The sequence below is a fragment of the Cedecea neteri genome (assembly GCF_000758325.1).
Lineage (GTDB): Bacteria > Pseudomonadota > Gammaproteobacteria > Enterobacterales > Enterobacteriaceae > Cedecea > Cedecea neteri_B.
Genome location: NZ_CP009459.1, coordinates 3,434,741 through 3,491,470, shown reverse-complemented (window position 1 = coordinate 3,491,470; position 56,730 = coordinate 3,434,741). Strand labels below are relative to the sequence as shown.

The window sequence follows — 56,730 nt, the reverse complement described above, 5'->3', positions numbered from 1 at the left end:
TCACCCTGCGCAAGGGCGTGAAGTTCAACAGCAACAAGTTCTTTAAGCCCACGCGTGACTTCAACGCCGACGATGTTGTGTTCTCGGTTATGCGCCAGAAAGACGCCAACAACCCGTACCACAAGGTGTCGCAGGCGAACTACGAATACTTCAACGACGTCGGCCTCGACAAGCTCATCGTGGACGTTAAAAAGCTGGATGACTATCACGTCCAGTTCACGTTGAGCGAGCCGAATGCGGCGTTTCTCGCCGACTGGGGCATGGACTTTGCCTCTATTTTGTCTGCGGAGTACGCGGATGCGATGCTGAAGGCCGGTACGCCGGAACGCGTGGACAACAACCCGATCGGCACCGGGCCTTACGCGCTGCAGGACTACAAAGTGGATTCGGTGATTCGCTACGTCGCCAACCCGAATTACTGGAAAGGCGAAGTCCCGACCAAACACCTGATTTTCTCCATCACTCCGAACGTACAAACCCGGCTGGCGAAGCTGCAGAAAAATGAGTGTCAGATTATCCCTGCACCGAGTCCAGTCCAGTTCGACGCCATTAAAGCGGACAAAGATCTGGCGCTGCACAGCATCGATGGCCTGAACGTCGGTTATCTGGCGTTCAACACCAGCAAGAAGCCGTTCGATAACGCGCTGGTGCGCCAGGCGCTGAACTATGCGGTGGACAAAAAAGCCATCGTAAACGCCATCTTTATGGGCTCCGGCTCAGTAGCAAAATCACCTATCCCGCCCACCATGCTGGGCTACGACAAGGATCTGAAAGACTACGGCTACGACCCAGAAAAAGCCAAAGCCTTGCTGAAGCAGGCCGGGCTGGAGAAGGGCTTTGATACCGATCTGTGGTCCATGCCGGTGCAGCGGCCGTACAACCCGAACTCACGGCGCATCGCGGAGATGATCCAGAGCGACTGGGCGAAAGTGGGCGTGAACGCCAAAATCGTCACCTTCGAGTGGGGTGAATACCTGTCCGGGATGCGGAAAGGGGAACACTCCTCGGCGCTGTTTGGCTGGATGTCCGACAACGGCGACCCGGATAACTTTGCCGATACCCTGCTGGGCTGCGGCAGCGTCGCCAGCGGTTCGAACGTCGCCCGCTGGTGTGACAAAAACTACGATTCACTGGTTCAGAAAGCGAAGTTGACCAGCGACCCGGCCGCCCGCGCGAAGCTCTACGTGCAGGCGCAGGAAATTTACTATCAGCAGGCGCCGTGGATCGCGCTGGCGAACGGTAAAACCTTCTACGCGACCCGCAGCAACGTGAACGGTTATACCGTCAGCCTGGCCGGGAGTGATTTCTCCAAAGCTAAGCTGGATTAAGTGATATCAACCCTCACCCCGGCCCTCTCCCTGGAAGGGAGAGGGGGAATAAAAGCGGGAATATAGATGCCTAAATTCTTTATTCCCTCTCCCTGGAAAACGGGTTTCTCTTTTTATCCCCTCTCCCCTTTGGGGAGAGGGTTAGGGTGAGGGGCAACACATAATAAGGAACACGCCATGACCCATCTTGCTGACGTTATCAGCCGCGTAGACGACGCCATTGCCAAAGACATCATCATCCCAATGAACGAACTGCTGATTGAACTCAGCGACGACGCAGCGCTGACGCGGGAAGACCGCTATGCCCAGCAGCAGCGGCTGCGTATCGCCATTGCCCACAAAGGCAATCACCATACAGAAGAAGCCGAAGAGCGCCGCGAGCAGTTGACCCGCGGCGGAACCATTCTCTAGCCAGGAGTTATTATGCGTATTGGATTTATCGGGCTGGGCGGTATGGGCCAGCCAATGGCCGAAAACCTGCTGAAAGCCGGGCATCAGGTTGCCGTCTGGAACCGTTCTCCCGCACCTGCGGAAGCCTTAAAAGCGAAAGGGGCGACAATATGCGCCACGCCAGCAGCGTTCACCGACAGCGAAGTGTTGATCACGATGCTGGCCGACGACGACACCAGCCGCCGTGTGGTGATTGAGCAGGGCGCGCTCGATGCACTGCCGCAGGGCGCAATCTGGATCAACATGGCCACGGTTTCCGTCGCTTTTACCAATGAGATGGCGGAAAAAGCCAGCGCAACCGGGCATCGCTATATTGCTGCGCCGGTACTGGGCCGCGTGGACGTTGCCGCTGCGGGCAATCTCAATATCCTTACCGCAGGGCAAGCTGAACTGCTGGACAGCGTGCAGCCGATCTTCGATGTGCTGGGACAAAAAACCTGGCGCTTTGGCGACAGGCCAGAGCAGGCGGCGGCGGTGAAGCTGGCGGCTAACTTTATGCTCGCCAGCGCCATCGAAGCGATGGGGGAATCCTCTGCGCTGGTTGGAGCCTACGATGTGGCCGCCGGGGATTTCCTCGGCATGCTGACCAGCACTCTGTTTGCCGCGCCAGCGTATAAAAACTATGGCGCGATGATCGCCGAATCTCGCTATAGCCCGGCCGGGTTTACCATGAAGCTGGGGCTGAAGGACGTACGCCTGGCTCAGCAGGCGGCGGAAAATAAAAATGTGCCAATGGGCTTTGCAGGCGTATTGCGGGATAACTACCTCGATGCGCTGGCCCACGGCGATGAACATCTCGACTGGGCCGCATTAGCCACCGTTTCCGCTCGTCGCAGCGGGAAATAATCCTCCCTGGCGGCGAAGGTATTATATTCACCGCCAGATATATCCCTTTAATTATTCACGCGCACTAAAATAACGCCCCGCCGCGGTGCTCTTAATATAACTAAAACTTATTTTTTAATAAAAAACACTTTTAAAACAGCATGAAATAATATTGGCACTGCAATTGCTTTAGCTATTCCATCTTGTATACCAGGTGGGATGCCAGCTTATGTCAGTCGCTTTATTGTCGCAGTGGGTAGCCGATTACCAGGCGCAGCCGGAAAGGTTGCCCGACGCTTATCAGCAATTAATGGCCAATATTTCACGCCAGGATAATGCGTGGATTTATATCGCCAGCGAACAGCAAATTAATGAGCAAATAAAGGCGTTATTGCAGGTCATTAATGATGGAGAAAAAACGCCTACGGCTTTCCCGCTATTTGGCGTGCCGTTTGCGGTCAAAGACAATATAGACGTAGCCGGGATGCCAACCAGCGCCGCCTGCCCGGTATTTACTTATCATCCCGCCAGCGATGCGACGGTCATCGGGCGGCTTCGAGCCGCCGGGGCCATTGTGGTGGGTAAAACTAACCTCGATCAGTTTGCGACCGGCCTCGTCGGCACTCGTTCACCGTATGGCGCGGTGGTGAACAGCTTCAACCCGGACTACGTCAGCGGCGGCTCGAGTTCAGGCTCCGCTTCCGTGGTGGCTCGCGGGTTGGTTTGCTTCTCACTGGGAACCGACACCGCTGGCTCCGGCCGCGTTCCCGCCGGGTTCAATAACATCGTCGGCTTAAAACCGACCAAAGGCTGGCTGTCTACGGCGGGCGTGGTCCCTGCCTGTCGCCTGAATGACTGCGTTTCTATCTTCGCCCATTCGGCGGCGGATGCGTCTTTGGTTGCCAACGTAGCAGGGGGATACGATCCGCTCGATCCTTATTCCCGCAGCAACCCTCATACAGCCCCGGCTCGCTTCAGCCCGCGCCTGCGCTTTGCCATTCCAGATCGCCTGACGTTCTTCGGCGACAAACTCAGCGAAGAGGCTTTCCAGCTGGCGCTGGATAAGTTAATGGCAATGGGTGCGGAGCTGGTGGCGGTAGATTTCACTGATTTCACCCGGCTGGCCGAGCAGCTGTATAACGGCGCGTGGGTGGCCGAGCGTACCGTCGCGGTGAAAGAGATCCTCGAAAAGCATCCTGATGCGATGGACCCCACGGTGCGTGGGATCGTCGCCAAAGGGCTGAGCTTCACGGCCTGCGATGCCTGGCAGGCGGAATACATCCGCGCTGAACTTGCCCGCCGTATTCAGCAGCAGCTCGCCGCGTTTGATGCCCTTGTGGTGCCGACATCGCCGACGATTCACACGCTGGCGGAAATGCATGATGAGCCGGTGGCCTATAACTCGCAGTTTGGCACCTACACCAACTTTACCAACCTGGCTGACCTCAGCGCGCTGGCGCTTCCGGCGGATTTCCGGGCCGATGGTCTGCCTGCTGGGATAACGCTGATTGCACCCGCCTGGCATGATGCTGCGCTCAGCCATTTTGGCGCGCAGTGGCAGGCGCAGCATGATCTGCCTGCCGGAGCAACGTCCCAGAAAGTGCCTGAACAAAAGACCATGACACCAGCCAGCAGCTTCGTGCGCGTCGCTGTTGTGGGCGCTCATTTGCGCGGAATGCCGCTTAACCACCAGCTAACTGGCCGCAACGCCGTCTTCGTCGAAGCAACCCACACGGCAGAAACCTATCGCCTTTATGCCCTGGCCAATACCCAGCCGCCTAAGCCAGGCCTGGTGCGTGCCGCCGAAGGGCAGCCTATCGCCGTTGAACTGTGGGATATCCCGCTTGCGCGCTTCGGTGAGTTTGTTGCCGAAATTCCCGCGCCGTTGGGGATCGGCACGCTGACTCTGCAGGACGGCCGCAGCGTGAAGGGCTTCATTTGTGAACCGTGTGCGACAGAAGGTGCCACGGATATTACCCCATGGGGCGGCTGGAAAGCCTGGCTTGCCCGTCAACCTGGCGCTTAAGGAGAGGGATTATGTTTAGCAAGGTTCTGATTGCCAACCGCGGTGAAATTGCCTGCCGCGCCATTCGCACGCTGAAGAAAATGAACATCACCAGCGTGGCCGTTTATTCCGACGCGGATGCCAGCGCTCAGCACGTGATTGATGCCGATGAAGCGATAGCGCTCGGCGGAGATAAGGCCAGCGACACGTATCTGAATATCGAGAAAATACTGGCGGCGGCAAAAGAGAGTGGCGCGGAGGCGATTTTCCCCGGTTACGGCTTTCTCTCTGAGCGGGCGGAATTTGCCGAGGCTTGTGAAGCGGCAGGCGTTGTTTTTATCGGACCCACCGCGCAGCAAATCAGTGATTTTGGCCTGAAGCACCGCGCCCGCGAGCTGGCTTCTGGCGTAGACGTACCGATGACGCCGGGCACCGGATTGCTGACATCCCTGGCAGAAGCGCAGCTGGCGGCGGCGGAAATCGGCTACCCGGTGATGCTCAAAACCACGGCGGGCGGGGGCGGGATCGGCCTGACCCGCTGTGACAGCGAACCGGCGCTGCTTGAGGCCTGGGAAAGCGTGAAGCGTATGGGCGCGCAGTTTTTCAGCGATGACGGCGTGTTTATCGAACGCTTTGTCGATAAAGCCCGGCACCTGGAGGTGCAGATCTTTGGCGATGGTAAAGGGAAGGTGGTTGCCTTAGGAGAGCGTGATTGCTCGCTGCAGCGCCGTAACCAAAAAGTTGTCGAAGAAACACCAGCCCCCAATTTGCCGCAGAGCACGCGCGCAGCGCTGCACCGTGCCGCCGTGGCGCTGGGTGAATCCGTTGATTACCGCAGTGCGGGAACCGTGGAATTTATCTACGACGCCGCGCGGGATGCGTTCTACTTCCTGGAGGTGAACACTCGCCTGCAGGTTGAACATCCGGTAACCGAATGTGTCACGGGGCTGGATCTGATCGAATGCATGGTGCAGGTGGCGGCAGGCGCGTCTCCGGACTGGCAAAAAATGGCCGAAGCGCCTCAGGGGGCGGCTATTGAAGTCCGCATTTATGCCGAAGATGCGCTGAAAAATTTCCAGCCGTCGCCGGGTGTATTAACCGACGTTTATTTCCCTGAAGGCGTGCGGGTTGACGGCTGGGTCAGCACCGGCAGCGAAGTCAGCGCGTTTTACGATCCGATGATCGCCAAGATCATCGTTCACGGCGATGACCGCCTGCAGGCGTTAAGTAAACTAAACGACGCGCTGGCAGCCACCCGGCTGCACGGGATCGCCACCAATCTGGATTATCTGCGCCAGATCGTCCGCCTGCCGGAGTTTAAGGCCGGGGTGATGTGGACGCGCCTGCTGGACAGCGTGAGTTATCAGGCGCAGGCCGTGGAAGTGCTGGAGCCGGGCACCTGGAGCAGCGTTCAGGACAGTCCTGGTCGCCTCGGATACTGGGATATCGGCGTGCCGCCGTCCGGGCCGATGGATGATTTTGCTTTCCGCCTGGCGAACCGCATCGTCGGCAACCATCCTTCCGCCGCCGGGCTGGAGTTTACCCTGCAGGGGCCGACGCTGCGTTTCCACAGCGAGGCTACCATCGCGCTGACCGGTGCGCCTTGCCCGGCCACGCTGGATGACCAGCCGGTGACCTTCTGGCAGCCCACGGTGGTCAAAGCCGGACAGATCCTGACGCTCGGCAGAGCCTCCAGCGGGTGCCGTACCTATCTGGCGGTGCGTAACGGCTTTGACGTGCCGGTGTATCTCGGCAGTCGCTCCACTTTTGCCCTCGGCCAGTTTGGCGGCCACGCCGGGCGCACGCTGCGGGTGGCCGATGTGCTGGCTATCTCCCAGCCTTGTCTCCCGGCCTGCACCACGCCAGCGCCAATTAGCCTGCCGCAGGCCCCGGAACCCGCGTTGATCCCGCAGTATGGCGAGCTGTGGGAGATCGGCGTGCTTTACGGGCCACACGGCGCGCCGGACTTCTTCACCCCGGAATCAATGGAGACCTTTTTCAACGCCGAGTGGCAGGTTCACTACAACTCTAACCGGCTCGGCGTGCGCCTTGTCGGGCCTAAGCCGGAGTGGACCAGAGCCGACGGCGGCGAGGCGGGGCTGCATCCTTCCAACGTGCACGACTGCGAATATGCCATCGGCGCGGTGAACTTTACCGGTGATTTCCCGGTGATCCTGACGCGCGACGGCCCAAGCCTCGGCGGATTTGTCTGCCCGGTGACCATTGCCAAAGCGGAGTTGTGGAAAGTCGGGCAGGTGAAGCCGGGCGATCGCATTCGTTTCCACGCCATCAGCTTTGAGCACGCGCAGTCGCTGGAAATTGCCCAGCAGGTGGCGGTGACCAATCTATGTGCCGGTGGAAGCCTGCCGGATCTGCATCCCTCCATTGCGCCAGGCGCGACAACCAGCGAGGCGATTCTGGCGGAAATTCCCGCTCAGGGTACGCTTCCGGCGGTGGTTTACCGTCAGGCTGGCGACAACTACGTACTGATTGAATACGGCGATAACGTGCTCGACCTGGCGCTGCGGCTGCGTATTTATCTGTTGATGCAGGCCATTCACCAGGCGGCGCAGGCGGGCATTGAGGAGCTTTCCCCCGGCGTGCGTTCGCTGCAGATCCGTTATGACAGCCAGCGTATATCCCAGAGCCAGCTGCTCACGCTGCTGCTGGGCATTGAAAAGCAGCTGGGCGATGTGACTCAGCTGAAAATTCCTTCCCGCATCGTGCATTTGCCACTGGCCTTTGAAGACAGCGCCACGCTGGCGGCGGTGGAACGTTATCAGCAAACGGTGCGGGAAGACGCGCCGTGGCTGCCGAACAACGTGGATTTTATTCAGCGTACCAATGGGCTGCAAAGCCGCGATGAAGTGAAACAGATCCTGTTCGACGCCAGCTATCTGGTGCTTGGCCTGGGGGATGTGTATCTAGGTGCACCTTGCGCCGTGCCGCTCGACCCGCGTCACCGGCTGTTGAGTTCGAAGTACAACCCGGCACGAACGTGGACGGCAGAAGGCACGGTAGGGATCGGCGGAATGTATATGTGCATCTACGGCATGGATTCGCCCGGGGGCTATCAGCTGGTGGGCCGCACGCTGCCCATCTGGAACAAATTCCTCAAAAACGAACAGTTTGGCGACGAGCCGTGGCTGCTCAAGTTCTTCGACCAGGTGCGTTTCTACCCGGTGAGCGAGGAAGAACTAACCGCGTTCCGCACGGCGTTCCGGGAAGGGCGCGCGCAGGTTGAGATCGAAGACGTTGAATTCGATTTTGCCGAATATAGTCGTTTTCTGGCGGACAACGCCGACGATATTGCCAATTTCCGCAGCCGCCAGCAGGAAGCTTTCCTGAGCGAAGTGGCGCACTGGAAAGAGCAGGAGAGCGTGGCGGTGGAGAGCGCGCTGATGGCGGCGGAATTGCCGGAGGAGGAGCAGACCGGACAGCTGGTGAGCGCCGACCTCAACGGCAATATCTGGAAGATCCTCGTGGAGCCGGGGCAAAGCGTGAAGCAGGGCGAGCCGTTGCTCGTCGTAGAGGCGATGAAAATGGAGTTGCTGGTTAGCGCGCCATGCGACGGCAAGGTGGTACGGATCCAGTGCCAGCAGGGCCGACCGGTGGGGCCTGGGGATGCTTTGCTGTGGCTGGAGGCGGTGTAGGGGGATTTAGCCCCTCACCCTAACCCTCTCCCCAGAGGGGAGAGGGAATAAAAACAGAGCCTCGCATCCCGAACGGGATGAGGAGATAAAAACAGGCAAACGCACTCACTTTTTTTCCCCTCGCCCTGAAGGGAGAGGATCTTCACTTTTCCTCCCTCTCCCTTCCAGGGAGAGGGCCGGGGTGAGGGTAAAAATGACACGGAAAACCACTATGCCAAAGCGACCAGAAGCCGTAGCCGAGCGCATCTACCAGCAGCTCAAACAGGAAATCTTCGACTTCCTGCTGCTGCCAGGGGACCGCTTTAGCGAAAATGAAATTGCGGAGCGCATGAACGCCAGCCGCACGCCGGTTCGCCAGGCGCTTTATGCCCTGCAGCAGGAAGGCTATGTCGACGTACAGCCCCGCAGCGGCTGGCAGATCCGCGCGGTCGATTTCGATCATCTCGAGGCGCTTTACGATCTGCGTATTGTACTGGAGCTGGAGGCGGTGAAACGGCTTTGCCAGCGGGCTGACTCCGTTTTCCCGCTGCCGCTGCAGGCGCTGAAACAGTTCTGGCTGGATGAACCACCGCTGGCTGAGGGAATGAACGTCGCCCCGCACGACGAGGCTTTTCACATGACGCTGGTCTCTGCGGCGGGTAACTCTGAAATGGCGAGGGTTCACCGGGAGATCACCGAAAAAATTCGCATTGTGCGCAGGCTGGACTTTACCCGCCAGCCGCGCGTCAGCGCAACCTATGCCGAACATGGGCAGATCCTGCTCGCCGTCCGGGACCGTAACCTTGAGGAGGCCCAAACCCGACTACACGACCACATCGCCGCAAGTCAGAAAGAGGTTCGTCAGATAACGCTTCATATGCTGCACCAGGCCCGGCAATTCAAGCTGAGCTAATCACTTATTGTTACTTCAGGGGAGTCAGACTTATGCAACGTCGTACCTTTGTTAAAGCTTTCGCGCTTTCCGCTTCGGTTGTCAGCTTCGGGTGGGCTTTCGCAGCCCATGCGGCGGACACCATCAAAGTCGGGATCATGCACTCGCTGTCGGGCACCATGGCTATCTCAGAAACGCCGCTGAAAGACGTGGCGTTAATGACCATCGACGACATTAATGCTAAGGGCGGCGTGCTGGGGAAAAAACTCGAGCCGGTGGTGGTTGATCCGGCGTCTAACTGGCCGCTGTTCGCTGAAAAAGCCCGCCAGTTGCTGAGCCAGGACAAAGTGGCCGTGGTCTTTGGCTGCTGGACGTCCGTGTCGCGTAAATCGGTGCTGCCGGTCTTTGAGGAGCTGAACGGCCTGCTGTTCTACCCGGTGCAGTACGAAGGGGAAGAGATGTCACCTAACGTGTTCTACACCGGGGCGGCACCTAACCAGCAGGCGATTCCGGCGGTGGAATACCTGATGAGCGAAGACGGCGGGGCGGCGAAACGCTTCTTCCTGCTGGGCACGGATTACGTTTATCCGCGAACCACCAACAAGATCCTGCGCGCCTTCCTGCACTCTAAGGGCGTCCAGGATAAAGACATCGAAGAAGTCTACACGCCGTTTGGACACAGCGACTACCAGACCATCGTAGCCAATATCAAAAAATTCTCCGCGGGCGGTAAGACGGCGGTGATCTCCACCATCAATGGCGACTCCAACGTGCCGTTCTACAAAGAGCTGGCGAACCAGGGCCTGAAGGCGACCGACGTGCCGGTGGTGGCCTTCTCCGTAGGTGAGGAAGAGCTGCGTGGCATCGACACCAAACCGCTGGTGGGTAACCTCGCGGCCTGGAACTACTTCGAGTCCGTCGATAACCCGACCAACAAACAGTTCGTCAGCGAGTGGAAGGCCTACGCCAAAACCCACAACCTGCCGAACGCCAATACCGTGGTCACCAACGATCCGATGGAAGCGACTTACGTCGGTATTCACATGTGGGCGCAGGCCGTAGAGAAAGCGGGCACGACGGACGTGGATAAAGTCCGCGCGGCGATGGCCGGGCAGACCTTTAACGCGCCTTCCGGCTTTACCCTGACCATGGACGCCACCAACCACCATCTGCACAAACCGGTGATGATCGGCGAGATCGAAAGCAACGGCCAGTTCAACGTGGTATGGCAGACGGATAAGCCGGTGCGCGCCCAGCCGTGGAGCCCGTTTATTCCGGGGAATGATAAGAAATCAGATCTGCCGGTGAAGACCGCCAGCAACTGATGTTCGCCCCTCGACGCATTTTACCCTCACCCCGGCCCTCTCCCTGTAAGGGAGAGGGGGAAAAGCGTTGATAGCCTCTGCATTTTATTCCCTCTCCCCTCTGGGGAGAGGGTTAGGGTGAGGGGCATCAGGATAAAACCATTCAGGAGAACGCCATGACATTAGCAACACTGGCCCGGCTGCTGCTGGTTGTGGCCGCATTATTGCCGGGGCTTGCCGCCGCCGGGGATGCAGAAACGTTTGCGGCGGCAAACCGCACGGCGCAGGCTGACCTGCTGCAAAGCTGGACGCTGGCGCCGGATCCCGCTCGTTTACCACTGCTCAATGCGTTGCAGCAGGAAACACTGGTTACGGACGGGCATTCGGCTTTTAACCAGACCGGTGCCACGCTGACGGCGTTGGGCGATGAAGCCCAGCCGCTGGGGGAAACCAAAAAGCTCCGTTTAACCAACCGGCTGCGCGTTTTAGTCGCCGGGGCGCTGGCCAGCCATCAATTAATAAGTGACAACGTCACCACTCGTTTAAACGCCGCGAAAGCCTTGCAGAAAGAGGCTCCGTCGGAGCTGCTGCCCGTTTTACAAAAGCGGATTAGCGCAGAAAAAGAGCAAAGCGTGCGGGACGCGCTTGAGCTGGCCGCCGCCCGCCTTGAGCTAGCCAGCCCGGAGGCCGCCGTGCGCATGGAGGCCGTTAAGCTGTTGGGCAAGTCCACCGACCCGGATACCGAAGCGATGCTCAAGCCATTGACTGATGCTGGCGTGGAGCCGGATGCCAACGTGCGCCAGGCGGCCGTTGACGGGCTGCACCAAATCGAACGTCGCCAGATGCTCGGGGATGTTCTCGGCCAGGCATTTATGGGGCTTTCTCTGGGCTCGATTCTGCTGCTGGCCGCGCTGGGGCTGGCGATCACTTATGGCCTGCTGGGCGTGATCAACATGGCGCACGGCGAAATGCTGATGCTGGGGGCCTACTCGGCATGGGGCGTTCAGGCTGCTTTTCAGCAGTTTGCCCCGTCGTGGCTGGCGCTTTATCCGCTGGTTGCGCTGCCGGTGGCGTTTGCGATCACCGCCGGGATCGGCATGGCGCTTGAACGCACGATTATCCGCCATTTGTATGGCCGCCCGCTGGAGACGCTGCTGGCGACCTGGGGCATCAGCCTGATGCTGATTCAGATCGTGCGCATGCTGTTTGGCGCGCAGAACGTGGAAGTGGCTAACCCCGCCTGGCTGTCCGGTGGGCTGCAGGTGCTGCCGAACCTGATCCTGCCGTGGAACCGTCTGGTGGTGCTGGGCTTTGTGCTGCTGGTGCTGCTGTTTACCTGGCTGCTGCTGAATAAAACGCGGCTGGGCATGAACGTGAGAGCCGTGACGCAAAACCGCGCGATGGCGGCCTGCTGCGGCGTTTCGACCGGGCGCGTGGATATGCTTGCCTTTGGGCTTGGGTCCGGCATTGCCGGGTTGGGCGGTGTGGCGCTGTCTCAGCTGGGTAACGTCGGCCCGGAGCTTGGCCAGGGCTATATCATCGACTCCTTCCTGGTGGTGGTGCTGGGCGGCGTCGGGCAGCTTGCCGGGAGCGTGGCCGCGGCGTTTGGGCTGGGCATCTTCAACAAGATCCTCGAGCCGCAAATTGGCGCGGTGCTGGGCAAAATTTTAATTCTGGTGTTGATCGTACTGTTTATTCAGAAGCGGCCACAGGGGCTGTTTGCACTCAAAGGGAGGGTCATTGACTGATGAGTATGCCGCTGACTTTAACGCTCGGGCGTAAAGCCCCGGGCCTGGCTTTGGGGCTGGGCACGCTGCTGGTGATTTTGCTGCTGACGCTGCCGTTTCTGACCCTGTTGCCAGCCAGTAATCCGCTCAGCCTGTCGACCTACACGATGACGCTTGTCGGCAAGATCCTCTGTTATGCCGTCGTTGCGGTAGCGCTGGATCTGGTCTGGGGCTATGCCGGGTTACTTTCCCTCGGGCACGGGCTGTTTTTCGCCCTCGGCGGGTATGCCATGGGCATGTACCTGATGCGCCAGGCCGCGGGCGACGGGCTGCCCGGGTTTATGTCGTTTCTCTCCTGGAGCGAGCTGCCGTGGTACTGGTTTGGCACACAGCACTTCGCCTGGGCGCTGCTGCTGGCGATGGCAGTTCCTGGGCTGTTGGCATTCGTATTCGGCTACTTCGCCTTTCGCTCAAAGATTAAGGGCGTGTATTTTTCGATCATGACGCAGGCCTTGACCTATGCGGGGATGCTGCTGTTTTTCCGCAATGAAACTGGCTTTGGCGGCAATAACGGTTTTACCGGCTTTACCACGCTGTTAGGGATGCCGGTCACGGCTGTCGGGACGCGTATCGGGCTGTTTATCGCGACCGTTCTGCTTTTAGTGGCGAGCATTGGTCTCGGGTTCTGGCTGGCGCGCAGCAAGTTTGGCCGCGTTCTGACGGCGGTGCGCGATGCGGAAAACCGCCTGACGTACTGCGGGTACGATCCCCGGGGCTTCAAGCTGCTGGTGTGGACGCTTTCTGCGGTACTGTGCGGCTTAGCCGGGGCGCTGTATGTGCCGCAGGTGGGCATTATTAACCCGGGCGAAATGTCGCCGACCAACTCCATCGAGGCCGCTATTTGGGTGGCGCTGGGCGGGCGCGGCACGCTGATTGGCCCGGTATTAGGCGCAGGGCTGGTGAACGGGGCGAAAAGCTACTTCACCATGGCGGTGCCGGAGTACTGGCAGCTGTTCCTTGGCCTGATTTTTATTCTGGTGACGCTGTTTTTACCGCGCGGGGTGATTGGCCTGCTGCGCAAAGGAGATAAATGATGCAGCCTGCCGAGTCTCTGTTTACTCGCCAGTACCCCACGGATCGCTTTCGCGAACAGACCGACCCGGTGCTGGCGCTGGAAAATATCAACGTTAACTTCGATGGGTTTCAGGCGTTAAGCAACCTGTCGCTGAACATTGGCGTGGGGGAGCTGCGCTGCGTTATTGGGCCAAACGGGGCGGGAAAAACCACGCTGATGGACGTGATCACCGGCAAGACCAAACCCCAAAGCGGCAAGGCTTTTTACGATCAGTCCATCGATCTGATGCGGCTGGAACCCATTGAAATTGCCCGGCGGGGAATTGGCCGGAAATTTCAAAAGCCCACGGTATTTGAGGCGCTGACGGTCTTCGAGAATCTGGAGATCGCGCAGAAAAACGAGAAGTCGGTGTGGGCGAGCCTGAGGGCGAAACTCAACGGCGAACAGCGCGACCGCATTGATGACATGCTGGTAACGCTGCGGCTGACCGGGGAGCGCCATCGCCGGGCCGGGCTGTTGTCCCACGGGCAAAAGCAGTTCCTCGAAATCGGCATGCTGCTGGTACAGGAGCCGCATTTACTGCTGCTGGACGAGCCTGCGGCGGGCATGACCGATGCCGAGACCGAATACACGGCGGAGCTGTTCCGTAGCCTCGCGGGGAAGCATTCGCTGATGGTGGTTGAGCACGATATGGGCTTTGTGGAAACCATTGCCGATCACGTTACCGTCCTGCATCAGGGGCAGGTGCTGGCGGAAGGATCGTTGCGCGAAGTGCAGGCGAATGAGCAGGTTATTGAGGTCTACCTTGGCCGTTAAGGAGAAAATATGCTGCAGGTGAATGAGCTAAACCAGTATTACGGCGGCAGCCATATTCTGCGCGGCGTCAGTTTTGAGGTACGCGTGGGGGAAGTGACCTGCCTGCTCGGGCGTAACGGCGTAGGGAAAACCACGCTGCTAAAAAGCCTGATGGGGCTGGTGCCGGTGAAAAGCGGCAGTATTAGCTGGCAGGGGCAAACCATCACCCAGCGTAAGCCGCACCAGCGTGTGCAGGCCGGTATTGCCTACGTGCCACAGGGACGGGAAATCTTTCCTCGGTTGACGGTGGAAGAAAACCTGCTGATGGGGCTGTCGCGCTTTTCCGGGCGGAAGGCAAAGGCCGTCCCGGACGAAATTTACCAACTCTTTCCGGTGCTTAAAGAGATGAAGCTCAGGCGGGGCGGCGATCTCTCCGGCGGGCAGCAGCAGCAGCTGGCGATTGGCCGGGCCCTGGCCTGTAAGCCACAGCTGCTGATTCTGGATGAGCCAACGGAAGGGATCCAGCCGTCGATCATTAAAGAGATCGGCCAGGTGATTCGCCACCTCGCCGGGCGCGGAGATATGGCGATTTTGCTGGTGGAGCAGTTTTACGATTTTGCCGTAGAGCTTGCGGACCAGTATCTGGTGATGTCGCGCGGGGAAATTATCCAGCGCGGGCTCGGCAGCGCCATGGAACAAGAGGGCGTCCGGGGGCTGGTGGCGATATAAGTGGTCTGCCAAAATTTACCGATTGTGGTACTTTTGGCTGAACCTCTGTGCGCCTATAGTTTTCGACATTCACCATCGAATTCCAGAGGTTAGCATGTCTTTTACCGTCAACAGTTTCCAGCAGCCGATTGGCTTATCTCTTCCTGACTGGCAGCGTCGCCCGCTGCCGGATCGCGTCACGTTAAACGGGCAGTTTTGCCGCCTCGAGCCATTAAGTGTGGCGCAGCACGGGGCACAGCTCTGGCAGGCCTGGAGTCAGGCTGAAGATGCGCGCGGCTGGACTTATCTCAGCGTCGGGCCGTTCGATACCGAAGCTGATTTTATGCAGTACATTGCCGGGGCTGCACAAAGCCCGGATGCTTTTCATTTCGCCGTGGTGGACAACGCCAACGGTAAAGCTCTCGGGTCGCTGTCGCTGATGCGCATTGACCCGGCGAACGGCAGTATCGAAGTCGGCTTTGTGGTGTTTTCGCCGCGGCTGCAGCGCACCGCTCTGGCCACGGAAGCCCATTTTTTGCTGATGAAGTATGCGTTTGAAGCGCTGGGCTACCGCCGCTATGAGTGGAAGTGCGACAGCCTGAACGGGCCATCCCGCCGTGCGGCGCTGCGCCTGGGCTTCCGTTTTGAAGGCGTGTTCCGCCAGATGGGCATCTACAAAGGGCGTACCCGCGATACGGCGTGGTTCTCCATCACCGATGGCGAATGGCCGCTGGTGAAAAGCGCGTTTGAACGCTGGCTTGCCGCGGACAATATGGCTGACGGCGTACAGCGTGTTGGGCTTGCAGCTATTCGCGACGTACTTAGCCGTCAGAAGAGCGAACCCGCTCGCCAGGTGAATGTCCGCCTGTTAACGGCGGGCGACCGGGCGCAGTGGCAGGCGCTCTGGCAGGGCTATCTGACCTTTTACGATGCTCAAATCAGTGACAGTGTCACCGATTTGACGTGGGAACGTATGCTGGATGCGCAGGAGCCGCTGTGGGGATTCGGGGCTTTTGACGACCAGGGCACCATGCTCGGTTTCACTCATTTCCTCTATCACCGCAGCACCTGGTCTGCCACGAATTATTGCTACCTGGAAGATCTGTTCGCGGCGCCGCAGACGAGAGGCAAAGGCGTTGGCCGGGCGCTGATTGAAGCGGTACGTGAGCACGCCGCAGCCAACAACAGTTCTCGTTTGTACTGGCATACCCATGAAACCAATGCCACGGCGCAGACGCTGTATGACAAAGTGGCGAAGAAGTCCGGCTTTATCAAATACGAAAAAGACGTGTAATCATCGGCGCCTCGTCAGGCCGTTATGGGCTGGCGGGGCGGCGTATTCATGCCGATCACGATGGCGTAGTAAGCCAGTAAAATTGTCCCCATCAGCACCACGAACAGCATGTAAGGCGGCAGCCAGCTCAACAGTAGCCCGGTGACCAGCGGGTTGCAGGCTCCACCAAGCCAGCCGAGCTGCTGGGCGGCAAAGTAGCTTGATTTCAGCCCCGACGGCGCGATGTTGTCGACCAGCATGTATTCCCCCGGCGCGTAGATCAGCTCCCCAATGGTAAACACCAGCGAAGACAGGCCCCACAGCCACAGGTTAGTGCCAGAGATCATAAAGCCGCCGAGGCCGCAGACGAAAAACAACGTGCCGAAGAACATCATCTTTTTGATGTTATCGGGGCGAATGTTTTTGCCCAGGAAGTACTGGAAAGCGACGACCACAATGGCGTTGACCGACAGCACGACGCTGACCACTTTTTCCGCCAGACCGGTATCGCCGATCACAATCGCGTATTGCGACAGGCAGCCGGCGAACGCGCCGTAAACCATCGAGCCTAAAAATGCCGAGGTAGTGAACCACATCAGCTGTTTATCACGCAGCATCATGCGGGGCGACGGCAGAACCTTGTCTTCCACATCCGCGGCGCTGGTGCTTACGGGCAGGCTTTTTACGTAACGGGCAATCATCAGAATCGGCAGCAGGGCGGTCATGGCGGAGAGCCAGAACGGCAGGTTGGTGCTGTACATCACCACAAAGGTGCCGATCGGCGGACCAACCGTCCAGCCAACGTTTACGAAGGTGTAGTTGAGGGAGAAGATTTTGGGCTTCAGGCTGATGTCCAGCGTTTCGGAAAACCACGCCTTCACCACCACGGAGAACACGGTGTAAGAACAGTTGATAATGGAGTAAAACAGCACCACCAGCCCGGCGTGGTGCACCAGCGGGATCACCGCAAAGCCGCCGAAGAAAATGACGATAGCCAACAGCATCGCCTTTTTCTTATCAAATTTGTCCGCAAGAATGCCAAACCACAGGCTGAATAGCACCCCGGCCACCAGCGCGACGGTAATCGCCAGGCCGATATCCTTCAGCGCCATATGGTATTCGCGTGAAAGATAAATGGTCATAAACGGCAGCGTCAGACCTCGCCCGATCGTCAGCAACAGCGAAGAAATAAGTAATACAGTTGTTGCAAGTTGTTTACCTGCAAACAGATTTCTGAGGGCGGTCATGGTGGCCTGTTTTAGCGATCAAGAGGTAAGGGAACGGGAAAGATTTATCACGAAAAATCAGCCTGGTATAGCAACCAGATCTGACATAAGCACGATACAACACATCTGTACTCCTGACAAAAAGTGGGATCTGTATCTGTTTGCTTAAGGGGATAAGGTTTATTTTTTTACAAATCGATAATAAATACAGGGGTGGAATAATGACGCGTAAAGATGGACTGCTGGCGTTACTGGTGGTGGTGATTTGGGGTGTGAATTTTGTAGTGATTAAGCTGGGACTACATAATATGCCGCCGCTGATGCTGGCGGGGCTGCGCTTTTTGCTGGTGGCGTTTCCGGCGCTGCTGTTTGTGGCCCGGCCAAAGCTGCCGTTCCGGCTGCTGGCAGCCTATGCGCTGACCATCAGCTTCGGGCAGTTTGCCTTCCTGTTTACTGCGATCAAGTTTGGGATGCCCGCCGGGCTGGCTTCGCTGGTGCTGCAGTCTCAGGCGTTTTTCACCATCATTCTGGGAACGTTTTTCTTTGGCGAGCGCCTGCAGGCTAAGCAACTGGCCGGGATCACCCTGGCGGTCTTCGGCGTGCTGGTGCTGATTGAGGGCAGTTTCGAAGGCCAGCATGTCGCGCTGCTCGGCTTTATGCTGACCCTGGCGGCAGGTATGAGCTGGGCGTTCGGCAATATCTTTAACAAGATGATCATGCAGCATGAGCAACGCCCGGCGATCATGTCGCTGATTGTCTGGAGTGCGCTTATCCCGGTGCTGCCGTTCTTTGCGGCAAGCTGGCTGCTGGACGGCCCGGCAACGATGCTGCAAAGTCTGGTGAACATCGATATGACGACTATTCTGTCGCTGATCTATCTGGCGTTTATCTCCACCATTGTGGGCTACGGTATCTGGGGCACGCTGCTGGGGCGCTATGAAACCTGGCGCGTGGCGCCGCTGTCGCTGCTGGTACCTGTGGTGGGTATGGCCAGCGCGGCGTTGCTGCTCGGTGAAAAGCTGACGGTAATGCAGTTGCTGGGAGCAGTGCTGATTATGGGCGGGCTGTATATTAACGTCTTTGGTCTGCGTTTTGGCCGGTCGGTGAAGCGGGCTTCATCCTGATATTCGCGGCACCCGCCCAGCATCGGGCGGGTCAGCCTTTATCTTACGAACGCGAATGACCGTGGTAGTACGGTGAACCCAGCTCTTCTGAACGTTCAGCCGCCGTTTGCTGCGGGCCTTTAGGCAGTTGACTGCCGGAGCAGGTTATCATGTTGCCGTAGTTAGCCTGAGTGGCGTTGAAGCTGCCGGATTGCTCCGCAAGAGCGTTAGTTGATGCCAGCGCCAGAAGGAGCGCGGCTGCGGAGATGACTTTCATATTTCCTCGGTTACGTCTGCAAAACAGACGGTGATGCGTTAGTTACACAAACTGCAATACTGGTTGTACGGGTGCAGATATTTGCCTTCGCCAGCGAGACGGGTTACGCGGTACTTGTGCGGCGGCACCGAGAAGTAGTTCTTAAAGGTGCGGGTTAAGGTCTGCTGCGATTCAAAACCGTAGCGCTCGGCCAGATAAAGGATCGGTTCGTTGCTCTCTTTAAGCTTCAGCGCGATTTCTGTCAGCTTACGGTTACGGATGTACTGGCCCATTGAGTGGCCGGTTTCTTTTTTAAACATCCGCTGCAGATGCCACTTGGAGTAGCCTGAACGCTGAGAAACCTTCTCCAGCGAGAGCGGGGTTTCCAGGTTCTCTTCAATCCACCCCAAAATGCTTTGAATTGTGACCGCATCATTGTTGCGTCTGGACATCGTTTCACCTCTTTGCAGGTTTACGGCAATACCTTTTTCAACAGGCGATAAAGCGTATCGACTTCGTCGTCCGTCAGGTTTTTAGTGAGTTCTTTATGGAGGCTAAGCCCCACCAGGTTTCGGCATTCTTCACACAGCGCCACGCCTTCTGGCGTCAGCCTGATGAGAACGCCGCGCTTATCGTTGGGGTTCGGCAAACGCTCGACCCAGCCTTTGCACAGCAGGCGGTCCAGCATTCGGGTTAACGCACCGAGGTCAACGGAAAGCACTTTTTTCAGCTCGACTGGGGTAATACACACTTCATAGTGAATGGAGCACAGCACCTTAAACTGGGTCGCGGTGATATCCAGCGGGGAGAGTGAATCGTTTAACAGGCGATCTTTATGCTGATTCACCATGTGGATCAATCGCCCGAGGGGGATCATTTCGTTAAACAGATCACAGGTGCTTTTCACTATGTTTGCCCAGGCAAGTAGATTAGTCACGGCAGATACTATTGCCGAGGCAAGTATAAGTCAACGTGATGATTCAGCCGATGCCACGAATAGCTAAAACGCTTCAACAGCGGTCAGTAAACTGCGGGCTGCTATAGTCTAACCTGCGCTATAGCTGCTCAATAAAGGACAAAAAAAGGATAAAAATATGATGGATTTACTCAGGGCCATCGGCCTTGGCCTTGTGGTACTGCTGCCGCTGGCGAACCCGCTCACCACCGTGGCGCTGTTCCTTGGGCTTTCCGGGGACATGAACAGCCGGCAGCGTGACCGCACGGCACTCATGGCTTCGGTGAATGTGTTTGCCATCATGATGGTGGCGTATTACGCCGGGCAGGTGGTGATGAACACCTTCGGGATTTCGATTCCCGGGCTGCGTATCGCCGGGGGCTTGATCGTCGCCTTTATCGGCTTCCGTATGCTGTTCCCGCAGCAGAAAGCGCATGAATCCCCCGAGGCGAGAAGCAAGTCGGAAGAGTTAAGCGAAGAGCCGGAAGCCAATATCGCTTTTGTGCCGCTGGCGATGCCGAGCACGGCAGGGCCGGGCACCATCGCGATGATCATCAGCTCCGCGTCTACCGTGCGGGCGGGCTCCGACTTCCCGAGCTGGGTCATAACCGTTGCGCCGCCGCTGATTTTCCTGGCAGTGGGCGTGATTCTTTGGGCCAGCCTGCGCAGTTCTGGCGCGATTATGCGTATGGTGGGCAAAAGTGGTATTGAAGCGATTTCCCGCCTGATGGGCTTCCTGCTGGTGTGTATGGGCGTGCAGTTTATTATTAACGGCGTGCTGGAAATTATTAAAACTTATCCCGCCTGATTTGAGCGTGCCGGAAAGAAAAATGCCCTCGTGATGAGGGCATTTTTGTTAATGCGTGGCCTGGGGCTGTTCTTCCAGAGCCACCGGCCAGCGGCGGAACACCACAATGGACCAGACCAGCGCGATAAGCGCCGGAATCGCACCGATAAAGCCGATATCTGACATGGAAATATGCAGGCTGACCTGGTTCCCCACCAGCGCGCCCGCGCCAATGCCGATATTAAAGATCCCGGAGAACAGCGACATCGCCACGTCGGTGGCATCCGGCGCCAGGGCCAGGACTTTAACCTGCATTCCCAGGGCTACGATCATGATTGAAATGCCCCAGAACAGGCTGAGTCCGGCAAGGGTGAGTTCGCTTTGCGCGGCGGGCAGCAGGAGGACTAGGCAAGCGGCCATCAGCGCAATCGCGCCGGACACCAGCCCCGAAGCGTATTTATTCCCCCATTTGCCAAACAGCACGCTGCCGATGATGCCCGCGCCGCCAAACAGCAGTAAAAGCAGGGTGGCAAAGTTAGCGCTAAGCCCGGCTATCTGCTGGACGAAAGGTTCAATGTAGCTGTAGGCGGTGTAATGCGCGGTAACCACCACCGCGATCAAGGCATAGATATTGACCAGCGCCGGGCGGCGGAACAGTTTGGGCACGCTGGACAACGAGCCAGAATGTTCGCTTGGCAGTTTGGGCAGAAGTTTTATCAGGCAGAACAGCGTGATGGCTGCCACGACGCCAATAACGAAGAAGGTGGTACGCCAGCCGAAATACTGCCCGACGATACGCCCGATAGGTAAACCCAGCACCATCGCCAGCGCCGTGCCGGTGGCGAGCAGGCTTAACGCCTGAGCTTTTTTGCCCGCCGGCGCCATGCGAATGGCCAGGGAAGCGGTAATCGACCAGAAAATAGCGTGGGCGAAAGCAATCCCGATGCGACTGATAACCAGCACGGTGAAATTCCAGGCGAGGAACGACAGCACGTGGCTGGCAATAAACAGCAGGAAGATACTAATCAGCAGGCGACGGCGCTCAACCTGGCTGGTCATCAGCATAAAGGGCAGCGACATCAGGGCTACCACCCAGGCGTAGATAGTCAGCATGATCCCGACCTGCGCGGTTTCCATGCCAAAGCTTTGCGCGATGTCGGACAGCAGGCCGACGGGCACAAATTCGGTGGTGTTAAAAATAAAGGCGGCGACGGCGAGAGTGACGACCCGCAGCCACGCCGTTTTGCGCGAAACGGTAGCAATTGTCATAAGGGATTGTGCAGGTAAATAAGGGGTAGGAATGGCGCGATCATAAAACCATCAGATCGACGATACAACCCATTTTGTGATTTACGTCTCATTTGAGGCTTACGGCTGGGTTCGGTAGAAAAAAAGCAGCGCAGCCTGGGCGACTATGTCATGGTAGAGATGAAGAAAATAACAATGAAAAGCAGGAGTAACGCCAATGCAAGCAATTGACTTTTATATGGTAGACGCCTTTGCAGACACGACGTTTGGCGGCAACGCGGCAGCGGTTTGCCCGCTTAGCGAATGGCTGCCGGACGAAACGCTGCTGAAAATGTCACAGCAGCATAATCAGTCGGAAACGGCTTTTTTTGTGAACACGGATGAGGGCTTCGAGCTGCGCTGGTTCACGACCCAGGGGGAGATCAACCTTTGCGGGCACGCCACGCTGGCGGCTTCGCACGTTATTTTCGAGCATCTGGATTACCCCGAGGCGACGATCCATTTCAGCACGCGTTTTGTTGGCCCGCTGACCGTGACGCGTAACGGCGAGTGGCTGACGCTGGATTTCCCGGCCTGGGAAACGCAGGAGATTACGCCGCTGCCCGAGTTGCTGGCGACGCTGGGCATCAGCGAGTGCAAAGAGGTGCGCGTCGGGCGTGATTATATGGTGGTACTGGAAAGTCAGGCCCAGGTTGAGGCGATTCAGCCCGATATCAACGCCATGATCCCGCTGGAAAAAATGGTCTGTATCACCGCGCCGGGCGAAGGTGAGTATGACTTTGTCAGCCGCTTCTTTTGCCCGGGGGAATCGGTGCCGGAAGATCCCGTCACAGGCTCCGCTCACAGCATGCTGATCCCTTACTGGGCGGATAAGCTGAATAAAACGCATCTGCTGGCGCGGCAGGTCTCTTATCGCGGCGGTGACCTGCGCTGCCAGTATAAGGGTGAACGGGTATTGATTGGCGGCAAGGCCGTGACCTATCTGGTGGGGAAAGTGCTGCTGCGCTAACTGCCGGGCAAAATTCACCGGGATTAATGAATGCAGTTCATAAAGGCTAGCACGTCGGAGTCGATTATTGATGAGTCCGGCCGTGCTAGCCTTATTGCATTCCACAATTCAGGAGAAAAACATGCCTTCTTCCCAGGACGTTATTGTTGTTATCGGCAGCGGGTCGATTGCTCAGGCGATTGCCCGCCGCGTCGGCACCGGCAAACATATTCTGCTGGCCGATATTACGCCGGAAAATAGCGCGATCGCGCAGAAAACATTGCAGCAGGCGGGTTTCCGGGTCAGCACCACCGCGGTTGATGTTCGCTCGCGGGAATCGATTCAAAAGCTGGTGGACCTGGCCTGTGGCCACGGAGAAGTGAAGGGCGTGATCCACACCGCCGGGCTTTCACCTTCCCAGGCTGCCGCTCAGGATATTCTCCGCGTCGATCTCTACGGTACGGCGGTGGTGTTTGAGGCGTTCGGGCAGGTTATCGGCGCGGGAGGTTCCGGGGTGGTGATTGGCTCGCAGTCCAGCCACCGGCTGGATGTGGACGCGCTGACGCAGACCGAGGCCGACGAGCTAGCCACGTTACCGCCGGAACAACTGCTGGAACTACCGCGAGTCAAAGCTATTGATGACAGCCTGTATGCGTATCAGCTGTCAAAACGAGGCAATGCGCTGCGGGTGATGGCCGAGGCGGTAAAATGGGGGCGGCGAGGCGCGCGAATCAACTGCATCAGCGCCGGGATCGTGTATACCCCTTTGGCCTATGACGAACTGAACAGCGCCGAACGCGGGGAGTTCTACTGGAATATGCTGGCGAAGTCGCCAGCAGGCAGAGGCGGCACACCGGACGAAATTGGCGCGCTGGCGGAGTTTCTCTTTGGCCCCAACGGCACCTATATCAGCGGGAGCGATATCCTGATCGACGGCGGGGTCACCGCCGCTTATAAGTATGGCGATCTCAAGGCTTAGTTAAGGCACCTGCGAAGGCAGTTCCAGCAGCGAGATAAAAGCGTCCAGCTGGCGGGTTTTGGCGTCTCTGCGCCACAGCAGCCAGGTGTCCAGATAGCGCTTATCGTCCGGCAGCGGCCAGGTGCTCACCTGATGGCTGCCAGGCATACTCTCCAGCATACTTCTTGGCATCAGCGCCAGCCCTGCGCCAGCAACCACGCAGGCCAGCATTCCGTGGTAAGACTCCATTTCGTGGATCTTGCCCGGCATGGCCTGACTGTCGTGGAACCAGCCCTCAAAGTGACGACGGTAGGAGCAGTTTGCCCGGAAGGCGTAAATACTTTCGCCGTTAACGTCGGCGCCGCTGTGGATTGGGGCGTGATCCGCTGGCGCGACTATAGTCATTTCTTCGCGATAGACTGCCACGCCTTCGAGGGAAGGATGCAGCACCGGGCCATCAACAAAGGCGGCGGCGAGGCGGCCTTCGAGTACGCCGTCAATCTGGTCGCCGGAAGGTCCGGTGGTGAGAGAAAGATGGATTTTCGGGTAACGCTGGTTAAAGTTTGCCAGCACGCCAGGAATGCGTACCGCCGCCGTACTTTCTAACGAGCCCAGCGCCAGCGGACCCTGAGGTTCATCGCCGGACACCACCATGCGCGCTTCATCCACCAGCGCCAGGATGCGCTTGCTGTAGGCCAGGAAGCTGTGGCCGGACGGGGAGAGCTTCAGGCGCTGGTTTTCGCGGATGAACAGCGCCACGCCTAAATCGGCTTCCAGCTGCTTGATGCGGGTCGTGAGATTCGACGGGACGCGGTGTACCTGCTGTGCGGCGGCGCTGATGCTGCCGGTTTCCGCGACGGCATTAAACATTTCCAGCTGAGTGAGATCCATAGCTTTCTCAAATCGTGAAGGGTTTGCTTAGTATTATTCATTTTTAAACTTCGCGCCTCAAGGCTACTGTTAACATCTCATTCACCTGTCGAGGCACCACCATGCAATCAGTAACCGGACAAACCCACGCCATTTCACGCAATCCCGCTACCGGTGAGCGTATTGCGGTTTATCCTTTCGAGAACGCTGCGCAGATTGATGCCGCGCTGGCCCGTAACCAGCAGGCTTTTAACGCCTGGCGCGTTACCCCGATCAACGAGCGTGGGCAGAAGCTGCGTGATTTGGGCGTGGCGGTGCGTAAACATGGCGAAGCGATGGCACAAATGATCACCGCCGAAATGGGCAAGCCTATTTTGCAGGCCCGCGCTGAGGTGGCGAAGTCCGCTAACCTGTGCGACTGGTATGCCGGGCACGGACCGGCGATGCTGGGGGCAGAAGCGACCCAGGTTGAAAACAATAAGGCGGTCATTGAATACCGTCCTCTGGGGCCGATCCTGGCAGTAATGCCGTGGAACTTCCCGCTGTGGCAGGTACTGCGCGGGGCGGTGCCGATTTTGCTGGCCGGGAACAGCTATATTCTGAAACACGCACCAAACGTGATGGGCTGCGCCGAACTCATTCGGCAGATGTTTGTTGACGCAGGCTTTGTGCCTTCACTGTTCGAACTGCTTAACGTGACGCCGGAAGGGGTCAGCCAGGCGATTAACGACCCGCGCGTGGCCGCCGTTACCGTGACCGGCAGCGGCCGAGCAGGTGCTGCGATTGGTGCCCAGGCAGGTGCCGCGCTGAAAAAATGCGTGCTGGAGCTGGGCGGCTCCGATCCGTTTATCGTACTGAATGATGCCGATCTCGACGAAGCCGTGAAGGCCGCGGTGGCCGGGCGCTTCCAGAACACCGGGCAGGTTTGTGCCGCCGCGAAACGCTTTATCGTTGAAGCCGGGATTGCCGAAGCCTTTACCGACCGCTTTATTGCCGAGTTGAAAAACTATGAGGTTGGTACGCCGCAGGAAGAGGCTAATCGCATTGGGCCGATGGCGCGCTACGATCTGCGTGATGAGCTGCACGAACAAGTGACAACGTCACTTAAGCAGGGCGCAAAACTTCTGATCGGCGGGGATAAATTACCTGGAGAGGGCAACTACTATGCGCCGACCGTGCTCACTAATGTCACGCCAGAGATGACCGCGTTCCGTCAGGAATTATTCGGCCCGGTGGCCGCAATTACCGTCGCCCGCGACAGCGAGCATGCCCTTGAACTGGCAAACGACAGCGATTATGGCCTCTCCGCGACGGTATATACCGCCAATGAGCCGCTGGCGCTGGAGATGGCGGCACGCCTTGAATGCGGCGGGGTGTTTATCAACGGGTATAGCGCCAGCGATCCGCGCGTGGCGTTTGGCGGGGTGAAAAAGAGCGGGTTTGGCCGCGAACTTTCGCACTTCGGGCTGCATGAGTTCTGTAACATCCAGACCGTGTGGAAAGACCGGCGCTAGTTTAGCCCCCCTGACGTCGGTTTGCCGGGGAGGAATAATGCTTGTTATCCCCGGTAAGAGCAGACGTTGTGCTGGTTTATGCCCGCGAAATCAGTAAAAAGTAAGGCCGCCGTGAAGGTGGCCTTGTTTGTCATGAGAATGAAATAATTCTGTCATTTTCGCTCAGTACACTCGCGGCATCGTTGTGTTACTGAAGAAAATCATGAGCATAAGTCAAATTTTTCGCCGTTTAAATCCCTTCAGGCTGGTTGCCCGCCGCCCTCGCGAGTTCGGGCTGCTGAGCGGGGTGGTTGGCGTTATCGCACTCTTTTCCGTGCTACAAATTCTCTCCACCGTGTCCCTGTCCAACATCCTGCATGAAACCCGCCAGAGCGTCCTCGAAAATAACCAGCTTCATCAGCAACAGGTGGTCATGGAGAAGGCGAGAACCTCGCTGCTGATGACCAGTGACCTGCTGAACCGGGCGGGCGTTTACTTCATGCAGGACAAAGAGACCGGGTCGGTCGGCAGTTGGAACAGCCTGGTGGATGAGGCCGACGCCGCCCTGAAAGTTTCGCAGCAGAGTTTTGCCGCCTGGCAACAGCTTCATCCGGCGGGCAGCGAGAGCCTGGCCAACAGCTATCAGCTGTTCTTCGGCGGACTAAAAGAACAGCTGGAAGGGATGCAAAAGAAGGCCTCCATCGATGCGTTCTTTGAAGTGCCGATTCAGGCTTTCCAGTCTGATTTCAACGAGCAGTACGCGCGCTATCAAACCGAAGGCGAGAAGCAAACGGCTGTGGCCAGCCACACGTTGCTGGCCAGCCTGAGCCAGGCGCAAACGCTGTTTATTATCGCGCTGGGTATATTGCTGGTCGTGGCTATTGCGGTCTGGCTGGGCGTGGCTCGCTGGGTGATTCGCCCGCTGCGCAGCCTTATCGAACATTTACATATTCTGGCCGCCGGCGATCTGTCGCGGCTCCCCGCTGAGCGAAAACTGGTCAACCGTGAGGTGAAACAGCTGCACGGCAGCGTGCTGGAAATGCAGCAGGGCATTCAGCAACTGGTGCTTGAGGTGCGGGAATCCTCGGCCATCCTGTTAAGCAATATTGGCCAGCTTGCGGAAGGGAATCACGAGCTGTCTAGCCACTCTTCACAGCAGGAGCAGGAGCTGGAGAAAGTCACGCAGCATATCACCGAGCTGGAATCCCGCGTGCAGGAAAACAGCCAGTACGCTATTCAGGCGAACCTGCGCGCGGACGAAGCACGCGAAATGGTGGCCGGCGGCGACCAGATGATGCACACGGTGAATGCGTCGATGCAGGATATTGTGACCCGATCCTCTGAGATGCGCGGCATTGTGGCGATGATTGATAACGTAGCTTTCCAGACTAATATCCTGGCGCTAAACGCCGCCATTGAAGCGGCCCATGCGGGCAACCAGGGGCGCGGGTTCGCCGTGGTGGCGCGTGAAGTTGGCCTGCTGGCTAAACAGAGCAGCCAGTCGACCAGAAATATTCAGTCGCTGATCAATAACTCGCTGCAGGGCATTGAGCAAGGCAGCGAAGCCGTCTCAGAGCTGGAGACGCAGTTGAAAAATGTGATTGCCCTGGTAACCCGCCTGAGCGGGCTGCTGAATGAAATTTCCAGCGCTTCCGTTGACCAGGGTACCAGCGTGCATCATGTCACCACGCGGATCACCACCCTTAACCAGGCGGTGAGTCAGACCGGGTTGCTGATTAAGGCCTCGGCTAACACCTCTAAACGTTTGCTGGATGAGTCTCAACGTCTTGAAAAAGCAGTAGCTCGCTTTCAAATGACCGCCTGAGTTCGTTTTATTATCGGCCTGTGGCTCTGGTATACTTTCGCCGCTTAACATATGCCTCAGGAGCACACGGTGCCGGTTCAATTAAACAATCAGTTACTGGAAGAGATCCTCGACCAGGTTCGCCCTTTGCTGGGTAAAGGGAAGGTCGCGAATTATATTCCGGCGCTGGAAGAGGTTTCCGGCAATAAGCTCGGGATTGCTATTTGTACCGTGGACGGAGAGTTCTTCAGCGCGGGAGATGCGGCAGAGCGCTTTTCTATTCAGTCGATCTCTAAAGTGCTGAGCCTGACGCTGGCGATGGGGCGCTACGAAGAGGATGAAATCTGGCAGCGCGTCGGCAAAGAGCCGTCCGGCCAGCCGTTTAATTCCCTTTTGCAGCTTGAGCTTGAGCAGGGCAAACCCCGCAATCCGTTTATTAATGCCGGGGCGCTGGTGGTGTGCGACATGCTGCAAACCCGCCTTAGCGCGCCCAAACAGCGTATGCTGGAAGTCGTGCGTGCGCTCTCCGGCGCCGAAGATTTAATCTACAACACGCGCGTGGCGCGTTCTGAATTTGAGCATTCGGCACGTAATGCCGCGATTGCCTGGCTGATGAAGTCATTTGGTAACTTTGAGAATGATGTCATTACGGTGCTGCAAACCTATTTCCATTACTGCGCGCTGGAAATGAGTTGCCTGGAGTTAGCCAAAACGTTTTTATTTCTCGCCAATCAGGGACGGGCTCTGCACATTGCTGAACCGGTGATTTCCGCTCAGCACGCGCGGCAGATTAATGCGCTGATGATCACCAGCGGTATGTATGACGGCGCGGGAGAATTTGCCTATCGCGTGGGGTTACCGGGGAAATCTGGCGTGGGCGGCGGGATTATCGCCAACGTACCGAATGAAATGTCTATTGCCGTATGGTGCCCGGAGCTGGATGCTTCCGGTAACTCACTGGCCGGGACGGCCGCGCTGGAAATTCTCTCTCAGCGCATCGGGCGCTCTATTTTTTAATCGATGCGGATATTACAGCAGTAATAATCCCGGTATGCGCAGCCATAGCACGCCAACCAGGCTAACGGTGGCCAACACGGCCAGCATTATGGCGGTAATGATGAGTCGTTCCGCCCAGGGTGTTTTACGCATTTCAGCTCCGGGAAATCCTACTTTTATGGACTATAAGGCAACCATGTTAAACATCGGTTAAACCTGAGGCTGCTAATTATTCCCCGGCAATAAGTCTGAATTTTTAGCCACAAAGCCTGCCGTTGACAAAAGGAGACGGAGAAGGTGGCAAAAATTTAACTTATGGCTAATAGTTCATGCGGAACGCTGGCGAGTTGAGTGAATTTTCTTCTTTCTCTCAATGCCCTGGATTGTTAGCGGGGCAAACATGCTAAGCTAATGCTTATTTTCGCAATCACCTGATGGCGCTATTTATTTTCAGCGGTGATGAATAGATATGAACCAGGATAGCATGGTTAATCGACCTAAGTTTTCATTCTTTTCCCCCGATAAAATGCTGTTAAATGCGATCAGTGTTTTTGCGCTTACCACGCTATTTTACTTCTTTGGCGCTTCGCTGCGGCTGGTTAACGATCTTTCCTTATTCTGGCCGCTTAATGCGGTGCTGGCCGCCATATTCGTGCGTAATCCGTGGCTGAACAAAGCCATTTATTATTTTATTTGCTACGCGGCAATGCTGGTTTACGACGCCTTTACCACCCAGTGGGGCTGGCAGTCGACGATCATCAACTTTTCAAACATGGTGTTTATTGTCACCGCGGCCCGTTTATTGCTGCGCTATTCGCGCAATATGGATGAGAGCAACTGGGCGCTAAACGCGTTTAATATTTTTAACTTTTCGCTGATTGCCGCCATATTATCGTCATTATTTGGCGCGGTGGGATCGCTGGGGATAAGCGGTGATTACCATGAAAAGTTTATGCCGCTTTATGCTGACTGGGTGAGCGAGCAGTTTTCAACCGGCGTGCTGATGCTGCCCTGTTTGCTGACCGCGAGCTGGCCTTCCTGGCGTAAACTGACCGGTATTGTGCCGTCAGACATGTATCCGTTTTTTTCCGTGGTGATTGCGGTCTGCACGGCAATGATTATCGGCGGGGCGGGCAGCCTGGCGTTTCCGCTGCCCGCGCTTATCTGGTGCGCCATTCGTTACCCCCTCCCGGTCACCGCGCTGCTGACGCTTATCACCGGCGGGGTGGAAATTGTGCTGGTGGCCCATGCGGCAATTAATCTCCATTCCGAACAGCCGCTGTTGCTGGTCGATCAGATGTTCTCGGCGCGTCTGGGCATTGCCACTATCGCGATTTGCCCCCTGATTGTTTCCATCAGCGTGGATGCTATTAATCAGCTGATTAAGCAGACTTCGCTGCGAGCGGACTATGATTACCTGACGGGCGTTTACTCTCGCTCAGGGCTGTTTGAAGCACTCAAGCGCAGCGGGCGACATCAACCAACCCCGCAAGAGCCGCTGCTGTGCGTGATGCTGCTGGATATTGATTTTTTCAAACGGATCAATGACAGCTGGGGTCACGAATGCGGGGATGCCGTGCTGGCCTCTTTCGCCAGCAGAGTGCTGGACACTGTAGGTGAGCGAGGAATGGTGGCGCGTATCGGCGGAGAAGAGTTTGTAGTGGTTTGTCGGGTTCGGGATAACCAGCAGGGGTTTGAGATTGCCGAGCAGATCCGCAAAACGATTGAAGTCAGTACGTTTCACTACGAAGAACAGTCGCTGTTTATCACCGTCAGCATTGGCCTGGCTGAGGCGGCGCTGGGTAATAACACGCTGGAAGCCACCTTTAATCAGCTTATTCCCGAGGCCGATAAGTATTTGTATTTGTCGAAGCGGCAGGGGCGTAATAAAACCAGTGCGAGTAGTGCTCATGCTGAAGTCTTGTCTGCGTCGCACATAAGTGATTCTTAATAGCCATGTTCACTTTGAATCCTTTATTATCGCGTAGTATGCCCGTGCAGTTTGTCGTTGCTGGTTCGTTTGCCTGAGATATTTATGAGTACACCCGACCCTCACAAAAATGCCAGAACGCACGGCTCTCGCTTCATTAATCGCATGTATATCATGCGTATGCTGGGGACGTTTCTGTGCTTCTTGCCCCTCTTTTCGGTACTGAATGAGCAACACTCCTCTGTGCCAGTTGTGGCGCTTTTGGTCGTTAACGCTTTTGTCTGGCCGCACGTGGCGCTGTTAAAAGCGCGCTTTTCCAGTTCTCCCGTCAAGAGTGAAAAACAAAACCTGGTGATCGACGCCGCCGCTGGCGGCTTCTGGATTGCCATGATATCGCTCAGCGCGCTGCCGTCGGTGGTGATTGTCACCATTCTGGTTTCCGATCGGCTGGCTGCCGGCGGAAAACCGCTGATGAAACGGGCGATGCTGGCAATCGTGCTTGCGTTTGGGCTGACCTGGATAAGCCACGGAATGCCTTTTAGCCCGGCGGTTTCAGCCCGAACAATGTACGCCACGCTGCCGCTGATTGCCGTTTACACCATCGCGCTAAGTATGCTGACGGCTTCGATAGCGCTGAAGCTGCGGGAAAAGAGCCGGGAGCTGGAAAATATTGCCATGATGGATCCCCTGCTGGGGATTGCCAATCGCCGTCTGCTGGAGCGAAAAATCAGCAATGAGCTGGCGCGGTTGCGCATTGCCTGCGGCAGTTCGGCGCTGATGTTTATCGACATAGACAATTTCAAAGAGGTGAACGACCGTTTTGGGCATAAAGTGGGAGACGCCATTCTGATGGCGGTCTCCGACGTGCTGCGGATTGTCACTCGCTCCAGCGACACGCCAGCGCGCCTTGGTGGGGACGAGTTTGTGGTTCTGATGCCAAATACTTCCCTGGAAGAAGCCGAAGGTATTGCCCAGCGGATCCTGCTGGAGTCCATTAATGTTCGGGTCCTGCCTGAAAAGAATGCATTCTGCACCCTGAGTATCGGGATTGCCTGCGCGACAAAACAAATGCCGGATGCCGCAGAATGGTTAAAAGCGGCGGATGACGCACTGTACAACGCTAAACGTACCGGGAAAAACCGCATTTACGCCGCCTGAGCAATGATCATCTAAACTGTAAGCAAGAGCATGTTACGTCTGTGTACAGGAGTGATGAGATGCTGCAGCCTGGCTTCCCTCCCGATGAAGAACGTCGCTTACGTTCACTCAGAGCATCACGCCTGCTTCATAGCGGGCGCAGTGAGCGGTTTGACCGCTTAACCCGTCTTGCCCGCAAACTGTTTGATGCCCCCATTTCACTAATTTGTTTGATAGATCACGATTTGCTGCAAGTAAAATCTGCGGATGGACTCAACGTTGATGTTATCCCTCGACAAGTTTCATTTTGTAGCCACACGATTTTGCAGGATGTTCCGCTGGTAGTGAATAACACGCTCAACGATATTCGTTTTTCCGATAACCCGTTGGTCTTAGCCGAGCCTCACGTCAGGTTTTATGCGGGGTGTCCGGTAAAACTACCCGACGGTACAACCGCCGGCACACTTTGCGTGGTTGATATCCGACCCCGTGTATTTACTGAACATCAAATCGCCGGGCTCCGGGAGCTTGCTGCGATCGTTGAGGATGAGTTTGCCATGCTGGATACCGTAATGACCGACGAGCTGACCGGACTGTTTAACCGTCGTGGCTTCATGTTTCTTGGGCAATACGCGGTTAACGGGGCAAATCGTCGCGCTGAACCGCTCTCTGTCGTATTTATCGATCTCGATCGCTTCAAGCAAATTAACGACAATTTTGGGCATGAGCAGGGCGATCGAGCTTTGATCGCCTTCTCAGAACTTATGCGAGCTTCTTTCCGTGAAACTGATTTGATCGCCAGACATGGAGGTGATGAGTTTGTTCTGCTTTTTAACGGTACTAATGAAGAAGGGGCATTTATCGCCATGCAACACCTGCAGGGCAAGGTTACCGACTTTAACCTGCAGGCAGGCAACCCCTGGACACTTGCCTTTAGTTGGGGCTGTATTGAATATAACCCCGCCCGGCATGCCAGCCTTGAGGATGTCATTACCGAGGCAGACCGAGCGATGTATCAGGCGAAATACTCAGAGGCAGAGAGGCCAGGGAACGGAGATGCAAAGCCATAGATGACCAGAGCAATCATAATTCCTTATGGTGGAACGCAATTAATCCCCTGAGTGGATATCTCCCCTGATGCGCTTTTATTCGCTGTGGCAATGGGGCATTTTCTTCTGGAAAGAAAACCCGGCCGCCCCAAACCTCCCATCCATATCTTTTCTGAATAGTGGGTTCCTGAGTTACCGGGTAAGCTGGTCTATTCTTATGTCCGGTAATATTCCGACATAACTTTTAACCACATTCAGGAGTCGCTGTGCCCGAGTATCGTATTCGTTCCCTGAAGGCCTGTGAGTTTGCTGCTGCAACCGCATCATTAACGGATGTACTGATTGATTGTGTCGCTGGTGGGGCTTCGGTCAGCTTTTTACATCCTTTGGCGCCGGAAAAGGCCGCGGCGTTTTGGGGAGAGGTTGGCCAAAGCGTGGCTCGGGGAGAACGAACGCTGATTGTGGCGGAAGATGGGCAGGGGCGCATTGTTGGAACCGTGCAGCTGATCACCAGCCAGCCGGAAAATCAGCCGCACCGGGCCGATGTGGCTAAACTTCTGGTTCATCGTGCGGCGCGGCGAAAAGGCATTGCCCAGCGCCTGATGGCTTATCTGGAAGCTGTTGCTACCACGCAGGGAAAATCAGTTCTGGTACTGGATACGGCCACCGGCAGCGATGCGGAGATATTCTACCAGGGCATGGGCTGGCAGCGCGTGGGGGATCTCCCGCATTATGCGTTAATGCCGGACGGCAGTCCGTGCTCCACGACGTTCTACTACCGTAATTTATAATGGAATAAGTGACAATGTCACTTATTTGACGTGTTTTATGCTGATTCAGGCGTGATATAGTGCCTGCAATATGGCAGTTGCAGGCATTGAGTATGGAAAACGCAGCCCTCTGGTTCCGGCAGTTTGGTGAACCTGAACACGTCTTAACCCTCGAACAAACACCGCTCGTGCCGTTTATTCCCGGCACGCTCCGGGTGCGAATGCACTACGCGCCTCTTAATCCTTCAGATCTTATTCCGATAACCGGGGCTTACCGCCATCGGGTATTTCCACCGCGAATTGCGGGGTACGAAGGCGTCGGCATTGTCGAACAGGCGGATTCTCTGGCGTGGATTGGAAAGCGTGTGCTGCCTCTACGTGGCGAGGGCACCTGGCAGCGATGGGTTGACTGCCCGATTCAGTGGGCCGTGCCCGTGCCGGACAGCGTGCCGGATGAGCTTGCGGCGCGCGGGTATATCAATCCTCTGGCGGCCTGGTTAATGCTGAATAAGTGGCCCGTGGCGGGAAAAAGCTTGCTGGTCACGGCGGCAGGGTCAACGTGTGCTGGTTTACTGGCGCAGTGGGCAAAAAGGCAGGGCGCCACGGAAGTTTATGGCGTTTACCGCTCGGCACAGCATCTTCCGGCACTGCTAAAGTCGGGCATTATCCCGCTGAGCGGGGATGACGAGCATGCAATCGCCGAAGCCACTGGAAAAGTTGATGTTGTGTATGACGCCGTGGGCGGTGAGTTAGCCACATTGATGCTCGATCATCTCAATCCGCATGGAGCGTTGATTTCTTACGGTTTGCTGAGCGGCAAAGCCTTTTCTCCGCGCGGAAAAAACGTCACCGCACAGCGATTTCATCTGCGGGATACGCTGGCGGTGACACCGGTTGAAGAGTGGCAGGGCTGGTTTAGCTCTCTCTGGGAACTGCTGCTACAAGCGCAGCAGCCCGATGTGGCAGTGTTCGCTCTGGAGGAATGGCGCAAGGCGCTGGCGCTGTTCCGTGAACCGGGTCGCCAGCGCAAACCGCTGCTGAGGCTATAACGTTATTGATCGCCGAGGATGGTCTTCAGCGTTTCGGCATCCGGCATGCCCTGATGCTGCTGCAGGCGGCCTTCGGCGTTAAGATAATAAATTGACGGCGTGGCGTTGCCGCCGAGGTCGTCCATCAGCGTCAGGTTATCTTTTAGGGCTTCACCGATAACCGGATCTATTTTCTCCGGTTTTTGCAGCGCCAGCTTACCTTTACTGTTTTCATAGTCGGCGAGGGTTTTGGCCGGATCTTTCGACATCAGAATTGCGGCCGCTTTCTGCCCGCTGTCCGGGCGCAGCATCCCGACTAGCAGCACGCGAAGCTGAACTTTACCCGACTTCAGCCAGGGCTGAGCCTGTTCCCAGAACTGGGTGCAATACGGGCAGTACGGGTCGGCAAACACGTAGACAATGCGCGGGGCTTTTTCGCTCCCGGCAGCGATCCAACGGTGTTTCTCAAGGTTTTGCCACATGGCTTTGGCCATCGGCGCATAAACAAATTTCTCGACTTCCGCATCGCTCAGGTTTTTTCCCTCGGCATCGACTAGGTTACCCATAATGGCGTGCTGTTTATCCGGCGTCAGGTATACGATTGTGCCTTGCCCCTGATACTGCATCGCGTAGCCCTGCAGGTCGCCCGGGGCTTTAAATTCCCCTTTCAGTTCGAAGCCTTGTTTTTCCAGGGCTTCAATTGGCGCAGGCAGTTTAGCGTCAGCGGCAAAGGCAGAAGCGCTAAAAAGCAGGGCCAGCGAAACGGACAGGGCAGATATTTTTTTCATCGAGCAGTCCTTAATTAAATGTTATTTTCTTCAAAGGGTAACATTCCTTTTTGCGTTAAGTCATCAGGCATACTTTCCTTAAAGTAACGGAGCATTTCATGATGGTCAGACGAGCAACGCTTAATGAAGCTCAGGCGCTGTGGGCAATAAGAAACGAGGCCATTCGTTTTGGCTGTCGGGACACTTATCCGGAGGATGTGCTGACCGCATGGACGCCAGATGAGATGCCCGAGGGTTACCGAAATGAAATTATCAATAATCCCTTTTTTGTCGCGGATAATGAAAACGGCGAGCCGGTGGCTACGGGATTTTTGGATTTGAAAAACGGTTCGGTTGAGGCCATTTTTACCCTGCCAGCATACACTGGGCGGGGGCTGGCTAAACAGATTCTTCAGGCCATCAAGCAGGAAGCCAGATCGAGGGGAATGAGCCGACTGACGCTTTCTTCCACGCCAAACGCCCGCGACTTTTATCTGACGCAGGGATTTCGCGTAGTGAAAGAGGGGCTTTATCCCATGTCGCGAAGCGGCACACTGCTGCGCTGCTATGAGATGGTTTGCGAACTGGATCCTGCAATGTGAAAGGTGCCTGCATGAACGACCGCATCGATTACCAGATTGAAAAGTACAGTTTCACCGAAACAGAAGCGTCACCGCGCCTCAGCCGCCAGTGGGAGGAAGTCCAGGAGGAGTTCCAGAGAGAGCCTCAGGATGCGGAACAGCGCCTGCGCCTGGCGTTGCTAAACGTGGACTACGTGACCAGCTTCGAACTGCCTTTTCGGCTGCTGCTTCTGCGGGCGCCGCAGCTGATTGACAAACTGCGCGCTGAGCTTCAACTCAGCCAGAAGAGCGTGACGATCAATGATAATAAACGTGGGGAAGTTTACAGCATCAAAGACGATCTCAGCGCCGTGCCTGACGCCTTTCGCTACCGTTTTTCGAACCGTATACGCAGAATTGAGCCGGGCGGTACGCCAGCGACGGCCTATCAACAGATCGCGCTGCAGGTCAGAAACCCGAGAGAGCGGCTGAAAATCGCCCTCGAAGGCGGGCTTCAGGTCAATGCCCTGGATGGCCTGTTTTGGTTTGGGCTGCAGCGCATCGCCGCTGATATCTCCGTACTGAGGCAGGCCGGGATGGCAATTATCACGGCAGAACGCATGGTCTTCGACAGCCTGACGGGGACGCTCCGCCCAATACCTGCCTACAGTTTGTAGCCTGCAACCGCACGCTGAGGAAAATGACGAGAAAAAAATACCCTTAAGGTTGAGTGAACATCAGCACAGGAAAAAATGATGAACTTCAGCCATATGCGTATTGCCCGTCCGGTGAGCAGTCTTGAAAGAAGCCGGGATCTGTACTGCGCGGGACTCGGTCTTCAGCAAATAGCGCAATTTAGCGGTCATGACGGTTTCAGCGGCGTGATGCTGGGGCGTCCGTCGCTGGGCTGGCATCTGGAGTTTACGGTCTGCCAGCATCATCTTATTACCCCACGACCTACTGAAGATGACTTACTGGTGCTTTATCTGCCCGAGCGTATCGAATGGGAAGTTTCCTGCGCCAGAATGGCAGCAGCCGGTTTTACCCGGCTGTCTGCATTCAACCCTTATTGGGACGTGAAGGGCGCTACTTTTATCGATCCCGATGGTTATCGGGTTGTTTTGCAAAATAGCGACTGGTCACTCTAGCCTGCAACGTTAACGCCTCAGGCCTTTTGCATACTCAACCAGCTGATCGACAACGATATTCCAGCCCGTGAAGAAACCCATATCTTCATGGGCTTGCCGGGCCTCTGGCGTGCGGTGCCGGGCGATGGCCGTGTAGTGAGTTTTCCCGTTATCTACGTCTTCAAGCAGCAGGATAGCGGTCATAAACGGATTTTCTGCGGGCTTCCAGCCCTCGCTGTAAGCGTCGGTAAAGACCAGCTTGTGCCCGTCCACGATATCCAGCCAGACGCCATTGTTGCGCATCTCGTTCCCGTCAATGTTAAATACGGTATTAAACCGCCCTCCAACCCGAAGATCTATCTCACAGGCCGATACGCTATGGGGGCGGGGAACAAAAAACTGTTTTAGATGCTGTGGTTGGGTCCAGCACTCCCAGACAAGCTGTCGGGGGGTGTCGATCACTCTTTCCAGAGTTAAGTCGGTTTTCGCATCCAGATTCATGGTGTTTCCTCGAGGGATATTGACCTCTATAGCCTGGCTGAAGATCATTTTCTCAGCTAAATATTTTGCTGTTTGGGTTGCCTGGTACGCAGGCCACTTAAGCTTATGGCTAGCAGCGTTGCACCTGCAGCAACCCAAAGGCTGAGTCGAATCGCCTGCGGCTCCTGCCATATGGCGTTGCCGTAAATGGCCAGAATAATACCTACGATCGCCGCGCCCAGGCATTGGCCGAAAGTCCGCATAATGGCCAGTATGCCTGAGGCATAACCGCTGTTTTCCCGCGTGGCGTTTGCCATCATTTCCCGGTTGTTGGGGCTCTGGAAAATACCGAAGCCAATGCCGCACACCAGACTACGTAAACCGATATCCCACGCCTGTGCGTGGGCCGGCAGCAGGGCTAAAAGCACCAGTCCAACCGTAAACACGCCTAAGCCTGTGGTGGCGATAAGTGCAGGCGAATGCTTGTCGGCAAGTCGACCGGCACGCGGCGCTGCGAGCATGATCCCCACGGGCCAGGGCGTAAAGAGCAGGGCGGAAGCGAATGCGCTGTAGCCATAAACGTTCTGGAATAAAAACGGCAGAGCGACAAACGTTATTCCTTGCCCGATGAACGAGGCCAGCGACGTCATGGCCGCCAGCGAAAACCGTGAGGAAGCGAACAAGGTCAGCGGTAGCACGGGCTGTGCGGCGCGACGTTCACGCCAGACAAAGGCAGCGCCGGAAAGCAATGCAATGACGCTGTAAGTTAATGCCGACATCATGCCTTCACTTTTGGTAAAGCTGTCGGCGGCCATGATCAGCGAGCCCAACAGCAAAGCAGACAGAAGCGATCCTGCATAATCGAAGGGTTTAGGATTGGCGACTGCAACACCCGGCAGCACGCGCAGGCTCAGTACAAGCGCCACAATGCCTAGCGGTATATTAACGGCAAACAGCCATTCCCAACCCAGCGTGGAGAGCAGCGTCCCGCCAAGCAGTGGAGCAATGGCCGTGCTGGTGGCGATGAGAAAGGCATTTAGCCCCAGGATCCTGCCGAGCAGGCGGTTTGGGAATACCGAACGAAGGATTGCCGGAGAGATACTCAGCACCGCCGCGCCACCGATTCCCTGTAAGATCCGCATTATCACGAGCATATTCAGTGACGAGGATAGCGCGCAGCCCGCAGAGGCCAGGGTAAACAGGCCCAGCCCGAAAACAAATATTTGCCTGAAGCCCAGTCGGGTCGCCAGCGCGGCGAAAATCGCCAGCGTCATGGCGGCGGCCAGCAGGTAGCCATTAGCCACCCAGACGGCATCGCTCGCAGGCACGCCGAGCGCTTTGGCGATAGTCGGCAGCGCGATGTTCACCATCGAACCATCGAATACGGCCATCGTCACGGTCGTCATTACGGCAAGCATTGCCATCAGGCGCTGGCGACCGGGTAAACCTTCATCGCCTGGCTGGGTTGAAAATAATTCCATCATGGTTCCTTACCGCGGCGCGGCACTCAGTATCAGGTTGTCAGTGCAGCAAATATAGTGATACTTAAAGACAGGCGGAAGACGCATGATATGCAGTGTACAGTTGCATCCGACGCCTTATCTCTTTACAGGATGCCAAAATGAACGAACCCGATCTGAATCTGCTGCTTGCGCTGGATACCTTTCTTGCTGAAGGGAGCGTGGTCGGCGCTGCCCGGCGTCTGGGGCTCAGCTCGTCGGCGATGAGCCGTACGCTGAGTCGTCTGCGGGCAGCAACCGGCGATCCTCTGCTGGTCAGAGCGGGAAGAAATATGGTGCTAACGCCTTATGCCGAAGCGATTCGTGACCGGGCGAGAAACGCTGCGCTCGAGGCTCGAGCCTTACTGAGCCCCTCCACGGCAGAGTTGTCCCTTTCCACGCTGGCGTGCGAATTTATTATCAGAGCCAATGACGGCTTTATTGAGGCATTTGCGCCGTCGCTTATTGCCGCCGCAGCGGCAGAAGCACCGGGTGTTCAACTGTGCTTTACTTCGAAACCTGAAAAAGGTCCGCGTCATCTGCGCGAAGGCCTGGTCGACCTTGAAATTGGCGTAATGGGCGAAATGGGCCCGGAAATAAGGCTTCAGGCTCTGTTTCGCGATCGCTTTGTCGGTGTCGTTCGGGTCGGTCATCCACTGGCCGGGTTCTCTGAGATAACCGTAGCGCAGTATCTCACCTATGGGCACGTGGTCGCCTCCCGTCGTATCCGCTCCACGCACGGCCCCGTAGATGAGGCGCTGGAGAAAAGGGGGCTATCACGAAAAATTGCCGCCGTCGTGCCGGGATTTCCGGCGTCATTAAAGGTGGCTCAGGGGTCAGATCTGATTGCCCTGGTCCCATATTCTTTCCTGCTTAATCAACATGTTCGTGAGGTGGTGGGCGATAACGCCAGGCTGGCAATGTTTGAGCTGCCGGTGAATACAAGCCCGATCGTCGTTTCTCAGATGTGGCATCCACGCTCAGAGGCTGATCTCGCGCACCGCTGGTTACGCAAGCTCGTATTGAACGTCTGTCGTACCCTGGTCCCTTAATTGACACGCTGCAACCAGGAATTTTCTACCTGCCAGGTCATCGCCGTCTTATCGCTATGCTATACTCGGGCCTACCCTACAAGTGGGATTTTCAAGGGATTACACCATCTTGTCGCCGCTAAAATATATCAACACCATTATACTTATCGTTATTTTGACGACGCTGATATTTGCCGGATTTGTATTTCGAGAATACCGGGATCTAAAGAGTTACATGGGGTACATTGCAGAAAATGGTAAGTCTGCGTTGTTTCATGAAGAGTATATTAACCAGAATGCGGCTTTCCGACTCTCTCGCGCTTTTTCCTCTGCACCATCAGGCATAACAAACGTTGCGAATACAAAAATTGATGTTTGTAAATATGCTGAATCATTAAATGGCGTTTATGGCTTGAATCTCGCCGGCCAAAAACTAACCACGCTTAAGGGGACGTTGCAAACGCGTAATCCATCCTGCGTCAGCTGGGCGGGCGATACGGCGGTGCTTATCGTAGTACAAGACAACGCCACCCGTGCCGTGTCTAAATACAGTTTCTCCAACTACAGTGGCTATGTTTTCAACAATACACGCTATTATATCGACCTGAAAAATAACTACATTTATATTGATAAACTTGTAGATACCCATCATTATACCTTTAATAACTGGCTGGTGAGTGAAAATGGTCGTATAGATATCGATCGCAGCGCGAAGACCATTAATATTGATGATTCTGCATTAGCCGATCTGCGTCAGGGCGAAAATATTGTTTCGCATATTTATAATGATGGCTACACCCATAAAAATATCATCAGTATGATTACGCCGGTATTTCAACGCGAAGAAATAAAAGGACTGTTTATTACCGATATTAATATCGGCGATCTGGCGACATCCTTCTATACGGCAGAAAGGCCGCTGTTATGGCATTTTTTATCCCTCTACGTCACCGACAATGCCACAGGCGCAAAAATTAGCTTCCATCATCCTGTGCTGAAGTCTTTTACGCCCATTTCCTACGCGGAAAAAATCACCGGTTACTATACGCTGCACATCCAGCTGGACGGCATTTACTTCCTGATCGCTATTCTTTGGTTAATCGCGCTCTATTTGTTTGGAACCTGGCTACTTTGTCGCTACGCCAGAAAGCAGCTCAATCGCCACCGGTCGCTGTCTCACGATAATATGACCGACGCGATGACGGGGCTATATAACCGCAAGGTGCTGACGTCCTCTCTGGAACGGAAGATCCAGGGACTGTTAAATAACAATATCGCGGTTACGGTTATTTCTATTGATAGCGACGGCTTGAAAAGGATTAACGATACGCTTGGCCACGCGATGGGAGACCGGGCTATTCAGTATCTGGGCAGAGCGCTGGCGCAATCTATCCGTAAGAGCGACTATGGTATTCGCCTCGGCGGAGATGAGTTTAGCCTGATCCTGATTGATTACAGTCTGAGTAAATCGAACGAAGTGATCGCTCGTATCCAGGATTACCTGCTGACGATTGACGAACAGAAAATGGTCGCTTTTTCCTACGGGAGCTACCAGATGGCGGCCGGTGATACCTTAGAAACTGCGCTATTGAAAGCAGATGAATTGCTGTATCAGCATAAGCGTAATAAATATGGGGCAAACGGCTCCAGCCGATAAGCTTTGTGCGAGGCTGAGCGCCTGGATATGATGAGTTCACTCTGGCACCGTCCGGCATCAGAATGAAATGCATCAGTTGCGGCACCGTCTGCATTGATGGCCACATTTCAGTCAATCACGAGGTTGCGAATGGATTTCACTGTAGGATTTGGCCGTATAGCGGCTATATTGCCGGTAAAAGATATACAGCAGGCAAAAGCTTTTTACGTGGACGGGTTAGGGTTCTGCCAGACGTTTCAAAATGGCGATCCGGTTGGGTTTGTTATCCTCAAACAGGGGGGAAGTGAGCTCCACTTGACGCTGCAACCGCAGCATAAGGCGGCGAATTTCCCGGTGGCACATCTTTTGGTGGATGACGCCAGTGCGCTGTTTACACTTTGCCAGCAGGCAGGCGCCAGGATCATTAAGGGGCTTCAGGATAAAGATTATGGTCTGCGGGCATTTGTGTTTGCCGACCCTGACGGGAACCGGATAGACGTTGGGCAAAGAATAGAACGTTAAGATCGGATAGTCTGAATCAACAACAAAAAGCCGCTGGTGGATTCCGTCAGCGGCTTTTTAGTGGCGGAGAATTATCGCCATATGGATTGTCAGGTGAATAAAAACGCTACCATTCATTAATGATCATCACCGTATCTGCTGAAAGTTTAATTTTAGTCACTTTCGGCGGCAGAGGCTTTGGCAGAATAGTCATTCTCACGTCAAAGGTCCCGCTGACGGAAGCCATGGACATTTTGAAGGGAATGAAAAAGCAGAGCGCCAGAAAAAGTTGTTTCATATTAATACGATTTGTTTACTTTTATTTAAAATCAATGGATTGGTCAAAATTATATCATATATGATGCCGCCAGGGGAATGCCTGTTGGCTTCCCGGCACATCAAAGCGTGTGTCAGACAGAGAATGTAAAACGATATAAATAAGATAATTCAATGATATTTAAGGCAAGGGGTATATTTTATGAAGTTTACATCGCTACTCGCCAGGCTGTTACTGGTGTCGACATTTGCCTTGTCCGGTTCGGCGTTTGCGGCCACCGAGCAGGAGATGGATGCGAATCTGGATCAGTTGTTTAGCTCTCATCAGAACTATCATGCTTTTTTCGATAACTTCAAAACGCAGGTCGTCGCGCAGAATAAAACTGAGGTGGCAAAACTGGTTTCATACCCGATAAAGGTCACGCTGGCGGGTAAAAAAGTGCAGATCAAAACGCCGCAGCAGTTCATTAAAAACTATGATGCTATTTTTACACCCGATTTGGTGGCGGCAGTAAAATCACAGTTATATCAGGATCTTTTTGCAAATTATCAGGGGCTGGCCATCGGCAAAGGGCAGATCTGGTTCTCCGGTATTTGCCAGGATAATCAATGTAAGAAATCAACCGTACTCGTTATTGGCATCAACAAATAGTCCTGGGCTGGCCGTACTATTACGGCCAGCTTTTCTGGCGCTATAAAGCGGCAAGATAACGCCGGTAGTTATTCTCAATCTCTTTTAGCAACTCGCTATCTTCACTTTGGTGCAACAGCACAGAGCGCTCAGTGCCCAGATCAACGCTTTTGCACAGCGGGTAATAAGCCGCCCGCAGCGCCGGTTTGATGGCGTTAAAATAGGCCGTTGTAGGCACCTCAAAGGCTGCGGCAATATGCAAAGCCGACGAATCACAGGTATAGACTTTACTGGCGTGGCGGATAATGGCGATAAAGTCTGCGGTATTTCTTGAGCGTGAAGAAAGATCGATAAACTGCGGGTGATCTATTTTGCCAAATCCTGCAACGGGTAGGCCGTGTTGCTGATAGATATGCGTTACAAATTCAACGAGCACCGCAGCCGGGATGTCACGAAGCGGAGTGCTGGCACGGTGATTGAATAGTACGTAACGACCTGCCAACGGAGAAACTTGCTCTGGCATGCCGTCACGAAGCCAGCGGTTTGTTTTTATCTCTTCGGAGACAGACTCAGGGGCAATACCAAGGTGGCGCAGGAAAAAATCATGCATTTCCAGAGTGGCGAAATCCTCCCGGAAGAGCTGATTCCCGGCGTCAATCAGCGCATCATATCCCGCCAGTGAAGTCATTTCCTGAGGCATAAAATGCAGCTCATCGATCACGTTAGCCGCGAGTCGATAAATTTCTTCTACATAAGCCTGGCAGGTATGAGGGCGCAGCACCGTCAAGTGAAGTTTAGGGTTAATGGTTTTGATTGCGTGCAGCGCCGAAATACCCATCAGTGAATCCCCCAGCGTGACGCCCATCCCGTTGATAACACAGAGTCGCTGAACGCTGCGATAATCGAGTGAAAAGGGGGATAAGGCATAGTTATAAATGCCAGGCTGGCGCAAAGTCTGTAGCTGAAGAGTATTTTTCAGGTCGGGCGATAAGGACTCAAGATCGTAAGAGGCGACGAGCGTTTTATCATCCTGGAGCAAACTTCCGACAAAAGTTTGAAGCGTAGGTGTCATGGGGTTCCTGAGACGCAACAGAAGTAGGACGCTGCTCCGGTAAACGCAGCGCTATGTACGTCTCTCACCTTAATGAGATTTAGTCTGCTGTCAATTTCCAGACATCACACTACCAGGGAATCAATCCCATTTCATGTAATGCGCCTAAGATCAGGGCGATAGACATGCAAGCATCAAAGGGATTAGGCATCGTGTTTCACCTTTACATACAGCGTCACTGGTTAAATTATAGCCTGTTTTGTCCGGCATTCATGAAATGTCTGCTTGCTCAAAAAGCTTAACTCAACAATCCGGCTCCCACATTGACGGAAAGTCCCAGAATCGCCAGGTTGAAGATAAAGGAGATAACCGACTGCAGCAGGGTTATTTTGCGCATGCCGGTTGTGCCCGTTGCCACATCGGCCGTTTGTGCGGCAACGGCGATGGTGAAAGAGTAATAAAGGAAGTCCCAATAATCCGGGTCGCTCGGTTTATCAGGAAAGATCATTGGAGTGATGTCTTTGCTGCGATGCAAATAATGTTGATGCGCATAGTGCATCGCGAAAACACTGGGCAGCAATGTCCAGGAGACGATAAGCGTTAATGCCGTCAGTAAAATATGCAGCACAAGCGGGGTTCCCGACAGAGAACGCAGCGATGGTAGTTCGCTCATGATCGCCACAAGGCTTGCCATACAGGCAAAGATAAGCAGGCTTAACACGAGTGCGGCACTTTGGTCCTGTACCCTTGCTATTCGCGGGATGTCGCAGACTTCCGTTCGCAGCATGCGAAACCAGATAAAGAGCAGATAAAGCCAGGCCAAAACATTCCAGCCGATCAACAGCCGCTGCAGCGTGCCAAGCTGAGCGGGAAGGGCGAAGTAACAAACGACACCGGCAGCCACTGAAATCAATAGTCGAAAGCGGGCAAAGAGATGGGTTTTTAGCGCAAATGCCATGGGATGTTTATTCTGCGGGACTTAGGTCAGTTAACTGTAGACGAAGGAAAGAGTTAGCGGCAGCATTGTTTATAACAGCTATTCCCGGCCACAGCTGTTGCGAGTGAAACTAATGAGGGAGAAAATGATGAGCTGCATGCGAGTGCTAAGCATGATGAACACACCTTTGAACGAGAGTCACTGGCGCTGGTGGCGAATTGACCGCACAGCATCGGCCTCAAGTGACGTTGTCACTTATATTTTGCTTCTTCCACTAGCGGTCTACGCCATCCAGTCGCGAATAATCTCCCCGTACAGCTGCTCGGCTTCCTCCATTCGGCTGAGCAGACAATACTCGTCGGTTTGATGAGCCATAGACGGCTCGCCGGGGCCAAGAATAATACAGGGCGGGTTTCCCAACGCAGGCAGCAACAGAGAAGCGTCTGTAAAGTATGGCACTACGCGAGGCTCAAGCGGCGTGGTGTGCAGTGGCTGACAGCGCTGATAAACCTGTTTTATCCACGCGTGTTCTTGCTCGCTGAGTACTGCGGGCAGATCGACTAGCGTCGACACCGTGACGCTCTCGCCAAGCAGTGAAGTCAGCTGCTGGCGGATGGTGGCATGCTGTAAATTGGGCGCGCTGCGGATATCGACATCGAAACGCGTGTGGTCCGGCACGGAATTAATATTTAGCCCGCCGTGAATACAGCCGACATTCACCGTGGGCTGCTTCATTAGTGGATGCGGCGCGCCCGGCGAAAAATGTTGGATTTTACCCAGCGCATCCGCCGCCAGATAGATAGCATTAATGCCCAGCTCCGGCATCGCGCCGTGGGCGGTTTTCCCTCGAGTTTCGCAGCGTAGCCAGAGTGCGCCTTTATGGCCGATAACCGGATAGTTCGCGGTAGGCTCACCGACGATAAGCGCCCCCACGTCCGGCAACTTTGCGGAGGCAATCAGTGCCCGCGCACCGTCGCAGCCGGTCTCTTCTCCGCCGGTAATCAGCAATAGCGCGCCACGTCCGGCGAGGATAGTTTCCCGCAGCTTTACGCATGCCACGGCAAACGCGGCTATTGCCGCTTTCATATCGCTGGAGCCGCGTCCATAAAGACGCCCGTCTTCCATCTGCGAGCCGAAAGGATCGTACTGCCACCGGGTATTGCCCAACGGGACTGTATCCAGATGCCCGGTGAAGGCCAGTGGTTTACCTGTCTTCGCTCCGGGCAGCCGGGCGATAAGATTACAGCGTCCCTCGCCGAACGATGACAGCGAAACATCAAACCCGCTATCGCTAAGCCAGTTGGCAAAGAACCGCATGCAATCTGCTTCGCTGCCCGGCGGGTTGATGGTGTTAAAGCCCAGCAGTTGCCGGGCCAGGTGCAGGGTGGTGACCATCAGCGATGTGCCGTCAGCCAGTCAAGGCAGTTAATCCACAGCTGTCGATAGCCGGGCCATTGCGTGAACTCTTCCGGTAGCCAGTGCGCCGACATATCGCTGGTCCACACCAGCGAGCGGCCCTGAAGATATTCGCGAATAGCCAGCAGCGGATGACCGGTACCTGCGACGGTTGCCAGCAGTTTACCTTCCGGATGCATTTCAACTTCGTTATAGCCCAGCAGCCAGGGCCATTCGCCCGGAATATCGTTCAACACGGCGTGGGATTCCGTCACTTGAGGATAGCTACCTTCCGGGGTCTCAATTCGGTCGTCCCACGCCAGACAGCGGACTGGCAAAACAGTCTCTACCGCAGTATGGCGATAGCGCGCGCCGCCGTTAATGCCCTGGAAGCTGTAATACCCGCCAATCATCATTAGCGAACCGCCGCCGGCCACGTAGTCATGCAGAAGCGTCAGACGGTTGGCGGTTCGGCGGCTTTTCAGCCAGGTGTCCGGATGCAGCAGCAGCGTATTGGCGCCAATATCCGAGAGAATAATCGCATCCCACTGCTGCAGCGCTTCCAGCGTCAGCGGAAAATCTGTCGCAGCAGCGTGGGCGGACATATAGGTCACGGCGTAGGGACTGTCCGCGAGCGCTGCCAAAAAATCCGTTGCGCCGGTGTGCCAGGTGGCGGTGGCAAACTGGTCGAAACCTTTAACGTGCGTTGACGTGCTGGTCCAGGATTCACCGACCAGTAAGATTTTTTTCTTCATTATGATTTTCCTTTTATCCGCCAAAGACGCGTTGGGGGTTTCCAATCATTAAGGTTTCAAGCTGCTCGCCGCTGATGCCGTGGCGTCGCAGACGCGGAACAAAATGTTTGAGTATGTAGCCGTAACCGTGACCGCCGTAGCGGGTGAGCATGGTTTTCAGGAAGACGTCCTGCGACAGCAGAATTTGCTGGATATAGCCGTCGTCAATCAGCTCACGAATCGCGCGGGCGTTCTCCTCGTCGGAGGGCGACTGCGCCGACTCGTCAGCGTAGTAATAGCTCATGCCGATCATGTCGTATTCGAGAAACGCCCCGCGCTGCGCCAGTTCGCGCTGGTAGCGCTTATCGGCAAAGCTGGGATTCATATGGCAAAGCACGGTATGGCGTAAATCGGCGCCTTCCTGTTCGAGAATATCCAGCACCCGATGCCCCAGCCGTTCCCAGCCGGGTAGATGGACTTCGATTGGCACCCCTGTCGCGGCGCTGGCCCGACCCGCGGCGCGCAGGGATTTCTCCTCATCCGGCGTAAATCGGCTTGAGACACCGATTTCGCCGATGAGCCCTGCGAGCACCTCCGGTTTATTCTCCGCGCCGCCAAGATCGTACATCAGCCGCTCGGTCAGCTGTTCGACGCTGCTGTTTTTTACCCACTCGGGATGAGACGGTTCCAGATAGAAGCCAGTCCCCATAATAATGTTCAGACCGGTCAGGCGTGAGATACGCGCCAGCGCTTTTGGATCGCGGCCAATACCGATATTGGTCGGGTCAACCACCGTTTCTCCGCCAAGGGCTCGATATTTCATCAACTCTTCAATGGCAACATCGACATCAAACAGCTGACAGTTATCGCGGCTCATCAGCGGATTCATCGACAATTCGCCGAGGTTCTCCATTATCACCGGCATTTCGGCAAGATGACGATCGCTACAGCAGCAGGGCGGCACCCACTTGCCTGAGGCATCCAGCAGAATATGCTCATGCATCAGGGTTACGCCCATTTCGTTCACCGGCAGCGGGCCAAGCACCGTCATAACGTAACCGCTACTGACACCAACCGGCAGCGGAGAAGGGTGGCGAAAAATGGATCCTTTCATCAACTATCCTTTCGCCGTGGAGCGCGTTGGGTTGAGAATGCGGGTGTTCAGCCAGATAGCCAGCAGGATAATGGTGCCGGTGGCTATCTGGGTGTAAAACGGCGAAATATGCGACAGGATCAGCCCGTTCTGAATGACCGCAATCGACAGCGCGCCCAGCAGCGTGCCAATAATGGTGCCGAAGCCGCCGAACAGGCTGGTACTGCCAAGCACAACGGCCGCGATGACCTGCAGTTCAAAGCCTTCACCCTGGTTGGAGGAGCCGCTGCCGAGACGTGCGGTAATGATCATCCCAGCCAGGGCCGCAGCCATTCCGCTGATGATATAGACTTTCATGGTGGCCTCTCTGGTGTTAATGCCGCTGCGTCGTGCCCCTTCGGCGTTGGCGCCGATAGCGGTCACATAGCGGCCAAAGCGCATATGGTTGAGTACGATATGCCCGCTAACCAGACACAAAATACCGATCAGTGCGGGCATGGGGATACCGACAACCCACGCGCGTCCTATAAAGGTAAACAGGCTGTCAGCCGGAACCGTAATCGAATAGCCCTGAGTGACCAGGAGCGCGATGCCGCGAACCACGGCCAGGGTGGCGAGCGTGACGATAAACGCCGGAATGCCCTCATAGGCAATAAAAAAGCCGTTGATGGCGCCCACAAATCCGCCAAGAAAAAGGCCGCCGAGCATGACCACCGGCCACGGCAGCCCCCAGTTATTTAGAGCGATTGCGGAAAGCGCGCCGACCAGCGCCAGGGTCGAGCCCACCGACAGATCGATACCGCCTGTGGTAATCACCAGGGTCATTGCCGTCGCGACTATCAGCAGCGGGGCACTCTGACGGATAATGTTCAGCCAGTTGGTGCCGGTGAGAAAGTTACTGGTAATCAGCGAAAACACCACGCAGCAGAAGACGAAAAAGAGCGCAATGCTGACCACGCCTGAGTGGTTCTGCAGCAGGCGGCGCGGCAGCGACTGCTGGATCATGCGGGAGCTGCTTAAGTTCATGATACTCATCCTGTTACCTCAATGTGCAGCCGCAGAGTGGGCGGTAAATTTTTCGCCCACAATCAGGTTAACAATATCGCTCAGGCTGGTGTCGGCCACCCGTCTGTCGGCGACGTTGGTACCTTCATACATCACCATGATCCGGTCACAGACCAGGAACAGGTCCTGCAGGCGGTGGGTAATCAGAATCACGCTCACCCCGCGAGCGGAAACGCGCCGAATGAGCTCGAGAACCGCCTCGACTTCCGCGACGGCCAGCGCAGCGGTGGGTTCGTCCATAATCAGCACTTTCGGGTCAAAAGCCGCCGCGCGCGCGATGGCAATAGCCTGGCGCTGGCCGCCGGAGAGATTTCGCACCAGCAGTCGGGTATCAGGAATAGAGATCCCGAGTCCTTTAAGCATCTCCCTGGCGTCGGCGTGCATTTTGCCTTCATCGAGGAAGGGGATACCCAGGACCGATTTCATCGGCTCGCGGCCCATAAACAGATTGCCCGCGACGTCGACCGTGTCGCACAGCGACAGATCCTGATACACCATCTCGATATGGCAGCGGCGTGAATCCGCCGGATCGGCAAACTGCTGCTGTTCACCGTCGATACGAATCGTGCCGCTGGAGGGGATAACCGCGCCAGACAGCACTTTGGTCAGGGTGGATTTCCCCGCGCCGTTATCGCCGACTAAGCCCAGCACCTCGCCTGGGGCCAGCGCAAGGTTGACCCCGCGCAGGGAACGTATCGACCCGTAGGTCTTGGTGATATTGATCATCTCCACCCTTGCTGGGGTAGTGTGTGGCTGCTGCATCTGATAACTCCCATCGCTGTGGCAGGGAAATGTTCGCCCTCCTGCGGGAGAGGCTCTTTCCAACACGGTTGACATGCTAGTAAACCGGTTTACCTGTGGAATAGAGCACTCGCCAGTACAGTCAGGACAAACGCTATGTAAGATATTTGTTCGCCAGGAAGAACATTGCAGCATCCGTGCCAGGGCAGAATAAGCACAGCATCAACTTCACTTAGCAATATGTATTAAATGGAGTTTATTCTTTGCAATGCAGGTAAACCGGTTTACCAGGCATGGTGATAAAATCGTGAATTGAACGTTTTTTGCGCCAAAAGTGGGCGCTATTTGCGCCATTTTGGAACGCGATTAACGCTGCTTGATCGAGTCGCGACCAATCCATTCCACCGGCAGGCGGGTTTCCGCCGGGATGTCACGATCGTTGTTCAGCAGGCGCATCATGATGTTCACCGCGGCGCGACCCAGCTCCCGGGCAGGCTGTCGGATAGTCGAAATCCTCGGCTGGGTAAAATCAGCGTAGTTGGCGTCATCGAAGCCGACCAGCGATAGTGCCTCCGGCGCCTGAAGTCCGAGGGTGCGCAGGCCGTCCAACAGACCGAGCACCAGATAGTCACTGGCGGCGAAAACGGCGGTCGGGGGAATCGGCTGACTGAACAGGTACCGCAGCGCCTGCTGGCCAAAGTCGCGGTGGTAATCGCCGTAGATAACCCATTCGGGCGGCCAGCTCAGGCCAGCCTGCTCCATTGCGGTGCAGAATCCCTGATAGCGCTCGCGGACGCTCATCAACTTATCCGGGCCGCCAACGAAAGCGATATGGCGATGCCCGGCAGCAATCAGTTGTTCAGTGGCGATCCGCCCGCCCTGGACGTTATCGGCAAACACTTTCGGTACCTTACTGCCGGGAATATCTTCATCCAGCAAGACAATGCGTTCGTGGCGCTGGAGCTCTTTGCGCAGCAGGCCATTGTCGGGGCGGTTGGTGGTGAACAGCAGGCCGTCGACCTGGCAGGTATCCAGCCAGCGGATGAACTGGCACTCTTTGTCAGGGTTGTTACGGGTGATACACAGCACCAGGCTGTAGCCGCTGGCAGATGCGGCCTCTTCGGCGGCGTCGGCCAGTTCGGCAAAGAAGGGGTTGGTAATATCGGGCAGCACCAGGCCAAGCGTTTCGCTGCCGCCTTTGCTAAGACGACGTGCCAGGCTATTGCCGCGATAGTCCAGCTCGCGAATGGCGGCTTCGATACGGTCGATGGTGTCCTGCGGCAGCACAATACTGTTGTTCATATAGCGCGACAGTGTCGACTTCGACAGTCCCGCCAGCTTTGCCACATCGGATAACAATACGCGTTTTATACTCATTACCTGCGCCATGACTCCCGGAATCGGCTATCTGTAACACAGTTAATCGCGGTGGATACAGCGATTTCTGTGCTCACCATAAGCTGAAATAAATACTTGACAAATTTTAATCTGCGGAGAATTGTATAGGCAGTTTACCGCATCATCCGGGAAATCATTCCCAAACCCGTTTAAGTCATTCCAGTCGTGCACCGACACGGACCGGTTGCCGGAATGAAATTAAGCAGGTCTCCGCCGAACATCGATGATTGTTCTGGCTACATAGCCGATATTTGCCCGCCAAAAAATAACTCTTCTGCGTTCACCTACGGCGCGGAACTCTGCTGGCTATAAACTATTCCCGAAGAGGATAATGATGATGTCATTTAACACCGGAAAACTGCGTTCTATTGCTGTAGTAACGACGATGCTGGTATCAATCGGTTTTATTTCTGCCGCCAGCGCCGCCGCTCCCACTTATGCGCTGGTACAAATAAACCAGCAGGCTTTGTTCTTTAATCTGATGAATAAAGGTGCGGCGGATGCGGCCAAGTCCAGTGGCAAGGATTTAGTGATTTTTAACTCTAATGATAATCCCGTGGCGCAAAATGATGCGATAGAAAACTATATTCAACAAGGTGTTAAAGGCATTCTTGTTGATGCTATCGACGTGAACGGCATTATGCCTGCAATAAAAGAAGCTGCTGCCGCCAAAATTCCCGTCATTGCGATTGATGCCGTATTACCGGCCGGGCCGCAGACGGCTCAGGTCGGCGTTGATAATATCGAAGGTGGTAAAATTATCGGTAAATACTTCGTGAAGTACGTGCAGAAAGAGATGGGCGGTAAGGCGCGGCTCGGTATTGTTGGTGCGCTGAATTCGGCCATTCAGAACCAGCGGCAGAAAGGATTTGAAGAGACGCTGAAAAGCAATCCGAAAATCACCATCGCTGACGTTGTCGACGGCCAGAACGTGCAGGATAAAGCCATGATCGCGGCCGAAAACCTGATTACCGGGAACCCCGATCTGACGGTGATTTATGCCACAGGCGAACCCGCTTTGCTGGGCGCCATCGCCGCCGTGGAAAACCAGGGACGCCAGAAGGATATTAAAGTCTTTGGCTGGGATCTGACCGCGAAGGCCATTTCAGGTATCGACGGTGGGTATGTCACCGCCGTTTTGCAGCAGGATCCGGAAAAGATGGGAGCTGACGCTCTGAAGGCGTTGAACACGGTAACCTCGGGTAAAACCGTACCGAAAACCATTCTGGTTCCGGCCACGGTTGTCACCAAAGCGAACGTAGATACCTATCGTTCGCTGTTCAAGTAGGTCAGTGTTCGCCGTTCACGGCTAACAGGGTGATAAGTTCATGGCCGTCGGGAAACGCACTGAGCGTTCCACGGCGGCTGACGGTAATGGCTGCGGCTCTGCTGGCGTGCGTCAAGGCCAGCGCATCCGGCGCAACACCGCGCAGGATTGAAGACGCCAACATAACCGCGAGGAAGGTGTCGCCTGCACCGGTGGTATCCAGCGCCTCGGCAGGGAAGGCGGGGCAAAACTGGCGCTGGCCCGTCTGAATAAGCCAGGCACCTGCTGAGCCCTGGGTCACCACCAGGCTTCTCACGGCATAGGGCTGGAGCTGCTCGGCCTCGGATTCATTGACCACCGCGATGTCGATTAGCGGCCACAGATGGCAAAAGTCAGGGTTGACGGGGGAGGGGTTGAATACCGTTGTCATACCGCGGGCTTTGGCGTACTGGAACAGTGCCCGTGTTTTATCCAGGGAGAAATTGCCTTGTTGGAGCAGAATATCGCCCGCAGTGGCCTCTGCCATATGCGGAATAATATCATCCAGGCTGAACGAATCCGCAGCCGCCGTGGTGGTAATAATGGCATTGTCGCCATCAGCACTATTTAAAATAATCGAGGTATCGCTATGTTGATTGAAATGACCGTCGGGTAGAAGCGTCAATGGTTCATTTTTTATCTGCTGACGGATCCACTCACCGTTGCTGTCATTTCCCGTGGCAGCAATTAAATGCGTGTCGATTCCGCAGCGGGATAATATAATCGCTTGATTCGCGCCTTTGCCGCCGACATCCTGCGAAACCTTAATGCCGTGAATTGAAACGCCTTTTTTAGGCATGTCTGAAATGGACCAGGTTTCATCCACGGCAATATTACCGATAACGTAAACACGCATAATGTTTCCTTAATAGGATGGATAAGATGGTTTCTATCTCAGCAGAAAAAACGAACGCAATACAAGCTATTTTTTCACGTCGTAAAGCTGTTATTGGTGTTATTCATTGTGACCCATTCCCTGGCTCGCCTAAATATCGAGGAAAATCAATTTCAGGTATTGTTGAGCGTGCGCTTCGCGATGCTGAAAATTATATTTCAGGCGGCGTTCATGGTCTTATTATCGAAAACCACGGAGATATTCCTTTTTCCAAACCTGAAGATATCGGGCATGAAACCTCCGCGCTGATGGCGGTGATTACCGAGAAAGTACGAGAGCGCTTTGCTGTGCCGCTGGGTATTAACGTCCTGGCTAACGCGGCGATCCCGGCGATGGCTGTCGCGCTGGCGGGCGGGGCCGATTTCGTCCGCGTAAACCAGTGGGCCAACGCCTATATTGCCAACGAAGGATTTATTGAAGGGGCGGCCGCTAAGGCTCTGCGCTATCGCAGTATGCTGCGCGCCGAGCATATTCGCGTTTTCGCCGACAGCCACGTCAAGCACGGGAGTCATGCCATCGTGGCCGATCGTTCGATTCAGGAACTGACGCGCGACGTCGATTTCTTCGAGGCTGATGCGGTGATCGCCACTGGCCAGCGCACAGGGGATAGCGCCACGATGGAGGAAATTGATGAGATCCGCGCTGCCACGGAGCTACCGCTGTTGGTAGGTTCAGGGGTGACGCCGGGCAATGTACGCCAGATCCTTGGCCGAACGCAGGGAGTCATAGTGGCCAGTACGATGAAGATCGATGGCGTCTGGTGGAATGATGTTGAGCTGGCCAGGGTTAAGCATTTTATGTCGGTCGCCCAGGCCGCGCTCGAGGAGGAATAATGGAAGCCTTTAGCGAGCGTCTGCTGCGCGAGCATCAGACGGTGTGGCAGGCGATGCAGAAGCACCGTTTTGTGGTTGATATCGAAGAGGATCGTCTGCCATCTGACGTCTTCAACCGTTATCTCGTATTTGAAGGCAACTTTGTCGCGACGGCAATCGCAATCTTTGCCCTCGGAGTCAGCAAAGCGCCGGATATTCATCAGCAGCGCTGGCTGATTGGCGTGCTGAACGCCCTGGTTGACACCCAGATCGCATGGTTTGAACAGGTGTTATCAGCGCGGCGGATCGATCCCGCTGAGTACCCGGACGATTTACCCGGTGTGCGGCGTTTTCGCGACGGTATGCTGTTGACCGCCCAGCAGGGCAGCTATGAGCAGATCGTGACAATGATGTTCGGTGCGGAATGGATGTATTACTTCTGGTGTCAGCGAGTGAGCGAACATCGCCAGAGCGATGCGGATATCCGGCGCTGGGTGGAGATGCACGCGGAGGATGAATTCTATCAGCAGGCGCTTTGGCTAAAGAACGAACTCGATCGCTGCGCTATGACGCTGAGTGAAAAAGAAAAGCAGGCGTTGTCGGCGCTTTATGGCGACGTCCTGCAGTGGGAAATTGATTTCCATCACGCAGCGTACGAGGAGTAGCTGCGAGGTGAATAACAGCGTGTGCCCGTAATTGGTTCGTTTGGCAGGGTGACGATCAAATACAGTTTTTAAATGAGTGACTGGAGCGGGTCATCATATTGCTGAGCGGCAGTATGATGACCCGATGTTGAATAGAGCCGGCACCCAGTCAGTACCTGGCGGGACACCGAACGTAAGAACAGAGGGGATCGACGGAAGAGTCCCTCCGAAAACTAGTAGTTGTGGCAATAACCTGTTGATTTACATAACGCAAAGAGTATTGTACTGACGCCCCAGTAGGGACGAATACGCTCCCTCATATTGACTGAAACTATTCTCATTTTTTTGAAACAGTGGGATCAGGATATAAAATAATGAATTTGAGTCTCAAGAAAAGCGTTATTATCGTTATCGCCGCTTGCTCACTTACGGCCTGTGCCACCATAGATAAATCAAAAATGTATGCCGGAAGCGATGCATCTACAATATATCTGTATGACGATAACACTGACGTAAAAGCGCTTGTCACCTATATTCGTAACGATAAAGACAAGTGCTATGAAAAAGTAAATGACGAGGAACTGACCATCATTAGATGGTTTTGGAAGAGTGAAACCCTTGGTCTGAATAAATTCACGATAAAACCGGGGAAACCCTATGCCTTACGAACCGTCAGCACTGATATCTCGGGGACGACACATATACAATCTGTGGCATTTATCCCAGAAGCCAACAAAAGCTATTACTTTCACTATAGCAGTGTACTTGAGATCGCCAATAATGCGGATGCAGAGTATTTGAACAAGTTTCATACCAAGAGGATCGAGGAAGAATTCAGTATGCCTCGGGCTAAAGGCTGGCCTATTAACAATAATACCTGTCGTAATTTCCTGACCGGCAGTCTGTAGTGAAGGACGGTCAAGCCGTACAAGGATAGGCCGCTGAAGCTATAATAACACTCGGGGTACTGGTACAATATGAGAGCATTTACCGGGAAATATTGTAGAGTCAACAGGAGCAAGGTAGGGAATTGATATGAGTCAAAACGGATTTAAGAATTTCGCAACGTTTGAATCATTAATTACACCAAAAATAATCACTGTGGTGTACTGGTTAACAACAATTTTATTAATTATTGGTAGTGTTGTTGGATGGGTCCAGGGTAGCGGCGGGATAACTATTGGATTTGCATTATCTTTGATTTTGGTTCGAGTGCTTTTTGAGTTGATTATGGTGTCATTCAAAAATAACGAATATCTACGCAAAATTTGCGAAGCAGTATCTAAAGATAAAGGCGAGCCTGATGAGCCTGTTAAAGAATGGAAAGACATTAGAGAGGGCGAGTCAGCGGATTCGCTCTGGAAAAAACAGCCCTAAGTTGCCAGCGGTCACGGCGTACCAATAGCCGCCCCAAGGTGTAAAAATCCCCTCATTGAAGGGGATTTTTTTTGGGTTTTACATGGCTGAGGGCATGGATGCGGCGCTAAGTGCGCCGCGTGACGAATACGCAGCTAAAAGAACGGGTAACGCAGGGCAAGA

At 55.3% G+C, this 56,730-nt stretch carries 55 protein-coding genes (1 of these 55 running past the window's edge); 36 read left to right on the top strand and 19 right to left on the bottom strand.

Annotated features, from left to right (window positions below):
• From LH86_RS16360 to LH86_RS23045, 12 genes are all read left to right on the top strand, one after another.
• On the top strand, window positions 1-1,328 hold the 3' portion of the coding sequence (locus tag LH86_RS16360; protein ID WP_039303484.1) for an ABC transporter substrate-binding protein. 271 nt of this gene lie to the left of the window's left edge; the window shows 1,328 of its 1,599 coding nt (coding positions 272-1,599); the start codon falls outside the window, past its left edge; its stop codon occupies window positions 1,326-1,328.
• Between the two features lie 177 nt (window positions 1,329-1,505).
• Complete coding sequence (locus LH86_RS16355) at window positions 1,506-1,739, top strand: DUF2526 family protein (protein ID WP_039303482.1); 234 nt, start codon at window positions 1,506-1,508, stop codon at window positions 1,737-1,739.
• 12 nt (window positions 1,740-1,751) lie between these two features.
• Window positions 1,752-2,624, top strand: coding sequence for an NAD(P)-dependent oxidoreductase (locus LH86_RS16350; protein WP_039303479.1), 873 nt, complete (start codon window positions 1,752-1,754; stop codon window positions 2,622-2,624).
• Window positions 2,625-2,832: 208 nt separating this feature from the next.
• Window positions 2,833-4,629, top strand: coding sequence for an allophanate hydrolase (gene atzF / locus LH86_RS16345; RefSeq protein WP_039303475.1), 1,797 nt, complete (start codon window positions 2,833-2,835; stop codon window positions 4,627-4,629).
• Window positions 4,630-4,640: 11 nt separating this feature from the next.
• The gene (uca, locus tag LH86_RS16340) at window positions 4,641-8,261 is read left to right on the top strand and encodes an urea carboxylase (RefSeq protein WP_039303472.1); all 3,621 of its coding nucleotides are present in this window, start codon (window positions 4,641-4,643) and stop codon (window positions 8,259-8,261) included.
• Window positions 8,262-8,472: 211 nt separating this feature from the next.
• Window positions 8,473-9,153 carry a GntR family transcriptional regulator gene (locus tag LH86_RS16335; protein ID WP_081943025.1) on the top strand — a complete coding sequence of 227 codons (681 nt, stop codon included), beginning with the start codon at window positions 8,473-8,475 and terminating at the stop codon, window positions 9,151-9,153.
• 32 nt (window positions 9,154-9,185) lie between these two features.
• On the top strand, window positions 9,186-10,457 hold the full coding sequence (urtA, locus tag LH86_RS16330; RefSeq protein WP_039303466.1) for an urea ABC transporter substrate-binding protein: 1,272 nt from the start codon (window positions 9,186-9,188) through the stop codon (window positions 10,455-10,457).
• Window positions 10,458-10,612: 155 nt separating this feature from the next.
• Window positions 10,613-12,184, top strand: a complete 1,572-nt coding sequence (urtB, locus tag LH86_RS16325) for an urea ABC transporter permease subunit UrtB (RefSeq protein ID WP_039303463.1) — start codon at window positions 10,613-10,615, stop codon at window positions 12,182-12,184.
• The gene (gene urtC, locus LH86_RS16320; RefSeq protein WP_039303461.1) at window positions 12,184-13,257 is read left to right on the top strand and encodes an urea ABC transporter permease subunit UrtC; all 1,074 of its coding nucleotides are present in this window, start codon (window positions 12,184-12,186) and stop codon (window positions 13,255-13,257) included. The genes urtB and urtC overlap by 1 nt, the downstream gene beginning before the upstream one ends.
• Window positions 13,257-14,054 carry an urea ABC transporter ATP-binding protein UrtD gene (gene urtD / locus LH86_RS16315; RefSeq protein ID WP_039303459.1) on the top strand — a complete coding sequence of 266 codons (798 nt, stop codon included), beginning with the start codon at window positions 13,257-13,259 and terminating at the stop codon, window positions 14,052-14,054. The genes urtC and urtD overlap by 1 nt, the downstream gene beginning before the upstream one ends.
• Window positions 14,055-14,063: 9 nt before the next feature.
• Complete coding sequence (gene urtE / locus LH86_RS16310; protein ID WP_039303457.1) at window positions 14,064-14,762, top strand: urea ABC transporter ATP-binding subunit UrtE; 699 nt, start codon at window positions 14,064-14,066, stop codon at window positions 14,760-14,762.
• 94 nt (window positions 14,763-14,856) lie between these two features.
• The gene (locus LH86_RS23045; RefSeq protein WP_039303455.1) at window positions 14,857-16,035 is read left to right on the top strand and encodes a GNAT family N-acetyltransferase; all 1,179 of its coding nucleotides are present in this window, start codon (window positions 14,857-14,859) and stop codon (window positions 16,033-16,035) included.
• Window positions 16,036-16,049: 14 nt separating this feature from the next.
• Here the strand turns inward: LH86_RS23045 and LH86_RS16300 are convergent, their stop codons facing one another.
• Window positions 16,050-17,261, bottom strand: coding sequence for an MFS transporter (locus tag LH86_RS16300; protein WP_052045602.1), 1,212 nt, complete (start codon window positions 17,259-17,261; stop codon window positions 16,050-16,052).
• Between the two features lie 200 nt (window positions 17,262-17,461).
• Here LH86_RS16300 and eamA point away from each other — a divergent pair, with 200 nt between their 5' ends.
• The gene (gene eamA, locus LH86_RS16295) at window positions 17,462-18,364 is read left to right on the top strand and encodes an O-acetylserine/cysteine exporter (protein ID WP_039303452.1); all 903 of its coding nucleotides are present in this window, start codon (window positions 17,462-17,464) and stop codon (window positions 18,362-18,364) included.
• A 43-nt stretch (window positions 18,365-18,407) separates the two neighbouring features.
• Here the strand turns inward: eamA and marB are convergent, their stop codons facing one another.
• The 3 genes from marB to marR are packed head-to-tail and all read right to left on the bottom strand — an operon-like array spanning window position 18,408 to window position 19,506.
• On the bottom strand, window positions 18,408-18,620 hold the full coding sequence (gene marB, locus LH86_RS16290) for a multiple antibiotic resistance regulatory protein MarB (protein ID WP_039303451.1): 213 nt from the start codon (window positions 18,618-18,620) through the stop codon (window positions 18,408-18,410).
• A gap of 38 nt (window positions 18,621-18,658) precedes the next feature.
• A complete protein-coding gene (marA, locus tag LH86_RS16285; protein ID WP_008459033.1) occupies window positions 18,659-19,051 on the bottom strand; it encodes an MDR efflux pump AcrAB transcriptional activator MarA in 393 nt (130 codons plus the stop codon).
• A gap of 20 nt (window positions 19,052-19,071) precedes the next feature.
• The gene (gene marR / locus LH86_RS16280) at window positions 19,072-19,506 is read right to left on the bottom strand and encodes a multiple antibiotic resistance transcriptional regulator MarR (protein ID WP_008459031.1); all 435 of its coding nucleotides are present in this window, start codon (window positions 19,504-19,506) and stop codon (window positions 19,072-19,074) included.
• Window positions 19,507-19,693: 187 nt separating this feature from the next.
• Here marR and LH86_RS16275 point away from each other — a divergent pair, with 187 nt between their 5' ends.
• Window positions 19,694-20,362, top strand: a complete 669-nt coding sequence (locus LH86_RS16275; RefSeq protein WP_039303448.1) for a MarC family NAAT transporter — start codon at window positions 19,694-19,696, stop codon at window positions 20,360-20,362.
• 48 nt (window positions 20,363-20,410) lie between these two features.
• Here LH86_RS16275 and LH86_RS16270 read toward each other — a convergent pair whose 3' ends face one another.
• The gene (locus LH86_RS16270; protein ID WP_039303445.1) at window positions 20,411-21,610 is read right to left on the bottom strand and encodes a sugar transporter; all 1,200 of its coding nucleotides are present in this window, start codon (window positions 21,608-21,610) and stop codon (window positions 20,411-20,413) included.
• A 196-nt stretch (window positions 21,611-21,806) separates the two neighbouring features.
• On the opposite strand from LH86_RS16270, the gene LH86_RS16265 reads away from it, so the two are divergent.
• Both LH86_RS16265 and LH86_RS16260 read left to right on the top strand, forming a co-directional pair.
• Window positions 21,807-22,598, top strand: a complete 792-nt coding sequence (locus tag LH86_RS16265) for a PhzF family phenazine biosynthesis protein (RefSeq protein WP_039303443.1) — start codon at window positions 21,807-21,809, stop codon at window positions 22,596-22,598.
• A gap of 121 nt (window positions 22,599-22,719) precedes the next feature.
• The gene (locus LH86_RS16260) at window positions 22,720-23,556 is read left to right on the top strand and encodes an SDR family oxidoreductase (RefSeq protein WP_039303440.1); all 837 of its coding nucleotides are present in this window, start codon (window positions 22,720-22,722) and stop codon (window positions 23,554-23,556) included.
• On the opposite strand, the gene ptrR is transcribed toward LH86_RS16260, so the two are convergent.
• A complete protein-coding gene (gene ptrR, locus LH86_RS16255) occupies window positions 23,557-24,426 on the bottom strand; it encodes a putrescine utilization regulator PtrR (RefSeq protein ID WP_039303436.1) in 870 nt (289 codons plus the stop codon).
• A gap of 101 nt (window positions 24,427-24,527) precedes the next feature.
• Between ptrR and LH86_RS16250 the strand changes: the two genes are divergently transcribed.
• The 8 genes from LH86_RS16250 to LH86_RS16215 all read left to right on the top strand — a co-directional run bounded on the left by LH86_RS16250 (window position 24,528) and on the right by LH86_RS16215 (window position 34,633).
• Window positions 24,528-25,919, top strand: a complete 1,392-nt coding sequence (locus tag LH86_RS16250) for an aldehyde dehydrogenase family protein (protein WP_039303433.1) — start codon at window positions 24,528-24,530, stop codon at window positions 25,917-25,919.
• Between the two features lie 202 nt (window positions 25,920-26,121).
• A complete protein-coding gene (locus LH86_RS16245; protein WP_039303431.1) occupies window positions 26,122-27,723 on the top strand; it encodes a methyl-accepting chemotaxis protein in 1,602 nt (533 codons plus the stop codon).
• 69 nt (window positions 27,724-27,792) lie between these two features.
• Complete coding sequence (gene glsB, locus LH86_RS16240; RefSeq protein ID WP_156107033.1) at window positions 27,793-28,719, top strand: glutaminase B; 927 nt, start codon at window positions 27,793-27,795, stop codon at window positions 28,717-28,719.
• Between the two features lie 448 nt (window positions 28,720-29,167).
• Window positions 29,168-30,649 (top strand): GGDEF domain-containing protein, encoded by a 1,482-nt coding sequence (locus LH86_RS16235; RefSeq protein ID WP_081943024.1) that lies wholly within the window; start codon window positions 29,168-29,170, stop codon window positions 30,647-30,649.
• Between the two features lie 84 nt (window positions 30,650-30,733).
• Window positions 30,734-31,786, top strand: a complete 1,053-nt coding sequence (locus tag LH86_RS16230) for a diguanylate cyclase (protein ID WP_197061685.1) — start codon at window positions 30,734-30,736, stop codon at window positions 31,784-31,786.
• A 59-nt stretch (window positions 31,787-31,845) separates the two neighbouring features.
• Complete coding sequence (locus tag LH86_RS16225) at window positions 31,846-32,835, top strand: sensor domain-containing diguanylate cyclase (RefSeq protein ID WP_039303419.1); 990 nt, start codon at window positions 31,846-31,848, stop codon at window positions 32,833-32,835.
• A 245-nt stretch (window positions 32,836-33,080) separates the two neighbouring features.
• A complete protein-coding gene (locus tag LH86_RS16220; protein ID WP_039303416.1) occupies window positions 33,081-33,605 on the top strand; it encodes a GNAT family N-acetyltransferase in 525 nt (174 codons plus the stop codon).
• 92 nt (window positions 33,606-33,697) lie between these two features.
• Entirely contained in the window at window positions 33,698-34,633 is a 936-nt protein-coding gene (locus LH86_RS16215) for a zinc-dependent alcohol dehydrogenase family protein (RefSeq protein WP_039303413.1), read from the top strand.
• Between the two features lie 2 nt (window positions 34,634-34,635).
• On the opposite strand, the gene dsbG is transcribed toward LH86_RS16215, so the two are convergent.
• Window positions 34,636-35,400: a thiol:disulfide interchange protein DsbG gene (gene dsbG, locus LH86_RS16210; RefSeq protein ID WP_039303410.1), complete on the bottom strand. Its 765-nt coding sequence runs from the start codon at window positions 35,398-35,400 to the stop codon at window positions 34,636-34,638.
• 98 nt (window positions 35,401-35,498) lie between these two features.
• Here dsbG and LH86_RS16205 point away from each other — a divergent pair, with 98 nt between their 5' ends.
• From LH86_RS16205 to LH86_RS16195, 3 genes are all read left to right on the top strand, one after another.
• Window positions 35,499-35,981 (top strand): GNAT family N-acetyltransferase, encoded by a 483-nt coding sequence (locus LH86_RS16205; protein WP_039303407.1) that lies wholly within the window; start codon window positions 35,499-35,501, stop codon window positions 35,979-35,981.
• 11 nt (window positions 35,982-35,992) lie between these two features.
• Complete coding sequence (locus LH86_RS16200; RefSeq protein ID WP_039303405.1) at window positions 35,993-36,616, top strand: hypothetical protein; 624 nt, start codon at window positions 35,993-35,995, stop codon at window positions 36,614-36,616.
• 78 nt (window positions 36,617-36,694) lie between these two features.
• Window positions 36,695-37,087 (top strand): VOC family protein, encoded by a 393-nt coding sequence (locus tag LH86_RS16195; RefSeq protein ID WP_039303400.1) that lies wholly within the window; start codon window positions 36,695-36,697, stop codon window positions 37,085-37,087.
• Between the two features lie 9 nt (window positions 37,088-37,096).
• On the opposite strand, the gene LH86_RS16190 is transcribed toward LH86_RS16195, so the two are convergent.
• Together LH86_RS16190 and LH86_RS16185 are read right to left on the bottom strand one after the other, a co-directional pair.
• Entirely contained in the window at window positions 37,097-37,567 is a 471-nt protein-coding gene (locus LH86_RS16190; protein ID WP_039303397.1) for an SRPBCC family protein, read from the bottom strand.
• A gap of 56 nt (window positions 37,568-37,623) precedes the next feature.
• The gene (locus LH86_RS16185; RefSeq protein ID WP_039303394.1) at window positions 37,624-39,027 is read right to left on the bottom strand and encodes an MFS transporter; all 1,404 of its coding nucleotides are present in this window, start codon (window positions 39,025-39,027) and stop codon (window positions 37,624-37,626) included.
• A 140-nt stretch (window positions 39,028-39,167) separates the two neighbouring features.
• Between LH86_RS16185 and LH86_RS16180 the strand changes: the two genes are divergently transcribed.
• The 3 genes from LH86_RS16180 to LH86_RS16170 all read left to right on the top strand — a co-directional run bounded on the left by LH86_RS16180 (window position 39,168) and on the right by LH86_RS16170 (window position 42,234).
• The gene (locus tag LH86_RS16180) at window positions 39,168-40,097 is read left to right on the top strand and encodes a LysR family transcriptional regulator (RefSeq protein WP_039303391.1); all 930 of its coding nucleotides are present in this window, start codon (window positions 39,168-39,170) and stop codon (window positions 40,095-40,097) included.
• A gap of 109 nt (window positions 40,098-40,206) precedes the next feature.
• Window positions 40,207-41,733 carry a diguanylate cyclase DgcJ gene (gene dgcJ / locus LH86_RS16175; RefSeq protein WP_039303388.1) on the top strand — a complete coding sequence of 509 codons (1,527 nt, stop codon included), beginning with the start codon at window positions 40,207-40,209 and terminating at the stop codon, window positions 41,731-41,733.
• Window positions 41,734-41,862: 129 nt separating this feature from the next.
• Complete coding sequence (locus tag LH86_RS16170) at window positions 41,863-42,234, top strand: VOC family protein (RefSeq protein ID WP_039306289.1); 372 nt, start codon at window positions 41,863-41,865, stop codon at window positions 42,232-42,234.
• A 106-nt stretch (window positions 42,235-42,340) separates the two neighbouring features.
• On the opposite strand, the gene LH86_RS22620 is transcribed toward LH86_RS16170, so the two are convergent.
• A complete protein-coding gene (locus LH86_RS22620) occupies window positions 42,341-42,511 on the bottom strand; it encodes a hypothetical protein (RefSeq protein ID WP_156107032.1) in 171 nt (56 codons plus the stop codon).
• 180 nt (window positions 42,512-42,691) lie between these two features.
• Between LH86_RS22620 and LH86_RS16165 the strand changes: the two genes are divergently transcribed.
• Window positions 42,692-43,141 carry a hypothetical protein gene (locus LH86_RS16165; RefSeq protein WP_039303385.1) on the top strand — a complete coding sequence of 150 codons (450 nt, stop codon included), beginning with the start codon at window positions 42,692-42,694 and terminating at the stop codon, window positions 43,139-43,141.
• A gap of 40 nt (window positions 43,142-43,181) precedes the next feature.
• Here LH86_RS16165 and LH86_RS16160 read toward each other — a convergent pair whose 3' ends face one another.
• From LH86_RS16160 to LH86_RS16125, 8 genes are all read right to left on the bottom strand, one after another.
• Window positions 43,182-44,192 (bottom strand): glycosyltransferase family 9 protein, encoded by a 1,011-nt coding sequence (locus tag LH86_RS16160; RefSeq protein ID WP_039303381.1) that lies wholly within the window; start codon window positions 44,190-44,192, stop codon window positions 43,182-43,184.
• A gap of 277 nt (window positions 44,193-44,469) precedes the next feature.
• Window positions 44,470-45,129: a DUF1345 domain-containing protein gene (locus LH86_RS16155; protein ID WP_039303378.1), complete on the bottom strand. Its 660-nt coding sequence runs from the start codon at window positions 45,127-45,129 to the stop codon at window positions 44,470-44,472.
• A 261-nt stretch (window positions 45,130-45,390) separates the two neighbouring features.
• Window positions 45,391-46,503, bottom strand: a complete 1,113-nt coding sequence (locus LH86_RS16150; RefSeq protein WP_039303375.1) for a M20 family metallopeptidase — start codon at window positions 46,501-46,503, stop codon at window positions 45,391-45,393.
• Complete coding sequence (locus tag LH86_RS16145) at window positions 46,503-47,258, bottom strand: glutamine amidotransferase (protein WP_039303372.1); 756 nt, start codon at window positions 47,256-47,258, stop codon at window positions 46,503-46,505. The genes LH86_RS16150 and LH86_RS16145 overlap by 1 nt, the downstream gene beginning before the upstream one ends.
• Window positions 47,259-47,271: 13 nt before the next feature.
• Window positions 47,272-48,351: a phosphotriesterase family protein gene (locus LH86_RS16140; protein ID WP_039303369.1), complete on the bottom strand. Its 1,080-nt coding sequence runs from the start codon at window positions 48,349-48,351 to the stop codon at window positions 47,272-47,274.
• A 3-nt stretch (window positions 48,352-48,354) separates the two neighbouring features.
• A complete protein-coding gene (locus LH86_RS16135) occupies window positions 48,355-49,356 on the bottom strand; it encodes an ABC transporter permease (RefSeq protein WP_197061684.1) in 1,002 nt (333 codons plus the stop codon).
• Between the two features lie 18 nt (window positions 49,357-49,374).
• The gene (locus LH86_RS16130) at window positions 49,375-50,121 is read right to left on the bottom strand and encodes an ATP-binding cassette domain-containing protein (protein WP_197061716.1); all 747 of its coding nucleotides are present in this window, start codon (window positions 50,119-50,121) and stop codon (window positions 49,375-49,377) included.
• A gap of 381 nt (window positions 50,122-50,502) precedes the next feature.
• On the bottom strand, window positions 50,503-51,525 hold the full coding sequence (locus LH86_RS16125) for a LacI family DNA-binding transcriptional regulator (protein ID WP_039303361.1): 1,023 nt from the start codon (window positions 51,523-51,525) through the stop codon (window positions 50,503-50,505).
• A gap of 343 nt (window positions 51,526-51,868) precedes the next feature.
• On the opposite strand from LH86_RS16125, the gene LH86_RS16120 reads away from it, so the two are divergent.
• Window positions 51,869-52,822, top strand: a complete 954-nt coding sequence (locus LH86_RS16120) for a substrate-binding domain-containing protein (protein WP_039303358.1) — start codon at window positions 51,869-51,871, stop codon at window positions 52,820-52,822.
• Window position 52,823: 1 nt separating this feature from the next.
• Here LH86_RS16120 and LH86_RS16115 read toward each other — a convergent pair whose 3' ends face one another.
• Complete coding sequence (locus tag LH86_RS16115; protein WP_039303354.1) at window positions 52,824-53,696, bottom strand: ribokinase; 873 nt, start codon at window positions 53,694-53,696, stop codon at window positions 52,824-52,826.
• A 26-nt stretch (window positions 53,697-53,722) separates the two neighbouring features.
• Between LH86_RS16115 and LH86_RS16110 the strand changes: the two genes are divergently transcribed.
• The 4 genes from LH86_RS16110 (at window position 53,723) to LH86_RS16095 (ending at window position 56,568) form a co-directional block, all read left to right on the top strand.
• A complete protein-coding gene (locus LH86_RS16110) occupies window positions 53,723-54,568 on the top strand; it encodes a BtpA/SgcQ family protein (protein WP_039303351.1) in 846 nt (281 codons plus the stop codon).
• Complete coding sequence (locus LH86_RS16105) at window positions 54,568-55,212, top strand: TenA family protein (protein ID WP_039303348.1); 645 nt, start codon at window positions 54,568-54,570, stop codon at window positions 55,210-55,212. The genes LH86_RS16110 and LH86_RS16105 overlap by 1 nt, the downstream gene beginning before the upstream one ends.
• A 353-nt stretch (window positions 55,213-55,565) precedes the next feature.
• Entirely contained in the window at window positions 55,566-56,099 is a 534-nt protein-coding gene (locus tag LH86_RS16100) for a hypothetical protein (protein WP_039303345.1), read from the top strand.
• A gap of 127 nt (window positions 56,100-56,226) precedes the next feature.
• Window positions 56,227-56,568 carry a DUF4282 domain-containing protein gene (locus tag LH86_RS16095; RefSeq protein ID WP_081943023.1) on the top strand — a complete coding sequence of 114 codons (342 nt, stop codon included), beginning with the start codon at window positions 56,227-56,229 and terminating at the stop codon, window positions 56,566-56,568.
• The last annotated feature ends 162 nt before the right edge of the window (window positions 56,569-56,730 follow it).

Excerpts from the sequence above, each read along its gene's own strand:
- marB (WP_039303451.1), bottom strand. The coding sequence starts at position 18,620 with ATGAAAGTCATCTCCGCAGCCGCGCTCCTTCTGGCGCTGGCATCAACT.
- LH86_RS16120 (WP_039303358.1), top strand. The coding sequence starts at position 51,869 with ATGATGTCATTTAACACCGGAAAACTGCGTTCTATTGCTGTAGTAACG.
- LH86_RS23045 (WP_039303455.1), top strand. The coding sequence starts at position 14,857 with ATGTCTTTTACCGTCAACAGTTTCCAGCAGCCGATTGGCTTATCTCTT.
- LH86_RS16225 (WP_039303419.1), top strand. The coding sequence starts at position 31,846 with ATGCTGCAGCCTGGCTTCCCTCCCGATGAAGAACGTCGCTTACGTTCA.
- LH86_RS16105 (WP_039303348.1), top strand. The coding sequence starts at position 54,568 with ATGGAAGCCTTTAGCGAGCGTCTGCTGCGCGAGCATCAGACGGTGTGG.
- LH86_RS16350 (WP_039303479.1), top strand. The coding sequence starts at position 1,752 with ATGCGTATTGGATTTATCGGGCTGGGCGGTATGGGCCAGCCAATGGCC.
- atzF (WP_039303475.1), top strand. The coding sequence starts at position 2,833 with ATGTCAGTCGCTTTATTGTCGCAGTGGGTAGCCGATTACCAGGCGCAG.
- LH86_RS16115 (WP_039303354.1), bottom strand. The coding sequence starts at position 53,696 with ATGCGTGTTTACGTTATCGGTAATATTGCCGTGGATGAAACCTGGTCC.
- urtC (WP_039303461.1), top strand. The coding sequence starts at position 12,184 with ATGAGTATGCCGCTGACTTTAACGCTCGGGCGTAAAGCCCCGGGCCTG.
- LH86_RS16125 (WP_039303361.1), bottom strand. The coding sequence starts at position 51,525 with ATGGCGCAGGTAATGAGTATAAAACGCGTATTGTTATCCGATGTGGCA.
- LH86_RS16140 (WP_039303369.1), bottom strand. The coding sequence starts at position 48,351 with ATGAAAGGATCCATTTTTCGCCACCCTTCTCCGCTGCCGGTTGGTGTC.
- LH86_RS16265 (WP_039303443.1), top strand. The coding sequence starts at position 21,807 with ATGCAAGCAATTGACTTTTATATGGTAGACGCCTTTGCAGACACGACG.
- LH86_RS22620 (WP_156107032.1), bottom strand. The coding sequence starts at position 42,511 with ATGAAACAACTTTTTCTGGCGCTCTGCTTTTTCATTCCCTTCAAAATG.
- urtE (WP_039303457.1), top strand. The coding sequence starts at position 14,064 with ATGCTGCAGGTGAATGAGCTAAACCAGTATTACGGCGGCAGCCATATT.
- LH86_RS16270 (WP_039303445.1), bottom strand. The coding sequence starts at position 21,610 with ATGACAATTGCTACCGTTTCGCGCAAAACGGCGTGGCTGCGGGTCGTC.
- LH86_RS16130 (WP_197061716.1), bottom strand. The coding sequence starts at position 50,121 with ATGATCAATATCACCAAGACCTACGGGTCGATACGTTCCCTGCGCGGG.
- urtA (WP_039303466.1), top strand. The coding sequence starts at position 9,186 with ATGCAACGTCGTACCTTTGTTAAAGCTTTCGCGCTTTCCGCTTCGGTT.
- LH86_RS16110 (WP_039303351.1), top strand. The coding sequence starts at position 53,723 with ATGGTTTCTATCTCAGCAGAAAAAACGAACGCAATACAAGCTATTTTT.
- LH86_RS16170 (WP_039306289.1), top strand. The coding sequence starts at position 41,863 with ATGGATTTCACTGTAGGATTTGGCCGTATAGCGGCTATATTGCCGGTA.
- LH86_RS16185 (WP_039303394.1), bottom strand. The coding sequence starts at position 39,027 with ATGGAATTATTTTCAACCCAGCCAGGCGATGAAGGTTTACCCGGTCGC.
- LH86_RS16165 (WP_039303385.1), top strand. The coding sequence starts at position 42,692 with ATGAAGTTTACATCGCTACTCGCCAGGCTGTTACTGGTGTCGACATTT.
- LH86_RS16250 (WP_039303433.1), top strand. The coding sequence starts at position 24,528 with ATGCAATCAGTAACCGGACAAACCCACGCCATTTCACGCAATCCCGCT.
- LH86_RS16135 (WP_197061684.1), bottom strand. The coding sequence starts at position 49,356 with ATGAACTTAAGCAGCTCCCGCATGATCCAGCAGTCGCTGCCGCGCCGC.
- LH86_RS16200 (WP_039303405.1), top strand. The coding sequence starts at position 35,993 with ATGAACGACCGCATCGATTACCAGATTGAAAAGTACAGTTTCACCGAA.
- LH86_RS16215 (WP_039303413.1), top strand. The coding sequence starts at position 33,698 with ATGGAAAACGCAGCCCTCTGGTTCCGGCAGTTTGGTGAACCTGAACAC.
- marA (WP_008459033.1), bottom strand. The coding sequence starts at position 19,051 with ATGTCCAGACGCAACAATGATGCGGTCACAATTCAAAGCATTTTGGGG.
- LH86_RS16180 (WP_039303391.1), top strand. The coding sequence starts at position 39,168 with ATGAACGAACCCGATCTGAATCTGCTGCTTGCGCTGGATACCTTTCTT.
- LH86_RS16260 (WP_039303440.1), top strand. The coding sequence starts at position 22,720 with ATGCCTTCTTCCCAGGACGTTATTGTTGTTATCGGCAGCGGGTCGATT.
- LH86_RS16355 (WP_039303482.1), top strand. The coding sequence starts at position 1,506 with ATGACCCATCTTGCTGACGTTATCAGCCGCGTAGACGACGCCATTGCC.
- dsbG (WP_039303410.1), bottom strand. The coding sequence starts at position 35,400 with ATGAAAAAAATATCTGCCCTGTCCGTTTCGCTGGCCCTGCTTTTTAGC.
- LH86_RS16230 (WP_197061685.1), top strand. The coding sequence starts at position 30,734 with ATGAGTACACCCGACCCTCACAAAAATGCCAGAACGCACGGCTCTCGC.
- LH86_RS16335 (WP_081943025.1), top strand. The coding sequence starts at position 8,473 with ATGCCAAAGCGACCAGAAGCCGTAGCCGAGCGCATCTACCAGCAGCTC.
- LH86_RS16245 (WP_039303431.1), top strand. The coding sequence starts at position 26,122 with ATGAGCATAAGTCAAATTTTTCGCCGTTTAAATCCCTTCAGGCTGGTT.
- eamA (WP_039303452.1), top strand. The coding sequence starts at position 17,462 with ATGACGCGTAAAGATGGACTGCTGGCGTTACTGGTGGTGGTGATTTGG.
- LH86_RS16160 (WP_039303381.1), bottom strand. The coding sequence starts at position 44,192 with ATGACACCTACGCTTCAAACTTTTGTCGGAAGTTTGCTCCAGGATGAT.
- LH86_RS16155 (WP_039303378.1), bottom strand. The coding sequence starts at position 45,129 with ATGGCATTTGCGCTAAAAACCCATCTCTTTGCCCGCTTTCGACTATTG.
- urtB (WP_039303463.1), top strand. The coding sequence starts at position 10,613 with ATGACATTAGCAACACTGGCCCGGCTGCTGCTGGTTGTGGCCGCATTA.
- LH86_RS16195 (WP_039303400.1), top strand. The coding sequence starts at position 36,695 with ATGAACTTCAGCCATATGCGTATTGCCCGTCCGGTGAGCAGTCTTGAA.
- LH86_RS16275 (WP_039303448.1), top strand. The coding sequence starts at position 19,694 with ATGATGGATTTACTCAGGGCCATCGGCCTTGGCCTTGTGGTACTGCTG.
- urtD (WP_039303459.1), top strand. The coding sequence starts at position 13,257 with ATGCAGCCTGCCGAGTCTCTGTTTACTCGCCAGTACCCCACGGATCGC.
- LH86_RS16100 (WP_039303345.1), top strand. The coding sequence starts at position 55,566 with ATGAATTTGAGTCTCAAGAAAAGCGTTATTATCGTTATCGCCGCTTGC.
- LH86_RS16190 (WP_039303397.1), bottom strand. The coding sequence starts at position 37,567 with ATGAATCTGGATGCGAAAACCGACTTAACTCTGGAAAGAGTGATCGAC.
- LH86_RS16235 (WP_081943024.1), top strand. The coding sequence starts at position 29,168 with ATGAACCAGGATAGCATGGTTAATCGACCTAAGTTTTCATTCTTTTCC.
- uca (WP_039303472.1), top strand. The coding sequence starts at position 4,641 with ATGTTTAGCAAGGTTCTGATTGCCAACCGCGGTGAAATTGCCTGCCGC.
- LH86_RS16095 (WP_081943023.1), top strand. The coding sequence starts at position 56,227 with ATGAGTCAAAACGGATTTAAGAATTTCGCAACGTTTGAATCATTAATT.
- LH86_RS16145 (WP_039303372.1), bottom strand. The coding sequence starts at position 47,258 with ATGAAGAAAAAAATCTTACTGGTCGGTGAATCCTGGACCAGCACGTCA.
- LH86_RS16205 (WP_039303407.1), top strand. The coding sequence starts at position 35,499 with ATGATGGTCAGACGAGCAACGCTTAATGAAGCTCAGGCGCTGTGGGCA.
- LH86_RS16300 (WP_052045602.1), bottom strand. The coding sequence starts at position 17,261 with ATGACCGCCCTCAGAAATCTGTTTGCAGGTAAACAACTTGCAACAACT.
- ptrR (WP_039303436.1), bottom strand. The coding sequence starts at position 24,426 with ATGGATCTCACTCAGCTGGAAATGTTTAATGCCGTCGCGGAAACCGGC.
- LH86_RS16150 (WP_039303375.1), bottom strand. The coding sequence starts at position 46,503 with ATGGTCACCACCCTGCACCTGGCCCGGCAACTGCTGGGCTTTAACACC.